Source organism: Mycolicibacter icosiumassiliensis (assembly GCF_900078685.2).
In the GTDB taxonomy this organism is placed as follows: Bacteria; Actinomycetota; Actinomycetes; order Mycobacteriales; family Mycobacteriaceae; genus Mycobacterium; species Mycobacterium icosiumassiliensis.
On sequence record NZ_LT546166.1, the window covers coordinates 1368200 to 1425870 of the forward strand.

The 57671-nt window shown below is 66.9% G+C and carries 48 protein-coding genes and 2 pseudogenes (1 of these 50 cut by a window edge); 28 read left to right on the forward strand and 22 right to left on the reverse strand.

Translation table 11 applies throughout. The features are described 5' to 3' along the window. The first annotated feature begins 290 nt into the window (after positions 1-290). From groES to BN4346_RS30380, 5 genes are all read left to right on the forward strand, one after another. Positions 291-593 (forward strand): co-chaperone GroES, encoded by a 303-nt coding sequence (gene groES, locus BN4346_RS30360; protein WP_067970328.1) that lies wholly within the window; start codon positions 291-293, stop codon positions 591-593. A gap of 103 nt (positions 594-696) precedes the next feature. Next, complete coding sequence (gene groL / locus BN4346_RS30365; RefSeq protein WP_067970163.1) at positions 697-2319, forward strand: chaperonin GroEL; 1623 nt, start codon at positions 697-699, stop codon at positions 2317-2319. 180 nt (positions 2320-2499) lie between these two features. Continuing rightward, positions 2500-3600 (forward strand): ferritin-like domain-containing protein, encoded by a 1101-nt coding sequence (locus tag BN4346_RS30370; protein WP_067970166.1) that lies wholly within the window; start codon positions 2500-2502, stop codon positions 3598-3600. Between the two features lie 188 nt (positions 3601-3788). After that, positions 3789-4088 (forward strand): GlsB/YeaQ/YmgE family stress response membrane protein, encoded by a 300-nt coding sequence (locus BN4346_RS30375; protein WP_067970169.1) that lies wholly within the window; start codon positions 3789-3791, stop codon positions 4086-4088. A 9-nt stretch (positions 4089-4097) separates the two neighbouring features. Then, on the forward strand, positions 4098-4379 hold the full coding sequence (locus tag BN4346_RS30380) for a hypothetical protein (protein WP_067970332.1): 282 nt from the start codon (positions 4098-4100) through the stop codon (positions 4377-4379). Positions 4380-4435: 56 nt separating this feature from the next. Here BN4346_RS30380 and BN4346_RS30385 read toward each other — a convergent pair whose 3' ends face one another. The 3 genes from BN4346_RS30385 to BN4346_RS30395 form a co-directional block, all read right to left on the reverse strand. Next, positions 4436-5431, reverse strand: coding sequence for a PE-PPE domain-containing protein (locus tag BN4346_RS30385; RefSeq protein WP_235653570.1), 996 nt, complete (start codon positions 5429-5431; stop codon positions 4436-4438). Between the two features lie 4 nt (positions 5432-5435). After that, positions 5436-5747 (reverse strand): DUF732 domain-containing protein, encoded by a 312-nt coding sequence (locus tag BN4346_RS30390; RefSeq protein WP_067970172.1) that lies wholly within the window; start codon positions 5745-5747, stop codon positions 5436-5438. A gap of 201 nt (positions 5748-5948) precedes the next feature. Next, positions 5949-6239 (reverse strand): WhiB family transcriptional regulator, encoded by a 291-nt coding sequence (locus BN4346_RS30395; RefSeq protein ID WP_046189106.1) that lies wholly within the window; start codon positions 6237-6239, stop codon positions 5949-5951. 260 nt (positions 6240-6499) lie between these two features. Here BN4346_RS30395 and BN4346_RS30400 point away from each other — a divergent pair, with 260 nt between their 5' ends. Then, entirely contained in the window at positions 6500-7306 is an 807-nt protein-coding gene (locus BN4346_RS30400; RefSeq protein ID WP_067970176.1) for a hypothetical protein, read from the forward strand. On the opposite strand, the gene BN4346_RS30405 is transcribed toward BN4346_RS30400, so the two are convergent. Continuing rightward, positions 7307-7711 (reverse strand): DUF5319 domain-containing protein, encoded by a 405-nt coding sequence (locus BN4346_RS30405; RefSeq protein WP_067970336.1) that lies wholly within the window; start codon positions 7709-7711, stop codon positions 7307-7309. A 197-nt stretch (positions 7712-7908) separates the two neighbouring features. Between BN4346_RS30405 and guaB the strand changes: the two genes are divergently transcribed. The 3 genes from guaB to BN4346_RS30420 all read left to right on the forward strand — a co-directional run bounded on the left by guaB (position 7909) and on the right by BN4346_RS30420 (position 12483). Then, positions 7909-9441 (forward strand): IMP dehydrogenase, encoded by a 1533-nt coding sequence (guaB, locus tag BN4346_RS30410; protein WP_067970179.1) that lies wholly within the window; start codon positions 7909-7911, stop codon positions 9439-9441. A 64-nt stretch (positions 9442-9505) separates the two neighbouring features. Then, positions 9506-10654 (forward strand): GuaB3 family IMP dehydrogenase-related protein, encoded by a 1149-nt coding sequence (locus BN4346_RS30415; protein ID WP_067970182.1) that lies wholly within the window; start codon positions 9506-9508, stop codon positions 10652-10654. A gap of 98 nt (positions 10655-10752) precedes the next feature. Then, complete coding sequence (locus tag BN4346_RS30420) at positions 10753-12483, forward strand: GMC family oxidoreductase (protein ID WP_067970185.1); 1731 nt, start codon at positions 10753-10755, stop codon at positions 12481-12483. Between the two features lie 4 nt (positions 12484-12487). On the opposite strand, the gene BN4346_RS30425 is transcribed toward BN4346_RS30420, so the two are convergent. Continuing rightward, positions 12488-14848, reverse strand: a complete 2361-nt coding sequence (locus BN4346_RS30425; RefSeq protein WP_067970188.1) for a glycoside hydrolase family 65 protein — start codon at positions 14846-14848, stop codon at positions 12488-12490. A 10-nt stretch (positions 14849-14858) separates the two neighbouring features. Beyond that, positions 14859-15635: a beta-phosphoglucomutase family hydrolase gene (locus BN4346_RS30430; protein ID WP_067970192.1), complete on the reverse strand. Its 777-nt coding sequence runs from the start codon at positions 15633-15635 to the stop codon at positions 14859-14861. On the opposite strand from BN4346_RS30430, the gene guaA reads away from it, so the two are divergent. From guaA to BN4346_RS30455, 5 genes are all read left to right on the forward strand, one after another. Then, complete coding sequence (guaA, locus tag BN4346_RS30435; protein ID WP_407695067.1) at positions 15634-17250, forward strand: glutamine-hydrolyzing GMP synthase; 1617 nt, start codon at positions 15634-15636, stop codon at positions 17248-17250. The two genes, BN4346_RS30430 and guaA, sit on opposite strands and share 2 nt — an antisense overlap. A 143-nt stretch (positions 17251-17393) precedes the next feature. Continuing rightward, positions 17394-17603, forward strand: a complete 210-nt coding sequence (locus BN4346_RS30440) for a hypothetical protein (RefSeq protein ID WP_067970197.1) — start codon at positions 17394-17396, stop codon at positions 17601-17603. A 3-nt stretch (positions 17604-17606) separates the two neighbouring features. Continuing rightward, entirely contained in the window at positions 17607-18047 is a 441-nt protein-coding gene (locus BN4346_RS30445) for a type II toxin-antitoxin system VapC family toxin (RefSeq protein WP_067970200.1), read from the forward strand. A 166-nt stretch (positions 18048-18213) separates the two neighbouring features. Next, a complete protein-coding gene (locus BN4346_RS30450; protein ID WP_067970202.1) occupies positions 18214-18804 on the forward strand; it encodes a hypothetical protein in 591 nt (196 codons plus the stop codon). Between the two features lie 11 nt (positions 18805-18815). Then, complete coding sequence (locus tag BN4346_RS30455; RefSeq protein ID WP_067970205.1) at positions 18816-20411, forward strand: DNA polymerase Y family protein; 1596 nt, start codon at positions 18816-18818, stop codon at positions 20409-20411. A gap of 7 nt (positions 20412-20418) precedes the next feature. Here BN4346_RS30455 and BN4346_RS30460 read toward each other — a convergent pair whose 3' ends face one another. The 3 genes from BN4346_RS30460 to BN4346_RS30470 are packed head-to-tail and all read right to left on the reverse strand — an operon-like array spanning position 20419 to position 24231. Further along, positions 20419-21396: a nucleoside hydrolase gene (locus tag BN4346_RS30460; RefSeq protein WP_067970207.1), complete on the reverse strand. Its 978-nt coding sequence runs from the start codon at positions 21394-21396 to the stop codon at positions 20419-20421. Positions 21397-21406: 10 nt separating this feature from the next. Further along, a complete protein-coding gene (locus tag BN4346_RS30465; RefSeq protein ID WP_067970338.1) occupies positions 21407-23458 on the reverse strand; it encodes an SDR family oxidoreductase in 2052 nt (683 codons plus the stop codon). A gap of 56 nt (positions 23459-23514) precedes the next feature. Continuing rightward, positions 23515-24231, reverse strand: a complete 717-nt coding sequence (locus BN4346_RS30470; RefSeq protein WP_067970211.1) for a histidine phosphatase family protein — start codon at positions 24229-24231, stop codon at positions 23515-23517. Positions 24232-24318: 87 nt separating this feature from the next. Here BN4346_RS30470 and BN4346_RS30475 point away from each other — a divergent pair, with 87 nt between their 5' ends. After that, positions 24319-25188, forward strand: a complete 870-nt coding sequence (locus BN4346_RS30475) for a MaoC/PaaZ C-terminal domain-containing protein (RefSeq protein ID WP_067970213.1) — start codon at positions 24319-24321, stop codon at positions 25186-25188. Positions 25189-25209: 21 nt separating this feature from the next. Here BN4346_RS30475 and BN4346_RS30480 read toward each other — a convergent pair whose 3' ends face one another. From BN4346_RS30480 to otsB, 3 genes are all read right to left on the reverse strand, one after another. Then, a complete protein-coding gene (locus BN4346_RS30480) occupies positions 25210-26547 on the reverse strand; it encodes a sensor histidine kinase (RefSeq protein WP_067970215.1) in 1338 nt (445 codons plus the stop codon). After that, positions 26544-27224 carry a response regulator transcription factor gene (locus BN4346_RS30485; protein WP_235653572.1) on the reverse strand — a complete coding sequence of 227 codons (681 nt, stop codon included), beginning with the start codon at positions 27222-27224 and terminating at the stop codon, positions 26544-26546. The genes BN4346_RS30480 and BN4346_RS30485 overlap by 4 nt, the downstream gene beginning before the upstream one ends. A 449-nt stretch (positions 27225-27673) precedes the next feature. Continuing rightward, positions 27674-28816, reverse strand: coding sequence for a trehalose-phosphatase (gene otsB / locus BN4346_RS30490; protein WP_067970218.1), 1143 nt, complete (start codon positions 28814-28816; stop codon positions 27674-27676). An 89-nt stretch (positions 28817-28905) separates the two neighbouring features. Here otsB and BN4346_RS30495 point away from each other — a divergent pair. Beyond that, a pseudogene (locus BN4346_RS30495) lies at positions 28906-29655 on the forward strand (universal stress protein); the annotation flags it as partial. Here the strand turns inward: BN4346_RS30495 and BN4346_RS48400 are convergent. Genes BN4346_RS48400 through BN4346_RS49855 form a run of 3 tightly spaced genes read right to left on the reverse strand, consistent with a single transcriptional unit; the run spans position 29560 to position 33626 of the window. Next, entirely contained in the window at positions 29560-32601 is a 3042-nt protein-coding gene (locus tag BN4346_RS48400) for an MMPL/RND family transporter (RefSeq protein ID WP_078058516.1), read from the reverse strand. The pseudogene BN4346_RS30495 and the gene BN4346_RS48400 sit on opposite strands and share 96 nt — an antisense overlap. Continuing rightward, positions 32598-33029 (reverse strand): MmpS family transport accessory protein, encoded by a 432-nt coding sequence (locus BN4346_RS30505; protein WP_067970226.1) that lies wholly within the window; start codon positions 33027-33029, stop codon positions 32598-32600. Before BN4346_RS30505 ends, BN4346_RS48400 begins: the two co-directional genes overlap by 4 nt. Before the next feature lie 51 nt (positions 33030-33080). Further along, a complete protein-coding gene (locus BN4346_RS49855) occupies positions 33081-33626 on the reverse strand; it encodes a PHP domain-containing protein (RefSeq protein WP_067970229.1) in 546 nt (181 codons plus the stop codon). 13 nt (positions 33627-33639) lie between these two features. Between BN4346_RS49855 and BN4346_RS30515 the strand changes: the two are divergent. Together BN4346_RS30515 and BN4346_RS30520 are read left to right on the forward strand one after the other, a co-directional pair. After that, positions 33640-36332 (forward strand): annotated as a pseudogene (locus tag BN4346_RS30515) (error-prone DNA polymerase); the annotation flags it as partial. Between the two features lie 22 nt (positions 36333-36354). Further along, complete coding sequence (locus BN4346_RS30520; RefSeq protein WP_067970231.1) at positions 36355-37002, forward strand: nitroreductase family protein; 648 nt, start codon at positions 36355-36357, stop codon at positions 37000-37002. Here the strand turns inward: BN4346_RS30520 and BN4346_RS30525 are convergent, their stop codons facing one another. Further along, complete coding sequence (locus BN4346_RS30525; RefSeq protein ID WP_067970234.1) at positions 37003-37467, reverse strand: tRNA (cytidine(34)-2'-O)-methyltransferase; 465 nt, start codon at positions 37465-37467, stop codon at positions 37003-37005. It abuts the gene before it with no gap. Positions 37468-37547: 80 nt separating this feature from the next. After that, positions 37548-38555, reverse strand: coding sequence for a thioredoxin-disulfide reductase (trxB, locus tag BN4346_RS30530; RefSeq protein ID WP_067970237.1), 1008 nt, complete (start codon positions 38553-38555; stop codon positions 37548-37550). Positions 38556-39053: 498 nt separating this feature from the next. On the opposite strand from trxB, the gene BN4346_RS30535 reads away from it, so the two are divergent. From BN4346_RS30535 to BN4346_RS30545, 3 genes are all read left to right on the forward strand, one after another. Beyond that, complete coding sequence (locus BN4346_RS30535; protein WP_067970240.1) at positions 39054-40514, forward strand: MFS transporter; 1461 nt, start codon at positions 39054-39056, stop codon at positions 40512-40514. Between the two features lie 587 nt (positions 40515-41101). Continuing rightward, positions 41102-42325, forward strand: a complete 1224-nt coding sequence (locus tag BN4346_RS30540; RefSeq protein ID WP_208863222.1) for a PPE family protein — start codon at positions 41102-41104, stop codon at positions 42323-42325. Between the two features lie 74 nt (positions 42326-42399). Continuing rightward, on the forward strand, positions 42400-43584 hold the full coding sequence (locus BN4346_RS30545; protein WP_067970248.1) for a PPE family protein: 1185 nt from the start codon (positions 42400-42402) through the stop codon (positions 43582-43584). A 3-nt stretch (positions 43585-43587) separates the two neighbouring features. Here the strand turns inward: BN4346_RS30545 and trxA are convergent, their stop codons facing one another. The 4 genes from trxA to BN4346_RS30565 form a co-directional block, all read right to left on the reverse strand. Continuing rightward, positions 43588-43926 (reverse strand): thioredoxin, encoded by a 339-nt coding sequence (gene trxA / locus BN4346_RS30550; RefSeq protein ID WP_067970251.1) that lies wholly within the window; start codon positions 43924-43926, stop codon positions 43588-43590. A gap of 77 nt (positions 43927-44003) precedes the next feature. Continuing rightward, complete coding sequence (locus tag BN4346_RS30555; protein ID WP_067970255.1) at positions 44004-44717, reverse strand: sirohydrochlorin chelatase; 714 nt, start codon at positions 44715-44717, stop codon at positions 44004-44006. Next, positions 44714-45439, reverse strand: a complete 726-nt coding sequence (locus BN4346_RS30560) for a phosphoadenylyl-sulfate reductase (protein ID WP_067970258.1) — start codon at positions 45437-45439, stop codon at positions 44714-44716. The genes BN4346_RS30555 and BN4346_RS30560 overlap by 4 nt, the downstream gene beginning before the upstream one ends. Beyond that, positions 45436-47103, reverse strand: coding sequence for a nitrite/sulfite reductase (locus tag BN4346_RS30565; RefSeq protein WP_067970261.1), 1668 nt, complete (start codon positions 47101-47103; stop codon positions 45436-45438). Before BN4346_RS30565 ends, BN4346_RS30560 begins: the two co-directional genes overlap by 4 nt. Before the next feature lie 399 nt (positions 47104-47502). Between BN4346_RS30565 and sat the strand changes: the two genes are divergently transcribed. The 4 genes from sat to pntB all read left to right on the forward strand — a co-directional run bounded on the left by sat (position 47503) and on the right by pntB (position 52126). Next, the gene (gene sat, locus BN4346_RS30570) at positions 47503-48759 is read left to right on the forward strand and encodes a sulfate adenylyltransferase (RefSeq protein ID WP_067970344.1); all 1257 of its coding nucleotides are present in this window, start codon (positions 47503-47505) and stop codon (positions 48757-48759) included. Between the two features lies 1 nt (position 48760). Then, complete coding sequence (locus tag BN4346_RS30575) at positions 48761-49066, forward strand: DUF6955 family protein (RefSeq protein WP_067970264.1); 306 nt, start codon at positions 48761-48763, stop codon at positions 49064-49066. A 77-nt stretch (positions 49067-49143) separates the two neighbouring features. Next, positions 49144-50667, forward strand: coding sequence for a Re/Si-specific NAD(P)(+) transhydrogenase subunit alpha (locus BN4346_RS30580; protein WP_067970266.1), 1524 nt, complete (start codon positions 49144-49146; stop codon positions 50665-50667). A gap of 37 nt (positions 50668-50704) precedes the next feature. Further along, on the forward strand, positions 50705-52126 hold the full coding sequence (gene pntB, locus BN4346_RS30585; RefSeq protein ID WP_067970269.1) for a Re/Si-specific NAD(P)(+) transhydrogenase subunit beta: 1422 nt from the start codon (positions 50705-50707) through the stop codon (positions 52124-52126). Positions 52127-52144: 18 nt separating this feature from the next. On the opposite strand, the gene BN4346_RS30590 is transcribed toward pntB, so the two are convergent. Next, the gene (locus BN4346_RS30590; protein WP_067970347.1) at positions 52145-53131 is read right to left on the reverse strand and encodes a LysR family transcriptional regulator; all 987 of its coding nucleotides are present in this window, start codon (positions 53129-53131) and stop codon (positions 52145-52147) included. A gap of 253 nt (positions 53132-53384) precedes the next feature. Between BN4346_RS30590 and BN4346_RS30595 the strand changes: the two genes are divergently transcribed. The 3 genes from BN4346_RS30595 to BN4346_RS30605 form a co-directional block, all read left to right on the forward strand. Beyond that, positions 53385-54785, forward strand: coding sequence for an FAD-dependent oxidoreductase (locus BN4346_RS30595; RefSeq protein ID WP_067970272.1), 1401 nt, complete (start codon positions 53385-53387; stop codon positions 54783-54785). Beyond that, positions 54785-55108 (forward strand): ferredoxin, encoded by a 324-nt coding sequence (gene fdxA, locus BN4346_RS30600; protein WP_067970276.1) that lies wholly within the window; start codon positions 54785-54787, stop codon positions 55106-55108. Before BN4346_RS30595 ends, fdxA begins: the two co-directional genes overlap by 1 nt. Before the next feature lie 628 nt (positions 55109-55736). Beyond that, positions 55737-57671, forward strand: partial view of an ATP-binding protein gene (locus BN4346_RS30605; RefSeq protein ID WP_067970279.1) — the 5' portion only. Its footprint extends 891 nt past the window's final position; only the first 1935 of its 2826 coding nucleotides appear in the window; its start codon is at positions 55737-55739; its stop codon lies beyond the right edge, outside the window.

The following is a 57671-nucleotide window of genomic DNA, read 5'->3' on the forward strand; positions in this document are numbered from 1 at the left end:
CACGCCGGGAACCGCCGGCACCACCGGACTCACGCCGACCGACCCGACCGGCACCCCCGGTGGCCACGGTGGCGCGGGCGCTGCCGCGCCGTAGACCGGAAGCACCATGGGCACTTGAGTGCTAGCACTCTCATGTATAGAGTGCTAGGTGGCAGTCGGACGGTTCCTCGCTCGGCACCCGCGACGACGACGCGAGGGCTCGCACGAATGCCGAACACCTTAAGTAAGTACGTTCCGATGGGCCCGGTATGCGCCGGGTCGCATCCAGACACATGTGGAGGGCCCCAATCGTGGCGAGCGTGAACATCAAGCCACTCGAGGACAAGATCCTCGTTCAGGCCAACGAGGCCGAGACCACGACCGCGTCCGGTCTGGTCATTCCGGACACCGCCAAGGAGAAGCCGCAGGAAGGCACCGTCGTCGCCGTCGGTCCCGGCCGGTGGGACGAGGGCGGCACCAAGCGGATCCCGCTGGACGTCGCCGAGGGTGACGTCGTCGTGTACAGCAAGTACGGCGGCACCGAGATCAAGTACGGCGGCCAGGAGTACCTGATCCTGTCCGCGCGCGACGTGCTGGCCGTTGTAAGCAAGTAGGTCGGCACGTAGCCACAAAGCAACCACCGTGCCCGCCCCGGAGATCCCCGTCATACGGGTGATGTCCGGGGCGGCACGCGTAGAGAAAAGGGCTTAAACAGCTATGAGCAAGCAGATTGAGTTCAACGAGGCCGCGCGCCGGGCGATGGAAGCCGGCGTGAACAAGCTCGCCGACGCGGTCCGGGTGACGCTGGGCCCGCGTGGCCGCACTGTGGTGCTGGCCAAGTCCTTCGGCGGCCCCACGGTGACCATGGACGGCGTCACCGTGGCCCGCGACGTGGACCTGGAGGACCCCTTCGAGAACCTCGGCGCCCAGCTGGTGAAGTCGGTGGCCACCAAGACCAACGACGTGGCCGGCGACGGCACCACCACCGCCACCGTGCTGGCCCAGGCCATCATCTCCGGCGGGCTGCGCAATGTCGCGGCCGGCGCCAACCCGATCGCGCTGGGTGCCGGCATCGCCAAGGCCGCCGACGCGGTGTCGCAGGCGCTACTGGCCGCGGCCACGCCGGTCTCCGGCAAGGAATCGATCGCGCAGGTGGCCACCGTGTCCTCGCGCGACGAGGAGATCGGTGAGCTGGTCGGCGAGGCCATGACCAAGGTCGGCGCCGACGGCGTGGTCAGCGTGGAGGAGTCCTCGACGCTGTCCACCGAGCTGGAGATCACCGACGGCGTCGGCTTCGACAAGGGTTTCCTGTCGGCGTACTTCGTCACCGACTTCGACTCGCAGGAAGCCGTTCTCGAGGACGCGCTGATCCTGCTGCACCGCGACAAGATCAGCTCTCTGCCGGACCTGCTGCCGCTGCTGGAGAAGGTCGCCGAGGCGGGTAAGCCGCTGCTGATCGTCGCCGAGGACGTCGAGGGCGAGCCGCTGTCGACCCTGGTGGTCAACGCAATCCGCAAGACGCTCAAGGCCGTTGCGGTCAAGGCGCCGTACTTCGGTGACCGGCGCAAGGCGTTCCTGGAGGACCTCGCGATCGTCACCGGCGCCCAGGTGATCAACCCCGACGTCGGCCTGACGCTGCGGGAAGCCGGTCTGGACGTCCTCGGCACGGCCCGCCGGGTCGTGGTCAGCAAGGACGACACGGTGATCATTGATGGAGCTGGTGGTGCCGACCTTGTCGCTGGACGGGTCAAGCAGCTGCGCGCCGAGATCGAGGCGACCGACTCCGACTGGGACCGGGAAAAGCTCGAGGAGCGGCTGGCCAAGCTGGCCGGCGGTGTGGCGGTGATCAAGGTCGGTGCGGCCACCGAGACCGCACTCAAGGAGCGCAAGCATCGGGTCGAAGACGCGGTGGCGGCCGCCAAGGCCGCGGTGGAGGAGGGCATCGTCACCGGCGGTGGTGCGGCGCTGGTGCAGGCCCGCGCGGCGCTGGCGGGGCTGCGGTCCTCGCTGACCGGCGACGAGAAGCAGGGCGTGGAGGTGTTTGCCGCCGCGCTGAGCGCACCGCTGTACTGGATCGCCACCAACGCCGGGGTGGACGGTGCCGTGGTGACCAGCAAGGTCGCCGAGTTGCCGGCCGGGCAGGGCTTCAACGCTGCGACGCTGTCCTACGGTGACCTGGCTGCCGACGGTGTCATCGACCCGGTCAAGGTGACCCGGTCGGCGGTGCTCAACGCCGCCTCGGTGGCGCGGATGGTGCTGACCACGGAAACGGCTGTCGTGGAGAAGCCCGTCGAGGTCGACGCGCACGCCGGCCACGGGCACCACGGGCACGCCCACTAGGTAGTGACGGGGTGGGGGCCGGAACCTATGGCGGGTTCCGGCCCCCTTCTGGTTTTCGGGTGCCATCGAGACGGTGCTGCCATTTGCCAGCCCGACATGCTTGACGCGTCGCCGCCCGCGGCGCAGTGTGATACACGTCATAAGACCACTGGTCACACCCGGTAACAAAGGCGGCAGCTCATGAGCACGAGGGACATGTACACCGAAGTGCCCGCGCCCTATTCGTGGGAGGTTGCCAGCGCTGGCGACGCGCGCTTCACGTGGGAGTACGACGACGGGCGAGCTCGGCTGCTGTCGCTGTATCAGAAGGGCAAGGACAAACAGTGGGATGCTCAGTCGCGCATCGACTGGTCCCAAGACGTCGACCCGATGAACCCGGTCGGGCTGCCCGACGAGTTCCATCCACTGTTCGGCAGCCCGATGTGGGAGGCCGCGGACGACGCACGTCGGGCCGAGATGCGCCGGCACTCCCAGGCCTGGCAGTTCTCGCAGTTCCTGCACGGCGAGCAGGGCGCGATGGTGTGTGCGGCCAAGATCGTCGAAGTCGTCCCGGACCTGGACGCGAAGTTCTACGCCGCCACCCAGACCATGGACGAGGCCCGGCACGTCGAGACGTTCTCGCGGTTCCTTCAGGACAAGATCGGCTTGGTCTACCCGATCAACAAGAACTTGACCGCACTGCTGGATGACACGCTGCGTGACTCACGCTGGGACATGCCCTATCTGGGTATGCAGGTCCTCATTGAGGGGCTGGCGCTGGCGGCTTTCGGGGTGCAGCGCGACCTGGCGGCACCGGACTCACTGGCCAAGAAGGTATTGGCCTACGTGATGCAGGACGAGGCCCGCCATGTCGCCTTCGGGCGAATCTCGTTGAAGGACTACTACTCCGCGCTCACCGATGCTGAGCGAGACGAGCGGGAAGAGTTCGTCGTGGACGCCTGTTACCTGATGCGCGACCGATTCCGTGGCGAGGAGGTCTTCGAGACCCTCGGCATGAATGTCAAAGAGTGCGCGGAATGGGTCGACTCGTCACCGCTGATGATCCAGTTCCGTTCGCACCTGTTCAGCCGCATCGTGCCGATCGTCAAGGACATCGGACTGTGGGGTCCCAAGGTGCAGAAGGCGTTCCGGGATATGGGTGTGATCGACATGGCCGGCTTCGACATCGAGGCGCTGATGAAGGCCGACGAGGATCAAGCCGAATCCCTGGACCGGGCCCATGCCGAGATGGCCGTCCGTGCCGTCGAGGTCAACGAGGTGATCGTGGCGGGCGCGAGCTGACCCAGGGAGCGACGGGGTTCCTCTCGGGCGAGCCGAAAGCCGAATCCATTGCATTGGTTGTCAATTCATTTTCGCCGGACTAATTGTGGTGGTTCGCCGGCGCGGTGATTAGTGGGCGCGTAGAACGGGTATGAGTCCTCCGCGGCGTTGACCCCAACGTCGCTAAAGGTGTCGAAAAGGAGATCACCATGAACGCAGTGGCGGCCACCGAATTCCTGGCCCGTTCCACGACGTTGACCAGTGTGGGGTGGATCGGCTACATCGTGATCGGCGCAATTGCTGGCTGGATCGCGGGTATGGCCATGAAGACGAAATATGGCCTGTTCGCCGATGTAGTTGTGGGGGTCGTCGGAGCGTTGATCGGCGGATTTCTGCTCAGCTTCGTCGTCGACACGGCGAGCGGCGGCTGGTGGTTCACTCTGTTCACCGCAATTTTGGGCGCGATCATTCTGCTCTGGCTGCTGCGCCTCTTCGGGCGCGAGGCGTAGGGAGCGATGATGATGAAAAGCGTTGCGTTTGCCGCCTTTGCGCTGGGGGTGCTGATTTCCAGTGGTTGCTCGGCCTCGCAGGTGATCAACACCGGCGGCGACACGAAGTGCAAGGACTTCGTCGCTCAGGACGAGAAGAAGCAGGACGACGAGATCACCAAGATGCTCAAAGACAAAAGCGGTGCCGACCCATCGAATCTGGAGATCTCGGCAACTCGCCTGTCGGTATCGACCTACTGCAAGACGTTGGGAAAGCCGGACAGCAAGATATCTGAGGCGCCGCACGGCTGAGCGGATGTTCGGATCCGATAGGCACCACACCGCGCTGGGTGTGGTGCCTATCGGTGTCAGAAGACGTCGGTGAAAAACAGTTGCAGAGAGTCGAATACGCTCTCGAACAATCCGCTGTTGGCGGCCCCGCCGCAGAAAACCGCATTGATCCAGGCGTCGAAGCCGTTGATATCGCTGTTGTCGATGTTGATGTAGGTCAGGTTGCCGTCGACCGTGGTGGTGGCGTCGGCGACCTGTTCCGGGGTCAAGCCCAGGTACTCCACGTGTGCGCCGAGGATGCCCAACAGCGCACCCCACAGGCCGTCGGTGGCGTAGACATCGGCGAAGTTGGCGACCGGGTCATCGGGCAAGCCGTAAATAGTGGCCGGGTACAGGTCATTGGGTGTCAGGTTGCCGAGGACCTCGGTCATGCCTAAAAGGTTCAGAAGATAGTCCGTCAGGCTTGGGCCGAGTGTGGCGTCCATGGCTGATTCCAGGTATTGCCAGACGCCGTCCGGGGTGGACGGATCGCCGATGAACACGAAGTGCAGAGCATCGCTGGGAATGCCGGCCTCGGCCAGTCGGGTCATCGCGATCGACTCTGCGGTGGCGCTCTGCGAGTAGCCGAAGATCGTCAGCGGGTGCTCGGCGTCGAAAGCGCCTGGGTTGGCGTTGAATTGGTTCTCGACCGCCAGGACAATGGCCGACGCGGCCGTGAGACTGCTCGGGCCCTGCTGGATAAGTTCGGGCGTCGTCAGCACCTGCAGAGGGGCGCTGCACGGGTCGGTGCCGTCCATGTAGCAGACCGTCGAACCGGTTGAACCACCGTTGAAACCCAGCGGGTTCAGAAACAGATTCTCGGCCGAACGCGCGAATTGGGGTGACGGCGTCGGTTCGGTGGTTCCGCCGAGGATGAGCGCCGTTTGACTGCCCGACAGTGGACCGGTGGAAGCAAGCAGGGTGGCTGCGGCGTGGACGGGTTGGCTGGTTGCCACCCCGGCCGCGGCCGCCATCAGGCCGGCGACGGCGACGTGAGCAACGACGCTTTTGGCTGCCCTACCTTGCGATGTCACGGGCTCAGAGGGTGTCGGGGCACAGGTGATGTTGGGCGGCATTGATCAGCATGCGTCCCTTGTCGACGTCGTTCGGGTTCACCTGGGCCAGTGTCTGTTCGGGCTTCTCGCCCAGGCGCAGCCGGTTGCAGGCCATCCAGCCGTTGGCCACCACCACGCCGTCGGGCAGCTGCTGGTCTCCCAGCGTCAGGCCCGGGAATCCATTGGACCGCAGTTCATTGAGGAATGCCTCGTCGTCAGCGCTTGCGATAGGCGCGGCGATGAGGCCGACGGCGAACCCCGCTGCGATGGTTCCGAACAGCAGCTGCTTTTGCACAGTGCTCTCCTTGCTCTTCTTGCCCTCGCAGCCTCGCGGGGCTACCGAAGAAGAGCGTAATGGCGCAGGTGGCCGGTGATCGCCAGAACCGAGCGATCCGTCGCCGGGGAAGGTGCAGTGGGCGAACAGCCCCCGGCTAACCGGGGGCTGTTCAGGGGCCCACGGGCCGCGAATGTGATGCCGCGGCCGGTCGGGAAGTAACTAGCCGCTGGGGCGCAGGTTGCAGCGCAGCGCGGCGTGCCGCTCGGCTTCGGACATGCCGCCCCAGATGCCATAGGGCTCACCTACCGCGAGCGCGTGCGTCCGGCACTGCTCCAGCACTGGGCAGCTGCGGCACCACTTCTTGGCGTTCTGCTCACGCTGGGCTCGGGCGCGACCGCGTTCGCCGTCGGGCGGGAAGAACACCGATGAGTCGACCCCTCGACACGCTCCCCGGAGCTGCCAATCCCACACGTCCGCGTTGCGGCCGGGCAATTGCTCAACCTGTGGCATGGGAACCCCTCTCAAAACGCTGTTCGGCCGGATCTTTGGGATGCGGCTTCTCGAGCGGTGTCTCAGGTGGTGGTGCGCGTAAAACAGCGCCGGCTGTCTTCCGGCGCCGAGGGGGACGGTAACTAAACGATCTGAAGTAAAACCAACGTGACGATTAAGAAAGGCTGGCCTAAACGGGTGGAGTTTCCGTGAGAGTGGATGTTATTCCGCATTCTGTGGAGTAGTTATGTTGTGGCGGCACCGCGTAACGTCGCGCAGCGATGATTGAGGACCCCGAAGCAGTCCTGGTGGCCGTCGCGTTCGGCGAAGAACCCGGTCGCTGGCCCCTACCCGAGGCGACCAATCCCCGGCAGCGGTGGCTGCGCGCCGTCGCCGCTGGCGGGCAGGGGAGGTACGCCAGTGCCGACGCCGATCTTGCGGTGTTGTTGCGCGAGGTGCCGGCCGGCCCGCTGGCCTCCCTGGCCTACAGCACCCGGGGCTCGTTCCTGCGCCAACTCGGCGGGCATGACCTGGCCCGCGGTTTCGATGGCCGGGCGCTGGCGCTGGCCGGTGGCGACCAGCACGTCGACCCCGAGGCCTACGCCGATGCGCTGGTCGGGCTGGCCGCCGACGCCCTGGGCGTCGGGCGTTTCGCAGCCTCGGCGGCGCTGCTGGGCCGGGCCGCTGCGGAGCCGTCCACCGCCCCGCCGCGCCTGACGGTCCGTCGGCACTGGGTGACCGCAGAATTGGCGATGGTCACCGGCGATGGAGCCACCGCGGTGCGCCATGCCGAGCAGGCAACCGAGCTGGTGGGCGAAGGCATGCTGCGACACCGGGTGAAGAGTCAGGTGGTGTTGGCCGGGGCGTTGTGCTGTGCGGGGAACCTCGACCGGGCGCGCGTCGTGGCTGAGGCCGCACTGCTGGACACCGGTCGGTTGGGGCTAATTCCCCTGCAATGGGCGCTGGCGTGCATGTTGGCCGACGTGAACGACGCCGCCAGCATGCACACGGTGGCCGAACTGCGCGGGTTGCGGGACGAGGCTGCGGAGCTGGTGCGCCACCGCGGCGGCAGCTGGCAGCAGCGCTGATCAGCGGTAGCCGTCGTACTCCGAGGTGGCCCCGTTGAGCGACGCGTCGGCGTAGCCGCGGCAGTAATCCCACGTCACGTAGCTGTCCGGCTCCGGGTCGTAGGCCGGCTCGTGCGGGCGGACGGTGCCGTCGATGAGCAGCTGCAGCAGGTTGGCGCGCAGCATGTCCCAGTCGTGGTAGTGGTCCTGATTGCAGTCGTCGCAGCACACCACCAGGCCGCGAATTCCCCGGTGCGCCAACAACGCTTCGTAGACCGCCAGATCGGCGAGGTCGGCCTCCACTGCGGTCCGTTCCTGCGGGTCCAGCGGCTGGCCCGGTTCGACGGCGTCCAGTGCGGCAGACGGGTCATGCGGGTCGTCGGCGAACGGGTCGGGCGGTAAACCGGGTGGCAGGTGGTCACGCACGCCCATTAGGGTACGCAGTCGCCATGACAGAAAGCCAGCGGTGGGCACAGGGGCCCGCCGGAGCTCAAGGGTGGTGGCGGGCGAAAGCGGCTGCGCGCCGCGATTAGGATGGACTTTTCACCCCGGCTTTGTAGTGGAGGCTCCCAGATGGCCGTTGGTTGTCCAAAACAGAGGTCAGCGCTCCGATGACTGGTGCCATGGGCCCGCAAGATGATGCGGTATATGCCGGTGGCGCGCTTGACGGGCAGTCCCCCAAGATCGCGATGCTGGGGCTGACCTTCGATGACGTCCTGCTGCTTCCGGCAGCGTCCGACGTGGTGCCGGCCACCGCCGACACTGCGAGTCGGCTCACCCGCAACATCGCGCTCAAGGTGCCGCTGGTCAGCTCCGCGATGGACACCGTCACCGAGGCCCGGATGGCGATCGCGATGGCCCGGGCCGGCGGCATGGGCGTGTTGCACCGCAATCTGCCCGTCACCGAGCAGGCCGGACAGGTCGAGACCGTCAAGCGGTCCGAGGCCGGGATGGTCACCGACCCGGTCACCTGTACGCCGGAGAACACCCTGGCCGAGGTGGATGCGCTGTGCGCCCGCTTCCGGATCTCCGGGCTGCCGGTCGTGGACAACAAGGGTGCTCTGGTTGGGATCATCACCAACCGGGACATGCGGTTCGAGGTCGACCAGAACAAGCCCGTCGCCGAGGTGATGACCAAGACGCCGCTGATCACCGCGCAAGAGGGTGTCTCCGCCGACGCCGCGCTGGGCCTGCTGCGCCGGCACAAGATCGAGAAGCTGCCGATCGTCGACGGCCACGGCAAGCTGACCGGGCTGATCACCGTCAAGGACTTCGTCAAGACCGAGCAGCACCCGCTGGCCACCAAGGACAGCGACGGCCGGCTGCTGGTCGGCGCCGCGGTGGGCGTCGGCGACGACGCCTGGGTCCGGGCGATGACGCTGGTCGACGCCGGGGTGGATGTGCTGATCGTGGATACCGCGCACGCCCACAACCGCGGGGTGCTGGACATGGTTGGCAAGCTCAAAGCCGAAGTGGGGGAGCGGGTTGAGGTGGTCGGCGGCAACGTGGCCACCCGAAGCGGAGCCGCCGCGCTGGTCGAGGCCGGCGCGGACGCGGTGAAGGTCGGGGTAGGCCCCGGCTCGATCTGCACCACTCGGGTGGTCGCCGGGGTGGGTGCCCCGCAGATCACCGCCATTATGGAAGCCGTTGCCGTGTGCGCCCCGGTCGGTGTACCGGTGATCGCCGACGGTGGACTGCAGTATTCCGGAGACATCGCCAAGGCGCTGGCCGCCGGCGCGTCGACGACGATGCTCGGCTCGCTGTTGGCCGGTACCGCCGAATCGCCCGGCGAGCTGATCTTCGTCAACGGCAAGCAGTTCAAGAGCTACCGCGGGATGGGTTCGCTGGGCGCCATGCAGGGGCGCGGTGGGGCCAAGTCCTACTCCAAGGACCGCTACTTCCAGGACGACGCGCTCTCCGAGGACAAGCTGGTGCCCGAGGGCATCGAGGGCAGGGTGCCGTTTCGGGGCCCGTTGAGCACGGTTATCCACCAGCTCACCGGCGGGCTGCGGGCGGCGATGGGCTACACCGGTTCGGCCACCATCGAGGCGCTGCAGCAGGCGCAGTTCGTGCGGATCACCGCGGCGGGTCTGAAGGAAAGCCACCCGCACGACATCACCATGACCGTCGAAGCCCCCAACTACTACGTCCGCTGAGCAGGCGTTCGTCCCCGCGTCTGCGCGCAGACAAGCAGAGCAACAGAAACGAGGCTGACCCGTCATGCGTGACATGGTTGAGATCGGCATGGGCCGCACCGCCCGTCGCACCTATGAGCTCGACGACATCAACATCGTGCCGTCGCGGCGCACGCGTTCCTCCAAGGACGTGTCCACCGCCTGGCAGCTGGATGCCTACCGGTTCGAGATGCCGGTGCTGGCCCACCCCACCGATGCGCTGGTCTCCCCGGAGTTCGCCATCGAGCTGGGCCGGCTCGGTGGGCTGGGGGTGCTCAACGGCGAAGGACTGATCGGCCGGCACGCCGACGTCGAGGCCAAGATCGCCCAGGTGACCGAGGTCGCGGCCAAGGAACCCGAGCCCGAGGCGGCGATCCGGTTGCTGCAGCAGTTGCACGCCGCGCCGCTGAACCCCGAGCTGCTTGGCGCCGCGGTGGCGCGCATCAGCGAGTCCGGCGTGACCACCGCGGTGCGGGTGAGCCCGCAGAACGCCGCGGCCCTGACCCCGGCGCTGGTGGCTGCCGGTGTCGATCTGCTGGTCATCCAGGGCACCATCATCTCCGCCGAGCGGGTCGCCGTGGACCGTGACGGGGCCGGGGAACCGCTCAACCTGAAGACCTTCATCTCCGAGCTGGACATCCCGGTGGTGGCCGGCGGGGTGATCGACCATCGCACCGCGCTGCACCTGATGCGGACCGGCGCGGCCGGGGTGATCGTCGGCTACGGTTCGACCGCCGGGGTGACCACCTCCGATGAGGTGCTGGGCATCTCGGTGCCGATGGCCACCGCGATCGCCGACGCGGCCGCCGCGCGCCGCGAGTACCTCGATGAGACCGGCGGGCGCTATGTGCACGTGCTGGCCGACGGTGACATCCACACGTCCGGGGATCTGGCCAGGGCGATCGCCTGCGGTGCCGACGCGGTGGTACTGGGCACGCCGCTGGCGGCCGCGGCGCAGGCGCAGGGCGACGGCTGGTACTGGCCGTCGGCTGCCGCCCACCCGTCCCTGCCTCGCGGCGCGCTGATGCAGGTCGCCTACGGGGAGCGCCCCAGCCTGGCGCAGGTACTCGAGGGGCCCTCCGACGACCCGTTCGGCTCGTTGAACCTGGTCGGCGGGCTGCGTCGCGCGATGGCCAAGGCCGGCTACTGCGACCTCAAGGAGTTCCAGAAGGTCGGCCTGACCGTCGGCTCCTGATTTCGGCCCTGTCTTCGTCTCCGGGCGACGAAAACCGCGACGAAATGTAGCCTCGGCGACCCTGCTACCGCGGGTACCGGGTAGGGCATACTGATGCGATGCAGCCTGACTACGACGTCCTGATCATCGGCTCGGGTTTCGGCGGCAGCGTGAGCGCGCTGCGGCTGACCGAGAAGGGTTATCGGGTCGGCGTTTTGGAGGCGGGACGCCGATACGCCGACGCGGATTTCGCCAAGAACTCTTGGCACCTGCGCGAGTTTCTGTGGGCACCGAAGCTGGGTTGCTACGGCATCCAGCGCATTCACCTGCTCAACAACGTCATGGTGCTGGCCGGTGCCGGTGTCGGCGGCGGGTCGTTGAACTACGCCAACACGCTCTATGTGCCGCCGGAGCCGTTCTTCGCCGACAAGCAGTGGGCGCACATCACCGACTGGCGCGCCGAGCTGATGCCGCACTACGACCAGGCCCAGCGGATGCTCGGCGTGGTCAAGAACCCGACCTTCACCGACGCGGACCGCATCGTCAAGCAGGTCGCCGATGAGATGGGGGTCGGCGACACCTTCGTGGCCACCCCGGTCGGGGTGTTCTTCGGCCCGGACGGCGCCAGCGGCGTCAAGGCGCCGGGCAAGACGGTGGCCGACCCGTACTTCGGCGGCGCCGGGCCGAACCGCACCGGTTGCCTCGAGTGCGGCGAATGCATGACGGGCTGCCGTTGGGGCGCCAAGAACACCCTGGTGAAGAACTACCTGTATCTGGCGGAATCGGCTGGCGCACAGATACATCCGATGACCACGGTGACGGCCTTCGAGCAGGGCGCCGACGGGTTGTGGCAGGTGACCACGGTGCGCACCGGCCGGCGCGCGCGGCGGCACCGCAAGACCTTCACCGCCCGGCATCTGATTCTGGCCGCCGGTACCTACAACACCCAGCGGCTGCTGTTCAAGATGCGGGATAAAGGAAAGCTGGCCAACCTTTCCAGCAAGCTTGGGGTACTGACCCGCACCAACTCCGAATCCATCGTGGGCGCAGCAACCTTGAAGGTCAATCCGGATTTGGACCTGACCCACGGGGTGGCGATCACCTCCTCGATCCATCCCACCGCCGACACCCACGTCGAACCGGTGCGCTACGGCAAGGGTTCCAACGCCATGGGGCTGCTGCAGACCCTGATGACCGACGGCGCCGGACCGCAGGGCACCGAGGTGCCACGGTGGCTGCAGCTGCTGGGCCAGGCCGGCAAGAATCCCCCTCGTATGCTTCGGCTGCTAATCCCCCGGCACTGGAGCGAACGCACGGTGATCGCGCTGGTGATGCAGCACCTGGACAACTCGATCACCACCTTCACCAAACGCGGCAAGCTGGGCATCCGCCGCTACAGCAGCAAGCAGGGCCACGGTGAGCCGAACCCCAGCTGGATCCCGGTCGGCAACGAGGTCACCCGCCGCATGGCCGCCAAGATCGACGGGGTGGCCGGCGGCACCTGGGGCGAACTGTTCAACATCCCGCTCACCGCGCACTTCTTGGGCGGGGCGGCGATCGGGGACAGCCCCGAGCACGGCGTCATCGACCCCTACCAGCGGGTGTACGGCTACCCGACTCTGGCGGTGATGGACGGCGCGGCGGTCTCGGCCAACCTCGGTGTTAACCCGTCCCTGTCGATCACCGCGCAGGCCGAGCGGGCCGCGTCGCTGTGGCCCAACAAGGGCGAGGCCGATCTGCGGCCGGCTCAGGGTGAGGTCTACCGGCGGCTGGACCCGATCGCGCCGAAGAACCCGGCGGTGCCGGACAGCGCCTTCGGTGCGCTGCGCTGGTCCTCCGGTATCGCCTGAGGCATCACCGCGCGACATCCCGGCGGTGCTGCGGTTCGCGGCCGGGCGGCTGCGTCGGGGTGGGCAGCAGCGGTTCGCGGCGACGGGCCGGCAGCGTCGTCGGCGACTGCGTGCTCAGTTCGATGTCCTGGCCGGCATGGTTGATCGTCAGCCGGCCGTCGGGGCCATCGCGCAGCGTGTAGGTGACTTCGCTGTGGTCGGCGTCGACCGTCACCCGAAATCCCCGCCAGCGAAGCCCGAACCGTAGCCGTGAGATCCCGTCGGGCAGGGCGGGATCCAGCGACAGCACGCCGGCGTCGTCACGCAGGCCGCCGAACCCGGCGACCAAGGACAGCCAGGTCCCGGCCAGCGCCGCCATGTGCAGGCCGTCGCGGGTGTTGTCGTGCAGATCGCGCAGGTCGACGAACGCGGTCTCATAGGTGTAGTCGTGGGCCAACTCCAAGTGCCCCACCTCGGCGCACATCACCGCCTGGGTGCACGCCGACAGCGACGAGTCCCGCACCGTGCGCCGCTCGTAGTAGTCGACGTTGCGGGCCTTCTGTTCGGCGGTGAACGCGTGGCTGCGCCACTGCATGGCCAGCAGCAGATCGGCCTGCTTGACCACCTGGGCCGGGTACAGCCGCACATAGGGTTCGTTGAGCAGCAGCGGGTAGGTGTTGCGGGTGTCGAAGTCCCATTCCGCGGCCGTGGTGAACCCGTCGCACTGCGGATGCACCCCCAGTTCCTCGTCGTAGGGGATGTGCGCCGCGTCGGCCGCGTCCCGCCAGCCGGCCATCTCCTCGGTGGTGACCCCTAACTCGTGGGCGGCATCGGGGTGGCGGGCGCACGCCTGCGCGGCGGTGCGCAGATTATGGGCCGCCATCAGGTTGGTGAATACGTTGTCCCGAACGATCGCGGTGTATTCGTCGGGGCCGGTGACCCCGTACAGGTGCCACACCCCGTGCCGGTCGTGGTGCCCCAGCGAGCGCCAGAGCCGCGCGGTCTCGACCAGCACCTCCAGCCCGCACTCCTGCTCCACCGTGGGGTCGCCGGTGACCACCCGGTACTGCTCGAACGCCGCCGCGATATCGGCGTTGATGTGCCAGGCGGCGGTGCCCGCCGGCCAGTACCCGGAGCACTCCTGGCCACGGATCGTCCGCCACGGGAAAGCCGCGCCCGCCAGCCCCAACTCCGTGGCTCGCCCGCGCGCGAGATCCAGCGTGCTCGCCCGCCAGCGCAGCGCGTCGGCCGCGGCGTGCGGAGCCGTGTAGATCAGCACCGGCAGGATGAAGCTCTCGCTGTCCCAGAAGGTATGGCCGTCATAACCCGTTCCGGTCAGACCCTTGCTGGGGATGGCGCGACGTTCGGCGCGGGCGCTGGCCTGCAGCAGGTGGAACAGCGCGAAGCGGACCGCCTGCTGGCAGTCCGGGTCGCCGTGGACCTCGACGTCGGCGCCGTCCCAGAACTCGTCGAGGTAGGCGCGTTGGGCCTCGACCAGCCCTTGCCAGCCGCTGTAGCGGGCACCGGTCAGCGCCGCGACGGCCTGATCGCGCAGCGCGGGCCGAGATCGCTCACTGGACCACCCGTAGGCCAGGTATTTGACGATGCGCAGTTTCTGCCCGGGACGCAGGCCGCACACGATCGTGGTCGCCGCCACGTCGGGGATCGTCATCGTGGTGACCTGGACCCGCCCGGGCACCTCGACCTCGTGATCCATGGCCGCGGCCATCATCAGTCCGCTGGCGCGAGTGCGATGCACCAACACCGCGCCGGTGTTGGTGTTCTCGCGCTCGACGGCCTCCAGCGGGTTCTCCAGGATCGCCGCAACCCGCGGGTCGGCGGAGATCGGCGGCTGGTCCTCGTTGGCAACCAGCTCGGATTGCACTGTCACACGGACGAATTCGTCAATCGCCTCGACCACGTATTCGATGGCCGCGACGCTGCGGTGCGCCAGCGACACCAGTCGGGTCGAATGCACCTTGACTTGCTTCTTCGCCGGTGAGCGCCAGTGGATGTGGCGGGTCAGGGTGCCCGCACGCAGGTCGAGGATCCGCTCGTGTTCGATCAGCTCGCCGTAGCGGACGTCCAGCGGCTCGTCATCGACCATCAACCGGATGATCTTGCCGTTGGTCACGTCGACGACGGTCTGCCCGGCCTGCGGGTAGCCGTACCCGGACTCGGCGTGCGGCAGCGGCCGCACCTCGTAGAACGAGTTCAGGTAGGTGCCGGGCAGGCCGTGCGGTTCGCCCTCATCGAGGTTGCCGCGCAGGCCGATATGCCCGTTGGACAGTGCGAACAGGGACTCGGTCTGCCCGAGCAGATCCAGGTCGAGGTGGGTTTCGCGGATCTGCCACGGTTCGATCGGAAAGTAATCCTCGGAGATCATCGGCCCGCTTTCACAACAGTTCTTCTAGATCGGTGACGACGACGTCGGCACCGTGGCTCAGTAGGTCATCGCGCTGGCCCACCCGGTCGACGCCCACCACGAAGCCGAACCCGCCGGCGCGACCGGCTGCCACCCCCGACAGTGCGTCCTCGAACACCGCAGCCGCAGCGGGGGCGACCCCGAGCAGCTGCGCCGCCCGCAGGAACGAGTCCGGTGCGGGCTTGCCCGCGATGTGTTCGGTGCGCAGCGTCACGCCGTCGACCCGCTCACCGATGAACTTCTCCAGACCGGTGAGCGCCAGGACTTCGCCGGCGTTGGCGCTGGCCGACACCACCGCGGTGGCCAGGCCGGCATCGGTGACCGCGGCCAGGTAGCGCCGGGAGCCCTCGAACACCTCCACCCCGTCGGTCTGCAGCGTCACCCGAAACGCCTCGTTCTTGCGGTTGCCCAGACCGTGCACGGTCTCGGCGTCGGGTGGGTCGTCATCGGCGCCGTCGGGCAGTGTGATGCCGCGGCTGGCCAGAAACGCGCGCACCCCGTCGTCGCGTTTGCGGCCGTCGACGAAGCGCCGATAGTCACCTTCGGGATCGAAGGGCACGAACGGCTCACCGGTGCGTTCGGCGCGGGCAGACAGGTAGGCGTCGAACATGGCCTTCCAGGCGCGGGTATGCACGCTGGCGGTATCGGTGAGCACACCGTCGAGGTCGAACAGGCAGGCGCGCACCGTTTCGGGCAGACCCAGCACATGTCCTCCTTCTTCCGATGCGGCGTGCCTCCACTTCACCATGCCCGCCGTTGCTCAGGCTAACTTTTGCCGCCACTACACTCTTTGCGTGTCGTCACCATCTTCGCGCCCCGTGTTGGTCATCGACTTCGGCGCGCAGTACGCCCAATTGATCGCCCGCCGGGTTCGCGAGGCGCGGGTGTTCTCCGAGGTCATCCCGCACACCGCGACCGTCGAAGAGATCAAAGCCCGCGATCCGCTGGCGATCGTGCTGTCCGGCGGGCCGGCCAGCGTCTACGCCGAGGGTGCCCCCCAGCTCGATCCGGCACTGTTCGACCTCGACCTTCCGGTGTTCGGCATCTGCTACGGCTTTCAAGCCATGGCGGCCGCGCTCGGCGGCACCGTCGAGCACACCGGCACCAGTGAGTACGGCCGCACCGAACTGACGGTCACCGGTGGAGAACTTCACTCGGGTTTGCCGGGCACCCAGCCGGTCTGGATGAGCCACGGCGACGCGGTGACCGCCGCGCCGGACGGGTTCACCGTGGTGGCCGGCACCGCGGGTGCCCCGGTCGCCGCGTTCGAGAACCGCGCCCGCCGGCTGGCCGGGGTGCAGTACCACCCGGAGGTGCTCCACACCCCCTACGGGCAGCGGGTGCTCAGCCGGTTCCTGCACGAGTTCGCCGGCATCGATGCGTCCTGGACGCCCGCCAACATCGCCGACGCGCTGATCGAGCAGGTGCGCCAACAGATCGGCGACGGCCATGCCATCTGCGGACTGTCCGGCGGGGTGGACTCCGCGGTGGCCGCGGCGCTGGTGCAGCGCGCCATCGGTGACCGGCTGACGTGTGTGTTCGTCGACCATGGGCTGTTGCGCGCCGGGGAGCGCGAGCAGGTGCAGAACGACTTCGTCTCCGCCACGGGCGCGAAGCTGGTCACTGTAGATGCCGAAGCCGTCTTCCTCGACGCGCTGTCGGGGGTGTCCGATCCCGAGGGCAAACGAAAGATCATCGGGCGCCAGTTCATCCGGGCCTTCGAGGGTGCGGTGCGAGACACCTTGGGAGACCACGGCGCTTCTGAAGACGGCGTCGAGTTCCTGGTGCAGGGCACGCTGTATCCGGATGTGGTGGAATCCGGTGGGGGTACCGGCACCGCGAACATCAAGAGCCACCACAACGTCGGCGGGCTGCCCGACGACCTGAAGTTCAGTCTCGTTGAGCCGCTGCGGCTGCTGTTCAAAGACGAGGTGCGCGCGGTCGGGCGCGAGTTGGGACTGCCGGAGGAGATCGTTGCCCGCCAACCCTTCCCGGGGCCCGGGCTGGGCATCCGGATCGTCGGCGAGGTCACCGCCGAGCGGCTGGCCACGCTGCGGCAGGCCGACGCGATCGCCCGCGAGGAGTTGACCGCCGCCGCGTTGGACCACCAGATCTGGCAGTGCCCGGTGGTGCTGCTGGCCGATGTCCGGTCGGTGGGTGTGCAGGGCGACGGCCGCACCTACGGCCATCCGATCGTGCTGCGGCCGGTGTCCAGTGAGGACGCCATGACCGCCGACTGGACTCGGGTGCCCTACGAGGTGCTGGAGCGCATCTCAACCCGGATCACCAATGAGGTGCCCGAGGTCAACCGCGTCGTGCTGGACGTGACCAGCAAGCCGCCCGGCACCATCGAGTGGGAGTGATTTCGGGCCCTGGGCCCGCGTTGTAACAACTGCCACTTGCGCACCCGCGGAGCTGGGGTGTGTTGAGTTCGAATTGGATTGCGCCGGCGATATCACCAGTCGGGAGGGGCCCCAATTATCAGCCTGCCGCGTACGATGACCAGGTGACCATCGCACGCGACGAGCTGCATCAGCTGGTCGAACAACTGCCGGACGATCAAGTTCCGGTTGCGCTGCATGAGCTGCGGCGGATGGCGAGCGAGCCGGAGGCGACGGAGCAATGGCCGCCGGTGTGGTTCGGATCGATCACTGCCGGGCGCTCGGACACTTCGGAGCGCGTCGACGAGATTTTGGCTGAAGGCTTCGGTAGCTGAACGGTGATCGTCTGTGACACCGGTCCGTTGGTGGCAGCAGCGATCAGCGATGACGCGCATCATTCGGCGTGCGTTGAGCTGTTTACGGCATTGCACCGCGCGCGACGGCGCATCCTGGTGCCGGGCCCGGTCGTAGCTGAAGTGGGATATCTGCTGGGACGTGAGGGCGGCCCGCGGATCGAGGCCCAGTTTTTGAAATCTCTAGCGGACAACGTGTTTCATCCGGTTGATGTCATTGACGAGGATTATCGGCGTGCTGCTGAGCTGGTACTGATCTACGAAGATCTGCCGTTGGGGACGACTGACGCTACTGTTTTGGCGTTGTGCGAACGGCTCGGCGTCGCAGAGCTTGCGACGCTTGATCGACGTCACTTCACGGTCGTACGCCCGCGCCACGTTCACACTCTCACGCTCCTTCCCGAAAGACTCGCGCTCCGGAGATAGCGCATGCGCTAGCCATTTCGGAAAGGTCCATACCCCCGAACCGCGGTGCGGATGTGACGCGCGGGGTCGTTGATGCGCCAGCGGAGAAGCCGGCTTGACGTTTGTCAGTGGGGGAGTGTTCACTCGGGTTAATCGAACATGAGTTCGAATATTTTGGAGGGCGGCCATGACGGTAGCGGTGGGCTTGGAGCAGCGTCATGGCATCCCGGAAAACCGTGCTGAACAGCTGAAACAGCTGCGTCGCCAGATGGCTGCGGTGGCCGGAAAAGTGGGCCGGGGCGCCCCGGTTGCTGCAGTATCCGAGGCGGTGCTGCCGGTCCCGCCGCTGCTGGCACAACAGTGCTGGCGGCATTGCCGTCGGTGCCCGCACCGCCCGGCCCAGTGTTCATCCGAGATGGGCGCCGACCTGAGCCGGCTCGCGGTGATCCCCGACCCCGGCAACGACCCGGTAGAGGTGGCCACGGTGCTGATGGACGGCATGGATCTGGTGGTGCTCGGACTGGGCGGCCGATCGGTGCCGCCGGCGCGCACCCGGGTGGTGCTGGCCCGCGCCCGCCACCGGGGTTGCGCCCTGCTGGTCTCCGGCGGCACCTGGCAGGGTGCGGCGCTGCAGCTGGACGCCCGGGTGAGCGGCTACGAGACCGTAGGCGACAAGATGCCGGGCTGCGGCGCCATCTCCGGGTTCGGGCGGATCGGCGCGGTCCGGCTCGAGGTGCGGGCCGCCGGACGCGCGGCCGGGCGAACCAGAGCCGGGTAGCGACTCTTCTCATGGCCGACTCTCGAGTGCTGGCGCTCTGGTGCATGGACTGGCCCGCGGTCGCCGCGGCGGCCGCGGCGGGGCTACCGGCCACCGCGCCGATTGCGGTCACCCTGGCCAACCGGGTGATCGCCTGCTCGGCGGGTGCCCGGGCGGCGGGGGTGCGACGTGGGCTGCGGCGCCGAGAAGCGGCGGCCCGCTGTCCGGCACTGCATGTGGTGGCTGCCGACACCGATCGCGATGCCCGACTGTTCGAGCCGGTCCTGGCTGCGGTCGACGAACTGATGCCGGCCGCCGAGGTGTTGCGGCCCGGGCTGTTGGTGGTGTCGGTGCGCGGTGCGGTGCGGGCATTCGGCTCCGAGGAGCACGCCGCCGAACGTCTCGTCGATGCCGTGGCCGCGACCGATGTCGAATGCCAGGTCGGGATCGCCGACGGGCTCTCCACCGCGGTGCTCGCCGCACGTGCCGGCGCCGTGGTACCGCCCGGGGGAGGCGCCCGATTCCTGTCGGCGCTGTCGATCCGGCAGCTGGCCGCCGAACCCAGCCTGTCCGGTCCCGGGCGCGACGGTCTGGTCGACCTGTTGTGGCGCTTGGGTATTCGGACTATCGGACAGTTCGCCGCGTTGCCCCGTCCGGATGTCACCTCGCGGTTCGGTCCCGACGCGCTCATCGCGCATCGGTTCGCCCGCGCCGAACCGGAACGCGGGCCGTCCGGGCGAGAGCCCACACCGGATCTCGAGGCCGTGTTGCACTGCGATCCGCCGCTCGACCGGGTCGACGCCGCGGCGTTCGCCGGCCGTTCGCTGGCCGGGGTGCTGCACCGGACGCTGATGGCTGCCGGGGTCGGCTGCACCCGGCTGGCCATCCACGCCGTCACCGACACCGGGGAAGAGCTGACCCGGGTGTGGCGGTGCGCCGAGCCGTTGACCGAGGACGCCACCGCCGATCGGGTGCGCTGGCAACTGGACGGCTGGCTGAACAGCCGCGTCGCACGGGACCGGCCTACCGGTCCGGTGACGCTGCTGCGACTGCAGCCCGTGGAGGTGCTGTCGGCGACCGAGGCGCTGCAGTTACCGCTCTGGGGCGGCCTCGGGGAGGAGGACCGGTTGCGTGCCCGCCGCGCTCTGGTGCGGGTGCAGGGCCTGCTCGGCCCCGAAGCGGTGCGGGTGCCGGTGCTCTCCGGCGGGCGCGGCCCCGCGGAGCGCATCACCTTGACCCCGCTGGGGGATGAGCCAGTGCCGCTGGCCGACCCGCGCCAGCCGTGGCCCGGCCGGCTCCCCGAGCCGTCGCCGGCGGTACTGCTCGACGACCCGGTGGAACTGCTTGACGCCGAACGTAATCCGATCCGGGCGACGGGCCGGGGATTCTTCACCGCCGACCCGGCGTGGCTGGTTGCTAGGGGCCGCGACGACCGGCTGCGCTGGTGGGCCGGCCCCTGGCCGGTCGACGAGCGGTGGTGGGACCCGCAGCGGGAGGGGCCGGGAGCAGGGCGCACTGCCCGGGTTCAGGCACTGCTGGAGGACGCACCGGGAAGTGCAGCGCCCGGGCAGGCGCTGCTGCTGTGTTACCGGCTGCGGCGGTGGTATCTGGAGGGGGTGTACGAGTAAACCCGGGTCAGCGGCCCCTTGAAGGGGGAGGTGGTGGTAGAGAGCCGGCGAATGCGCTGACCCGCTGCACGAACCGGTCGAAGAACACCGCCGGGTCGACGCCCACCCCGATCAGCGCGTTGGGCTGTGCGGCATCCCAGTCGGGGATCGTCCGCCCGCGCGTATCGCCGGGCGCAAGCTCGATTCGTAACGCAGCCGGGCGGGTCGTCACCAGCGTGGGTTCCAGTGCGACTGCCGCGGCCAGCGGATCGTGCAGATACGCCAGGTAGCCGTGGCCCCGCGCCTGGTGTGCCTCGAAGTAGAACCGCAGCGCATCATTGAGCATCTGGACCACCGGGTTGTCTGCCGGCGCCGACAGCCGTGCCAGGACCGCCGGCGTGATCGCGATGCTGCGGGTCAGATCCAGACCACACACGATGGGGAGTTGTTGCGGCGCAACCGCACCCCACGTCGTGAACACCTCAGCAGCCGCCTCCGGATCGAATCCGATGTTGAACTCGGCCCAGCCGGACCGTTCGCCGGAGAACGCGCCGCCCATGATCACCAGTCGGTGCAGCAGGGTGGGCAGCGCAGGCTCAGTCCGCAGCGCCAATGCCAGGTTGGTCAGCGGTCCGGTAACCAGACCGATCAGCTGCCCCGGGTGGGCCCGCGCGGCGGCGACCCAGGCTGCGGCGGCACTGTAACCGGTGAGCAGGCCAGTGCCGGAAGGCAACTCGGCATACCCCAGCCCCTGCGGCCCGTGGATGTTCTCCGCAGTGTGGGCCGGGCCGTTCAGCGGCGTGTCGGCGCCTTTGGAAACCGGGACTCCGGTCGCCCCGCACAACTCCAACAGGGCCAGATTGTTGCGGCAGACCTGCTGCACCACAACGTTTCCGCCAGTTGCGGCGATCCCGACAAGTTCGGCATCCAGGTTCGCCAGCAGGTACACCAGCGCGACCGCGTCGTCGACGCCGGTATCGAAGTCGGCGAAGACGGGCAGCGTCACGAGCGCACGTTCACCAGTACACGCCCGGAACCAGCCGCGCCGCCCGCTTGATCGGGCGGGGCACCCGCACCCGTACTCGGGGGATCGCCCGCGCTGGCCGCTTGGGGTGACGCCGGGCGGGTCGCTTCGCAACGGGCGCAACAGCTGCCGCGGCTTCAGGGGTCACCACACCGCGCGCGGCGGCCGAGTCCGGGTAGCCCAGATAGAGCTGGTGCAGGATCCGGCGCGACAGCCGGGGCGTGAAGTAGTTGCCGGTTTCGGCCAGGGTGCCGGTCGGGGTGTCGATGCGGGCCGGCTTCTCGACCAGCCCGCGTACCACCATGGCCGCCGCATGCTCGGCGCTGATCGCCCGAACCGGGTTGAGCTTGCGCGACGGTGTGATCATCGGAGTGGCCACCAGCGGCATATGGATGTTGGTGAAGGTGATGTGGTCCGACAGCGTCTCGGTGGAGACCACGTCGGCGAACGCGTCCAGTGCCGCCTTGCTGGGTAGGTATGCGCTGTATTTGGGATTGCGGGCCTGCACCCCGGCGCTGGAGACGTTGACCACGTGCCCGAACCGGCGCTCGCGCCAGTGCGGCAACAGCGCCAGCGTCATGCGCACCGCGCCGAAGTAGTTGACCGCCATCACTCGTTCGTAGTCGTGGAACCGGTCGGTGGAGTTGACCACCGAGCGGCGGATCGACCGGCCGGCGTTATTCACCAGGTAGTCGACGTGCCCGAACCGGCCCAGGATGTCCTTGACGGTGTGCTCCACCGACGCCGAATCGGTGATGTCGCAACCGAATGCGTATGCCTGTCCGCCACCGGCCCGTATCTCGGCCACCAGATCGTCGAGTGCCGAGCCGCTGCGGGCCAGCGCGAAGACCGTGCCGCCGCGCTCGGCCACGGCGATCGCCGAGGCCCGGCCGATTCCGCTGGACGCCCCGGTGATGATGACGTGCCGACCGACTAGGGGGCCGGCCGGATCGTCGCGGCGGGCGCGGTCGGGATCCAGATGCTGCGCCCAATACCGCCACAGCCCCGGCGCGTAGTCGGCGAACTCGGGAAGCTGGACGCGCTCGGCCAGCGCGGCGCGGGTGGCGTCGGCGACGAATGTCGGCCGCAGGTTCACCAGGTCGAGCACTTCGGCGGGCAGTCCCAGCTGGGTGGCGATCATGTTGCGCCACACCCGGGCGCGCCCACCGACGTTGAGCACCGGGGCCGCCACGGCGCCGGGCAGCGTGGCGCGCAGCGGCGGAAGCCCGGCCTCGCGCGCGACGGCCCGGTAGATGTCGGGCAGCCCGATGGATCGCGGTGCGGTCAGGTGGAAGGTGCGCCCATCCCAGGAGGGGCACCCGTCGGCGTGCATCAACTCGACCAGCGCATCGACGACGTAGTCGACCGGAACGACGTTGGTGCGTCCGGTGTGGGGCACCGCCATCGGGGTGAGCCGGGGCAGTGCCGCCAGCTTGGCCAGCAGCGGAAAGAAGTAGTACGGCCCGTCGACCTTGTCCATCTCGCCGGTGCGGGAATCGCCCACCACCACCGCCGGGCGGTACACCCGGTAGCGCAGTCCCGGTGCCGAGCGCACCAGCGCTTCGGCCTCGAACTTGGTCTGGTGATATGGGGTCGGCAGCTCCTGGCCGATGTCGAAGTCGTCTTCGGTGAACTCACCGTGGTGGTCGCCGGCCACCGCGATCGACGACACGTGCGACAAGGTAGCGTCGAGCCGCTTCGCCAGCCCGATCACCGCGCGAGTGCCCTCGACATTGGCGGCCTGCTGTTCGGCCGCGCCGGCGGTGATGTCGTAGATGGCCGCACAGTGCAGCACGTGGTCGATGTCACCGAGTTCGGCGATCACCGTGTCGTTCAGCCCGAGATTCTCCGCTGTCAGGTCGCCGACCAGCGGTTTGACCCGTTCGCCCCAGGCCTGACCGTCGTGTGAGGCGAGAGCTTCGAAGCGGCCCAGCGAGGCGCGGCGCACCAGCACCCACACCTGCGCCTCCGGCCTGGTCGCCAGCAGACGCGACACCGCTCGCCGTCCAATAAACCCGGTACCGCCGGTAACGACATAACGCATGCGGCCATGGTGGCCGGTCCCGGCGGCCACGTCAACTGTGAGTTAGCCCCGTGAGGTCAGAACGCGCGAATTCCGTCCCAGTCCACCAGTTTCCAGCCGGTGGCCGGATTGCCGGTGATCACCACTTTGCCGAGGTTGGGCAGCGGGTGATCCATCAACAGCTCGTCGCGGGGATTCTTGACGTTCATCAGCGTCCAGGTCATGATCGACGCCCCGTGCGCGAACGCCACCGGGTTGGCGTCGCCGGAGTCGTAGATCTGCTGGACCGCGGCGCCGAACTCGTCGTTGAACTGGTTGCCGTCGATCGAGCCGGGGATGGCCGCGGTCCGCTCACCGTGAATCCAGGCCAGCGGGGCCAGCAGATACGCCGCATCGGCCATCGACACGGGCTTGTCGCCGAACCAGCCGGCGCTGATCTCCCGCAGGCCGGGCAGGACCTGCACCTGACGGCCGAGTTCGCGCGCCAGCGGGGCGGCGGTCTGCTGGGCGCGCAGCATTGAGGAGGCGTACACGCCGTCGTAGTGGTTGCGCGAGAGCTGGTTTGCGATCTCCTGGGCTTGAACGCGGCCCTCGTCGGTCAGCCCCGGGCCGGGCACCGAGGTGTCGACGATCCCGGCGGCGTTGCTTTCCGATTCGGCGTGCCGAATCAGCGTCAGGGTGATGTTGCGCGGGTGCGGTGTCCCCGAACAGCCGCTCAGCACCAGGACTGCGGCCAGCGTCGCCGCCAACAGTGCGAACAGGGTGCCGGTGCGGTTCCAGATGCGCTTCCCCATGTCGACAGCCTGCCGTGTGGATGGCGTCGACGGGACCGGTTCTGCTGAAATGGTGGGGGCCAATTCGTCCGAGGTGAAGGAGAATCCGTGGCACTGGACCCGACGGCCATTGGCGCGACCGCCGACCCGATGCTGTTCGCATGGACCGAGCGCGACACCATGCTCTATGCGCTCGGGGTCGGCGCCGGAACAGCTGATTTGGCGTTCACCACCGAGAACAGTCATGACACCCCGCAGCAGGTGTTGCCCACCTACGCCGTCATCTGCTGCATGGGCTTTGCGGCCGTCGGCAAGATCGGCACCTTCAACCCGGCGCTGCTGCTGCACGGCTCCCAAGAGGTGCGACTGTTCAAGCCGCTACCGCCCGCCGGAAGCCTGCAGGTGGTGGCCGAGGTGGCCGACATCCAGGACAAGGGCGAAGGCAAGAACGCCATCGTGATGCTGCGGGCGCGCGGCACCGATGCCAAGACTTCCGAACCGGTCGTCGAGACGCTGACCACCCTGGTCATCCGCAAGGCCGGCGGCTTCGGCGGGGAGCCCGGGCAACGGGCGGTCGCGCCCCAGATCCCCGACTCCGAACCGGATTCCCGCGTCGAGTATGTGACCCGGGAGGACCAAGCGTTGCTGTATCGGCTCTCCGGAGACCGCAACCCGCTGCACAGTGACCCGTGGTTCGCCACCACATTGGCCGGCTTCCCCAAGCCGATCCTGCACGGGCTGTGCACCTACGGTTTCGCCGGCCGTGCGCTGGTCGCCGAACTCGGCGGCGGCGACGCCAGCCGGGTCAGCGCCATCTCGGCACGGTTCACCGACCCGGTGTTCCCGGGGGAGACACTGACCACCTCGATCTGGCGGACCGAGCCGGGAAAGGCGGTGTTTCGCACCGAGGCGGCCGGTCCCGACGGCGCCGACCCGCGGGTGGTGCTCGACGACGGCGCGGTGGAATACCAGGACTGAGACTTCTTTTAGCTCAACGGCTTAGCCATCCTGCTGGCCCTCCCCGGGGGCCAACGGCAGACTGAGCCGGAACGCCGCACCGGCTTGCCTTGGCAGACACTCAAGGCTGCCGTGATGCGCCTGTGCCAGTGCCCTGGCGATCGGCAGGCCTAGGCCGGCGCCCCCGGAGTCGCGGTTACGGGCGTTGTCGAGGCGGACTAGCCGGTCGAACACCCGCTCGCGCTCGGAGTCCGGGATCCCCGGGCCGGTATCGGTGACGGTTATGTCGGCGTTGTGTTCGGGGCGGCCGGTGTGCACAGTGATCTCCCCGCCCTGCGGGGTGTGCCGACAGGCGTTGTCCAGCAGGTTGGTCAGGATCTGCGCGATGCGTTGCGGGTCGGCATGAACCGGCAGTGCCCGACCGTCCCCGCTGAGGCGCACGGTCAGATTGGGTGCCAGCATGGCGGCCCGGTCGACTTCGGCGGCCGCGATCTCGACCACGTCGACGTCTTCGCAGCGCAGAGCCGCCCCGGCGTCGATGCGCGCGATATCGAGCAGGTCGGCGACCAGCCGAGCGGCGCGGCGGGTTTCGCCCGCCAGCAATGTCGCGAATCGACGCCTACGAGCGGCGTTTCCGGTATCGGCGGCGAGTTGCTGGGCCAGGGCCTGGATCCCGGCGATCGGGGTGCGCAGCTCATGTGCGGCGTCGGAGAGGAACCGGCGAGTATTGGCCTCGGCTCGCTGCGCAGTATCTGCAGCCTGGCGTGCGTCGCTCTCGGCGGTCTCCAGAGCGTCGAGCATGCTGTCGAACGCGGTGGCGGCCTGCCCCAGCTCGGTGTGCGGCCGATCCGGGCGCAGTCGACGGCCCCGGTCGCCGTGGGCGATCAGCTGCGCCGTCGTGGTCATTCGCTGCAAGGGGGCAAGCGCCCGGGCGGCGGCTAGGCCGACGAGCAATGCGACCAACCCGAGCCCGACCGCACCGCCGACGAGCAGGTCGTACCGCAGCTCCGAATGGCGCGCGCTGATCCCCGAAGTGTCGGCCACCAAGGTGAGCGTTGAACCGTCCGGCAGCGGCGGTGGCGGTATTGGAGGGGCGGGCCTGAGGGCTAGGTCGCCGTAGGCGGTGCCATCCGGAGCGACTACCTGTACTCGGATGTCTTGGCTCTGCAATTGGGCGACGAGAGCGGCGGGACTCACCCCGGCGTCGACCAGATTTGCGGCACGAACGGCGGTGTCGTCGAGCCTGGTCCGCAGGTCACGGTTGAGTTGTGCGCCGACCAGCTGGTCGCCGGCCACGCCCAGCACAACCAACAGTGCTGCGATCACGCCGACCGTGGCCACAGTCGCTCGCCGGCGCAGCGATGGCGTGGGTGTGCTCATGGGCGGGCTGGCGCCAGCCGGTAGCCGATACCGCGGACGGTGTGCAGCATCCGCGGTCCGTGGGCCTCCAGCTTGCGGCGTAGTCCGCTGACGTAAACCTCGACGAGGTTGGCGTCATAGGCGTCGTAACCCCAGACCGCCGTCAGGATCCGATCCTTGCTCACCGTCCGGCCGCGCTGCTCGGCGAGGTAGCCGAGTAGCTTGAGTTCGGTTCCCGTCAGCTGAATCACGGCACCCGCACGGCTCACCACCCCGGCCTCCATGTCGACCACTAAGTCGCCGATCTGCATAGCAGACGGCACCCGCCCGCGTCGTCGCAGCACCGCTGCGACACGAGACAGCAGCTCTGCCAATTCGAACGGCTTGACCACATAGTCGTCGGCACCGGTGTCCAGCCCGTGCAGCCGGTCCTCGAGTGCGTCTTTGGCGGTGAGCAGGATGATTCCGGTGTCACCGTAGCCGCGCACCACATCGATCAGGGCAAACCCGTCCCGGCCGGGCAGCATCACGTCGAGCACCACCAAGTCCGGGCGGAACGCCGGCAGCACGTCCTCCAGGCCGCGGCCGTCGACTCGTCCGCCGCTGACGAATCCGGCGTCGGCGAGCGCCGCCACCACGGTCTCGCGGATCGCGTCGGAGTCCTCAACCACCAGCACCCTGGGTGCGCTGTTGTGCACCTTGCCATTGTGACCGTCCGATCGCTGAAGCAGAGCTGAGCAAACGGGGTCCTGGTCCATGTTTTCAGCTGGGTTTCAGCATTGCGTAGCAACGTGGATAGGGCCAGGACAAACCTTGGTACTTCAGCGGTGCACGACGCACGGAGGACACCATGACTGAATCGGAAGACCTCGAAGCCCCTAGCCCTACCCCGAGCCCTGGCCTGACACCCATTCCCGACAAGCCGGCGCGGCGGGTGACCAATCGCCCGTGGTTCGCCCCGGTCGTCGCCGGTGTCGGCGGCCTGATCATCGGTGGCCTTGTGGCCGCGAGCTGTCCCGGGCTGCTGAGCGTGGGTGGCCCTGGCCGGTTGGCCCCTGTCCCAACGTCGCTCGCGGCCCCTCTTTGGCCGGCACCGCCGCCTCCTCCGTTACCGCCAGGACCGCCGCCTCCAGGGTGGCGGTGCTGCTCAGCCGGCGAGCCGCTCAGCCAGCCGTTCGGTGAACTCGACCACCTGCGCCGGGCTGTCCAGGGCATAACGGGCGGCGGTCGCACGATCGCCGTCGTCATTGTGCCGCACCACAATTCCGGCGCCCGACAGTTCGGCAGCCGCATCGAACGCATCCTCGTCGGTGATGTCGTCACCAAGAAACAGCGGTGTCACTCCGGTCAGCCGATCCAGAATCCAGTGCAGCGTGCGGCCCTTGTCCCAGTCGATCTCGGGGCGCAGTTCGATCACCTCGCGCCCGGTGGTCACCCGCAGCCCGCGGCGCCGACCGGCCTCGCGTACCGCCGCCAGCACCTCGCCGACCCGATCCCGGGCCGCATTGCGGTAGTGCACCGCGACAGCGAAGCGCTTGTGTTCCACCATGATTCCCGGGATGGCGCCGAGCTGCTCGTGAAGCGAACCGGTCGCGGCGGCCAGCACCGGTACCGCACCGACGGCCGCCTCGTTCTGATGGTGGGCGCCGTCCGGGCCGATCAGCTCGAAACCGTGACTGCCCGCATACCAGATCCCGTCCAGGCCCACCCGCGACCGCACGTCGGCCAGGTCGCGCCCGGACAGCACCGCGACCGGACACTGGGTCGCCAACGCGGCCAACGCATCCACCGCGCCGGCCACCGGGCGGGCCGCGTCGGGGTCGTCGACGATGTCCGACAGGGTTCCATCGAAGTCGAAGAACACCGCCGGGCGATCGAGGGCGTTCAATGCCGAGGCGCCCACGTCACCCGAGGCTTCTGGGGCGTCCAGGGCGGCCATCGCGTCCGGCAGGGTCGACATCGGCCGGTCGCCGGTACGCACGCCGACCTCGCCCGGGTCGGCCACCACCGCGTCGCCGCCGTCGCACCCCACCCCGATCACCAGGGCGAATCCGGCACTGCGGGCGGCGGTTACATTCGTTTCGGAGTCGGTGAGCACCACACAGCGGCCGGGCCGCGCCGCCAGACCGCCAGCGGCGTGCACCAGGTCGGCGGCGGAGCTGTCGGCGGCCGCCGCACCCACTCGCACACCGGCCTGCCGCAACCGCTCGGCCAGCGCCGCCGCGCCGTCACCCCCGTGCAGAGCCACCAGCACCGCGTCGTGGCGGCGCGGGTCGATCGTGACCGACATGCCAACCATGCCACCACGGTGCCACAGCCCGAACCGGATTAGCGTGGTAGGGGTCCGTGATAGGGATCAAAGAGCGCAAGGAGAACCCGATGTCGCCCGCTCCCGGAATTCTGGTCGGTGTCGATGGATCGCCGTCGTCGGTCGCTGCGGTCGACTGGGCAGCCCGCAACGCCGCTCTGCACAACCTGCCGCTCACCCTGGTTCACGTGCTGGCACCGCCCGCGGTGATGACGTTTCCCGAGACACCGATGCCGCCCGGTTACGTCGAATGGCAGCGCGAACAGGGCGAACACCATCTGCGCGACGCCGTCGACGTCGCCGAGGCGGCCGGGGCGCCGCGGGTTGCTGCGGAGACGGTCGTAGGCTCCACCGTCCCGATGCTGGTGGACATGAGCCGCGGCGCCGCCCGCCTGGTGGTGGGTTCCCGCGGGCACGGGCGGCTGCGGCGCCGACTGCTGGGCTCGGTCAGCTCGTCACTGGTCCGGCACGCGCACTGCCCGGTCGCGGTCATCCACGAACGCCATCCGGACGACCCGCCGCGCCCCGACATCGCACCGGTGGTGGTCGGCATCGACGGCTCCCCGGTGTCGGAGGCTGCAACGGCGCTGGCGTTCGAAGAGGCCTCGTTGCGCGGGGTGGAACTGATCGCGGTGTACGCCTGGCACGACACCGGCTTCTGGGACTTCCCCGGCATCGATACGGCGGCGATGGCCTCCGACGGAGAACTGGCGCTGGCCGAGCGGTTAGCCGGCTGGCGGGAGCGCTACCCGGACGTCACGGTGCGCCGGGTGGTGGTCGATGACCGCCCGGCCGACCAACTGATCGACCAGTCGCAGCAGGCTCAGCTGGTGGTGCTGGGCAGCCACGGGCGCGGTGGCTTCACCGGCATGCCGCTGGGCTTCGGTCTGCGGTCGCGCGGCGAGCTGCTGCGCCGCCGGGCTCGGCCTCAACCACACCCGCTGCGGCCACCAGAACCAGCGGCCCAGCAGCGCGGCGATCGACGGCGTCATGAACGACCGGATCACCAGGGTGTCGACGAGCAGCCCCAGCCCGATGGTGGAACCCACCTGACCGATCACGCGCAGGTCGGAGACCAGCATCGACATCATGGTGAACGCGAACACCAGGCCGGCGGAGGTGACGACGGAGCCGCTACCGCCCATGGCCCGGATGATGCCGGTCTTGACGCCGCCGGGAAGCTCCTCCTTCATCCGGGACACCAGCAGCAGGTTGTAGTCCGAACCGACCGCCAACAGGATGATCACGCTCATCGCCAGCACCATCCAGTGCAGGTCCAGCCCGATGATGTGCTGCCAGATCAGCACTGAGATCCCGAACGAGGTTCCCAGCGAGAGCAGCACCGTGCCGACGATCACCGCCGAGGCCACCACGGCCCGGGTGATCAGCAGCATGATGATGAAGATCAGGCACAGCGAGGCGATACCGGCGATGATCAGGTCGTAGGCCGACCCGTCCTTCATGTCCTTGAACATGGCTGCCGTGCCGCCGAGATAGACTTTCGAGCCCTCCAGAGGGGTGCCCTTGAGCGCCTCGTGCACGGCGTGCTTGATCGGCAGGATGTGTGAGACGCCCTCCGGCGACATCGGGTCGCCCTCGTGGCTGATGATGAACCGCACCGCGTGCCCGTCGGGGGACAGGAACATCTTCATGCCGCGCTTGAAGTCGGCGTTGTCGAACGCCTCCGGCGGCAGGTAGAACGAATCGTCGTTCTTGGACTCGTCGAACGCCTTCCCCATGGCGTTCTGGCCGTCCATCATCTTCTCCATCTGAAGCTGCAGGCCCTCCATGGTGGACTGCATCTTCAGCTGGGTGACCCGCATGTTCGACATCGTCTCGATCATCGGCGGCATGATCTCGAGCATCCGCGGGATCAGCCGGTCGAGGTTGTCGATGTCGGGCAGCACTTTTTCGAAATCCTCGGTCATCTGGTCGAGGCCGTCCATGACGTCGAAGATCGACCGGATCGACCAGCAGATCGGGATGTCGAAGCAGTGCGGCTCCCAATAGAAGTAGCTGCGCATCGGGCGCCACATGTCGTCGAAGTCGGCGATGGAGTCGCGCATCTTCTGAATGTCGTCGAGCATCTGGTGCATCTTGACGTCCATGCTGTGGGTGGTCACCGACATCTGGCGGGTGACTTCGAGCATCTGCTTCATGCTGTCGATGGAGACCTGCATGTCCTCGCCCATCTTGAGCATGTTCTTCATGCTGTCGAGCTGGTACTTCATGTTCAGCTGCTGGGTAGTGCCCTGCATGCTGATCGCGAACGGGATCGTGGTGTGCTCGATCGGCGTTCCCAGCGGCCGGGTGATGGTCTGTACCCGCCCGATGCCAGGCACCTCGAAGATGCGCTTGGCGATCCGGTTGATGACCAGGAAGTCGGCCGGGTTGCGCATGTCGTGGTCGGTCTCGATCATCAGCAGTTCCGGGCTCATCCGGGCCTGGGAGAAGTGCCGGTCCGCAGCGGCGTAGCCCTGGTTGGCCGGCACGTAATTCGGCAGGTACTGCCGGTCGTTGTAGTTGGTCCGGTACCCCGGCAGGGTGAGCAGGCCGACCAAACAGACCGCCGTGGTGGCTACCAGCACCGGGCCGGGCCAGCGCACGATCATCGCGCCGATCCGCCGCCAGGTGCGGATGCGCATCGCCCGCTTGGGTTCCAGCATGCCGAAGCGGCTGGCCACCGCCACCACCGCGGAGCCGAACGTGAGCGCCGCGAAGACCACCACCAACATGCCGATCGCCAGCGGGATGCCCAGCGACCGGAAGTAGGGCAGCCGGGTGAAGTGCAGACAGAAGGTCGCGCCGGCGATGGTCAACCCCGAGCCCAGGATCACGTGCGCGGTGCCGTGATACATGGTGTGGAAGGCCGATTCCTTGTCCTCGCCGAGTGCTCGCGCCTCCTGGTAGCGGCCGAGCAGGAAGATCGCATAGTCCGTCGAGGCGGCGATGGCCAGCGTCACCAGCAGGTTCACCGCGAACGTCGACAGTCCGATGATGTTGTAGAAGCCGAGTACGGCCACCACGCCGCGGGCAGCGCTCAGCTCGAAGACCACCATGCCCAGCACCAGCAGCACCGTGCCGATGGACCGGTAGATGGACAGCAGCATCGTGATGATCACCACGAAGGTCAGCCCGGTGATGATCTTCAGGCTCTTGTCGCCGGCGATGTGCTGATCGGCGTTGAGAGCGGCCCCGCCGGTGACGTAGGCGTGCACACCCGGCGGCGCCGGGGTGTCGGCGATCATCTTCTGGACGGCCTCGACCGATTCGTTGGCCAGGGTCTCGCCCATGTTGCCGGCCAGATACACCTGGACGTAGGCGGCTTTGCCGTCCGGACTCTGGGATCCCGCCGCGGTCAGCGGGTCGCTCCAGAAGTCCTGGACGTGCTCGACGTGGGCGTGGTCGGCCTCCATTTTGGCGACCAGTTGGTCGTAGTAGGCGTGGGCGGCGTCGTCGAGTGGCTGGTCGCCTTCGATGACCACCATCGCCGAGCTGTCCGATTTGAACTCGTCGAACACCTTGCCGATACGCATCATCGCGATCATCGACGGAGCGTCACGGGGGGCCATCGATACCGCGTGCATCTTCCCGACCTCGTCGAGCTGCGGCACGATGGTGTTCACCAGCACGGTGATGGCCAGCCAGGCCAGGATGATGGGCACCGCGAGCCGGCGGATCCACTTCGGGATTCCGCCGGGCTTGGGCGGTTGCGCGGCGGGCAGCGTGTCGGTGGCCGCGTCGGTGCTGTCGTGGTGGTTGCTCATGCGGATTTCACAATGCAGAAGGTCTGGGCGCTCACCGGGCCGGTGGCGATTCTTTCTTCTTTGACGACACCGTCAATGGTGACGCGGCAGCCGATGGTGGAGCCGTCACCTTGGGCGACGATGTTGGGGCTTACCGCCGGGTTGGTGGTCGACAGGGTCAGCGACCACGGCAGGCTGGCGCCGTCGATCCGTTGCGGCGTGGCGTCCAGGTCCAGATAGTTGATGTCGGCGTAGGTCCCGTCCGGGCTGAAGATGTCGTAGACCACGACCTTGGGATGGAACGGCTTGGTGTCCTCGAACGGGACGGTCCCGTTGCCGCTGTCATCGGCGCCGAAGTAGCCGCGGACTCGCTGCACGGTGAACCCTCCCACCAGAACGACTAGGACGATGAGCAGAGGTAACCACGCGCGTCTGACAACGCCGAACATGAAAACAGTGGCCCTTTCGCATCGTGCCGGAATCTGACACAGATTAGTGCATCAAAGTTCTTTTTCACACCCACCCGACAATCGTCGCACATATGTTCGATAGCGTGGGGGGCGTGGGCTGGGGCAGTGGGCCGCCGAGCTGGGCGGAAATGGAGCGGGTGCTCGAGGGCAGGCCTCGTCACATCGCCGCGACGGCCCGTGGCCCGGCGGGGAGTGGCCCGGCGGCTCCGCGGACCCGGCCGGCCAGGACGACGGTGTTTTCCCCCCCCTACGCCGGGGACCGCGGGCCAGCACCAGCAGGTGCGGGCCGGGCGGGTCCGTGTGCTCGGTGCGGGACTTGGGAAAGGAGGAAGCATCGGTAGCAGCCAGCGACAATTCGGCACCGAAGACGGTGGCGATCTCCTGCCCCGCGGCAGCCAGCTCGGCGGCCGCCTCGGCGAACCGCACCACCCCGTACAGACCGTTGTGATCGGTCAGCGCAATCGCCCGCAGACCCAGCCGGGCTGCCTCGGCGACCAGCTCCTGCGGGGTGCTGGCGCCGTCCAAGAAGCTGTACGCCGAATGCGTGTGCAGCTCGGCGTAGGGCGGGGAAAACACCGTCGTCCTGGCCGGCGAAAAGGGCAGGCCGCGTTTCGATCTGGACGCGCTGACCGCGGCGGCCGGCGGGCACTGGCACATCCTGACCGGATGCCGCAAGGGCCACGTCCGCCATGCGCTGGCCACCGGCGGCCCGGACGCGGCCGCCGCGGCACTGGCCGACCTGGTGGACCGGTTCGGGGCCGCGCGGGTCAGCGTCGAGCTGAGCCGGCATGGGGATCCCTGCGACGACGAGCGCAATGCGGCGCTGGCCGACCTGGCGCCACGGTTCGGGGTGGGGCTGGTGGCCACCACCGGCGCGCATTTCGCCGGACCGTCCCGGGCGCGGCTGGCGATGGCGATGGCGGCGATCCGGGCCCGGCAGTCCCTGGATGCCGCCGCCGGCCGGCTGGCCCCGCTGGGTGGCTCGCATCTGCGTTCCGGTGCGGAGATGGCCCGGTTGTTCGCGCAGTATCCCGAGACGCTGACGGCCGCAGTCGAACTCGGTGAGCAGTGCGCCTTCGCGCTGAAGCTCATCGCTCCGCAGCTGCCGCTCTTTGACGTGCCGGCCGGGCATACCGAGGACAGCTGGCTGCGCCGGTTGGTGCTGGCCGGGGCGGTCGACCGTTACGGGCCGCCGGGTGGAGGGCCGTTGGCCCGCAAAGCCCAGGTGCAGATCGAGCATGAACTGAATGTCATTGCTCAACTGGGATTTCCGGGATATTTCCTGGTGGTGCACGATATCACCCAGTTCTGCCGTCGCAGCGACATCCTCTGTCAGGGAAGGGGTTCGGCGGCCAACTCCGCGGTCTGCTACGCCCTCGGTATAACGGCGGTCGACCCAGTGGTCAATGGGCTGCTGTTCGAGCGGTTCTTGTCGTCGGAACGCGACGAGCCTCCCGACATCGACATCGACATCGAGTCGGACCGGCGCGAAGAGGTCATCCAGTACGTCTACGAACGCTACGGGCGCGACTACACCGCCCAGGTCGCCAATGTCATCACCTACCGGGGCCGCAGCGCGGTGCGCGACATGGCCCGGGCGCTGGGGTACTCGCCGGGGCAGCAGGACGCTTGGAGCAAACAGGTCGGCCGGTGGCACGGGGTGGCTGAATCCTCCGATGCCGAAGGTATTCCCGAGCAGGTGATCGATTTGGCGACCCAGATCGCGGATCTGCCACGGCATCTGGGAATCCACTCCGGTGGCATGGTGATCTGTGACCGCCCGATCGCCGATGTGTGCCCGGTGGAATGGGCCCGGATGCCCGGCCGCAGCGTGCTGCAGTGGGACAAAGACGACTGTGCGGCCATCGGTCTGGTGAAGTTCGACCTGTTGGGGCTGGGGATGCTCTCCGCGCTGCACTACATGCAAGACCTGGTGGCAGAGCACCAGGGCATCAAGGTGGACCTCGCCCGAATAGACCTGTCCGAGCCTGCGGTGTACGAGATGCTGGCCCGGGCGGATTCGGTCGGGGTGTTTCAGGTGGAATCGCGCGCCCAGATGGCCACCCTGCCGCGGCTGAAGCCACGGGTGTTCTATGACCTGGTGGTGGAGGTCGCGCTGATCCGGCCGGGACCGATCCAGGGTGGCTCGGTGCACCCCTACATTCAGCGGCGCAATGGCCATTCCCCGGTCGAATACGAGCACCCTTCGATGGAGCCTGCGCTGAGAAAGACGTTGGGGGTGCCGCTGTTTCAGGAACAGTTGATGCAACTTGCCGTCGACTGCGCGGGGTTCTCGCCGGCCGAAGCCGACCAGCTGCGCCGGGCCATGGGTTCGAAACGCTCCGCCGAGCGGATGCGGCAGCTGCGCACCCGGTTCTACGACGGCATGGCGCAGTGTCACGGCATCACCGGCGCGGTGGCGATGAGGATCTACGAGAAGCTGGAAGCCTTTGCCAATTACGGATTTCCGGAGAGTCACGCGATGAGCTTCGCGTCGCTGGTGTTCTACTCGGCCTGGTTCAAGCTGCACCACCCGGCGGCGTTCTGCGCCGCGCTGCTGCGGGCCCAGCCGATGGGCTTCTATTCGCCGCAGTCACTGGTCGCCGATGCCCGCCGGCACGGGGTCGTCGTGCACGGCGGGTGCGTCAACGCCAGCCTGGCGCACCCCACGCTGGCCGAAGCCGGGACGCAGGTCCGGCTCGGACTGGGCGACGTCCGCGGCATCGGCGTCGACCTGGCCGAGCGGCTGGGGGCCGAACGCGAAGCGCATGGCCCGGTCGCTTCGCTGGTGGATCTGACTGCCCGGGCGAGGCTTTCGGGGGCGCAAGCCGAGGCGCTGGCGACCGCCGGGGCGGGCGACTGCCCGGGATGAGCGAGATAGAGCTGGCCGCCGCCGATGTGTGGGCCACCGGAGTGTCCCCGGACAGCTACCCGACCCAATTCCTGCGGGCCCGCCTCGATGCACTCGGGGTGATCCCCGCCGACCAGTTGCTGAGCGTGCCCGATGGGACCCGGGTGCTCATCGCTGGGGCGGTGACGCACCGGCAGCGGCCGGCGACCGCCCGCGGGGTGACGTTCGTCAACCTCGAGGACGAGACCGGGATGGTCAACGTGCTGTGTACGCCGGGGGTGTGGACGCGGTATCGCCGGCCGGCGCAGAGCGCGGCGGCGCTGCTGATCCGCGGACGGGTGCAGAACGCCAGCGGGGCGGTCACCGTACTGGCCGATCGGCTGGGTGTACTCGAGTTGGGGGTGCGGTCGCGCTCCCGGGACTTCCGGTAGCCGCCGGCGGTAACCTCCACGCATGAACCTCAACTTGTCCGCAGACGAAGTCCTGACCACCACCCGATCGGTCCGCAAGCGTCTCGACCTGGACAAGCCGGTTCCCCGCGAGGTGCTCATGGAGTGCCTCGAGATCGCCCTGCAGGCACCCACCGGATCGAACGCCCAGGGCTGGCAGTGGATGTTCGTCACCGACCCGGTCAAGAAGCAGGCGCTCGCCGACATCTACCGTGCGAACGCCGTGCCGTATCTGAACCGGATGAGGCCCGACTACGACGAGGGCGACGTACGCGGCGAGCGAATGGAGTTCGTCAGCGGCTCGGCCCGCTATCTGGCCGAGAACCTGCAGGACGTACCGGTGCTGATGATCCCGTGCCTTCAGGGCCGGCCGGAGACGGGCGGACTGGGTCTCAGTGCGTCGTTCTGGGCGTCGCTGTTCCCGGCCGCGTGGAGCTACTGCCTGGCGTTGCGCAACCGTGGACTGGGTTCCTGCTGGACGACGCTGCACCTGCTCGGGGACGGCGAGAAGCAGGCCGCCGAGGTGCTCGGTATCCCGCACGAGGAGTACAGCCAGGGCGGGCTGTTCCCCATCGCCTACACCCAGGGCACCGACTTCAAGCCGGCCAAGCGACTGCCGGCCGAGCAGGTGGCGCACTTCGACAGCTGGTGATCAGATCCCGCCGGCGAACCCCTGCTGGCGCCACGCCTCATAGGCGGCGATCGCGGCGGCATTCGACAGGTTCAGCGAGCGCCGGCCGGGCAGCATCGGGATACGCAGCTGTGCGGTGATATGCGGGTCGGCCAGCGTCGCCTCGTCCAGTCCGTCGGGCTCCGGCCCGAACATCAGCACGTCGCCGGCTCGGTAGGCAACGTCGGCGAAGGAGGTCTGGGCGTGCGCGGTGAAGGCGAACACCCGGGCGGGCATCAGCGCCGCCCAGGCATCCGGCAGCGACGCATGTACGGTCACCGATGCCAGGTCGTGGTAATCCAGCCCGGCGCGGCGCAGCTTGGGCTCGGACAGGTCGAAGCCCAGCGGCTCGACCAGATGCAGCTGCGCGCCGGTGGCCGCCACCATGCGGATCGCGTTGCCGGTATTGGGCGGGATGCGCGGTGAGTAGAACAGCACGTTGAACACAACACGCCATCCTTGCGGTTAACGGGTCGAACCGCTCCCAACGGCCGGCGCGCGTCGGTGGGCCGCGCGCCTTCAGCGACTCACGGGAGCGCGTCGAGCAGGTCGGTGTCGGTCGTGGCACCCGCGGTTTCGGCGGTACGCGCCGACGTCGGTTGATGGTTCTCGGCCAGCCAGCGCTCGGTGTCGATAGCGGCTGCGCAACCCGAAGCGGCGGCGGTGATCGCCTGGCGATACCTGCGGTCCACCAGGTCGCCGGCCGCGAAGACGCCGGCCAGGGACGTGCGTGTGCTGCCGGGCTGGGCCAACACGTAGCCGTCGGAGTCGACGGCCACCTGATCGCGCACCAACGCCGAACGCGGGTCGTGACCGATCGCAACGAACACACCGGTCACCGGGAGTACCGACTCGACACCCGTGGCGTCGCGCAAGCGCAGTCCGGTGACCGTCTCGCTGCCTTCGACGGCGACGACCGTGCTGTTGGTGACGAACCGGACCTTGTCGTCGGCGCGGGCCCGGGTCACCATGATTCGGGAGGCGCGGAACTCGTCACGGCGGTGGACCAGTGTCACGCTCCGGGCGAATCGGGTCAGGAAGACGGCCTCCTCCATCGCCGAGTCGCCGCCACCGATCACTGCGATGTCCTGGTCGCGGAAGAAGAATCCGTCACACGTCGCGCACGAACTCACCCCGCGCCCGAGCAGTGCCTGTTCGCCGGGGACATTCAAGTACCGCGCCGCCGCACCCATCGCCAGGATGACGGCCCGTGCTCGATGGGTTTCGCCGTCGGCGGTGACAACCGATTTGACCGGGCCGGCCAGGGATACCGAGTCGATGTCTTCGGTGCGCAGTTCCGACCCGAATCGCAGCGCCTGCTCTCGCATCCGATCCATCAGCTCGGGGCCGGTGATCCCCTCGGGGAAACCCGGGTAGTTCTCCACCTCGGTGGTGGTCATCAGCGCACCGCCGAACGATGTGCCCTCGAATACCAGCGGCGCCAATTGCGCACGTGCGGTGTATAGGGCAGCCGTGTAGCCGGCTGGACCGGAACCGATGACGATCACGTCGTTGACGCTGGTCGTGGCAGTCATTATGGGCCTTTCAGTTTGAGCCAACCTCCGTCGTCCACGGATATCGGCCAAACGCAATTTGATCAATGATCTCGCCGTGAGGCTACCCTAGACGTCGCACGTCATTTTGTGACGAACAGGTAACGTATTCCGCACACACAACCGGTAGCTGTAGGGTCACAAAGCGCCGAGGTATAGCGTCAACGACGCAATTGGATTAACGCCACGCCGGGGTCAACGAGGGTTTGTAACAATTAAATGTTGTGATTCACCGGCCCGGTCGAATCCGCGGAGGCCTGCCCGAAACCCTCCGTGGCCTGGGTTAATGTAACCCAGGCGGGCATTCTCTCGCTGGCTGAGTGCACGATAAACATCGGTCGGCCCGCTAATTTTGATGGCGATAGTTCTTCAATTTGCCGGGGCGGTCGCTCACTGGTAATCGACAGCAATTATTACGGAGCCCATGAACTAGCGGGCGTACTGTCCACGGCGACCTGCTTACGGCTGCTAGGAGTTTGAATGACGCATCGTCATCAAATTGTTGACTGGAATCCAGAAGATATCGCTGCCTGGGAAAACGGCAACAAGAAGATCGCGCGGCGCAACCTGTTTTGCATGATGGCCGCCGACCACGTCGCCTTCTCGATCTGGGCGCTCTGGTCGGTCATGGTGCTGTTCATGCCGCAATCCGAGTACGGGATCGGGACCGGCGACAAGTTGCTGATCAGTGCCACCGCCACCTTGACCGGGGCCGCGCTGCGGATCCCCTACACCCTGGCGGTGGCGCGATACGGCGGTCGCAACTGGACGGTGTTCTCGGCGTTGCTGCTGCTCATCCCGACCGTCTGGACCATTCTCCTGTTGGCCAACCCGGGCCAACCTCTGTGGATGTACGTGATATGCGCCGCACTAACAGGATGCGGAGGCGCCAACTACGCCGCGTCGCTGGCGAACATCAACGCCTTCTACCCGCACCGGCTCAAGGGCGGGGCACTGGGTCTCAGCGCCGGCATCGGCAACCTAGGAGTGGCCGGCGTCCAGGTGGTGGGCCTGGTGGTCCTCAGCACCGTCGGGAGCAAACCGTACTGGGTATGTAGCGTCTACCTCGTTCTTTCGGTAGCCGTGGCGATAGCGGCGGCGCTGTTCATGGACAACCTGGACCACGCCATCGAGGTGGATACGCTGGGGATCATCCTGCGCGTACCGGACACCTGGGTCCTTGCGCTGCTCTACGTCGGCACCTTCGGGACGTTCATCGGATTCTCGTTCGCATTCGGGCAGGTGCTGACGGTCAATTTCATCGCGGCAGGACAAGGCGTCAAGGAGGCGTCATTGCACGCTGCCCAGTACGCGTGGATCGGGCCGCTGCTGGGGGCGCTGTCACGGATCTATGGTGGCCGACTGTCGGATCGGGTCGGCGGCAGCAGGGTCACCTTTGTCGTCTTCGTCGGGATGATCGCCACCACGGCCGCATTGATCGCCATCAGTATCCACAGTGATCACTCTGCGGGCCATACCACCGCCGGCACCATGGTCGGATACGTCACGTGCTTGCTCTGTCTGTTCACGCTGGCCGGATTCGGCAAGGGCTCGGTGTTCAAGATGATTCCCGCGGTCATCGAAGCGCGCAGTCACTCGCTGGGTATCGATGAGACCGAACGCCGCCATTGGTCGCGGAGCGCGTCAGGGGCGTTGATCGGGTTTGCCGCGGCAACCGGGGCGGCCGGCGGTGTCGGCGTGGACATGGCTTTGCGCGCGTCGTACCACAGCACCGGATCGGACACATCGGCTTTCTGCCTGTTCCTGGTGATCTACGCCGCGGCCGCCGCGATCACCTGGCTGGTGTACGTGCGCCGGCCCTATGCCAGTCGGTCGGTCATGCCGGGACGAACTGTCGTCGAGCCGCTGGCCACGGTAGGTGCGGTGGCGGCCAGTGAGGTGTTGGTCGGAATGCCGATTTCCGGAGAAGAAGCCCGCTGATACGCCGGCGCCGACCTGCCAGGGTGGTGCCGAGACTTGACCGGAAGGAGGGAGTGACGGGTGATGGTCGACAGCTGCAGTGGAGTAGGCAAGGGGCGTGGCGTCATAGTCCGTCGGCATTTCCTACCTTCAATGCCCCAAAGCAAAGCCACGGTTGAGGGATGCCTGCAACGCCGCCGTCATCGGCAATGGCGGACCCGGGGTTCCTAGCAATCGGTCCGGCTAATCGGACGCACGCGGCGCCACTGCGCGGCTCGATGCCGCAACGCGTCACGTCGACGAAGCCAAGGCGTGTGAACCCGCTGACCAGCAACGAGGGTGAGCACTCTGTGTGATGGCCGGTCAATGGTCCCCTGCAATGTCGCAGGAGTCGAGTCTGGCGCAGCAGTGTGGCTGCGCGGCGGTCCAACCGACCCGGTGCGTCGTGAGTCGGCGCGGCGGCCCGCTTGCCCATTCTTCGGGCAACGAATTCAGTCCTTTCGAATACACGAAATGGTGCAGCTCGCCGATGCGCGGCCGCAGTCCTATCGCCGGTGGTAACCGGTCGAGACAAACATTTGACCCTGGTCGAGAGAGGACTCGAGAAAGTGGATTTTGGGAATTTACCGCCGGAAGTCAATTCGGCCCGGATGTATGCCGGGCCGGGCTCAGGCCCGCTGGTGGCGGCTGCCGGGGCGTGGGACGGGTTGGCGGGGCAACTCGAAACCGCGTCACGCACCTACGCCCGGGTGATCGCGACACTGGAGGAGGAGGGGTGGTCCGGCTGGTCGTCGGAGGCGATGGCCACTGCCGTGAAGCCGTACGTGATGTGGATGACAACGCTGGGGTCCCAGGCCGCCGAGGCGGCCACCAAGGCCCGGGCGGCAGCGGTCGCCTACCAGCACGCCTTCGCCGCAACCGTGCCCCCCAAGCTGGTCGCCGCCAACCGCGCCGAGTTCGCGAACCTGGTGGACACCGACTACCTCGGCTGCAATACCACCGCGATCGCCGCCGTCGAGGCCGCTTACGCCGAGATGTGGGCCCAAGATGCCGCGGCGATGTACTCCTATGCCGCCTCATCGTCCGCCGCGACCAGGCTGACCGTCCTCACCGCACCGCCGCAGACCACCAACCCGGGCGGTCAAAGTGGCCAGGCGGCTGCGGTGGGGCAGGCCGTCGGCTCCACCACCGCCGGCAACGCCCAGGCGTCCGTGTCGCAGCTGATTTCGGCGGTCCCCCACGCGCTGCAAACTTTGGCGACAGGAGGCTCCGCCTCCTCGGTTTCGGCAGCGGTTCCGTCAGCCCCCGGGGCGTTTTCCTCGCTGCTGAGCACCATGAGCGGGATCAACACGTTCTCCGGCCCGGTGTCGCTGGCCGCGGGTTTGAGCCGTACCTGGTCGTCGGCGGGCAGTTTCGGATACGCCGCCAAGCGGGACTACGAAACGCAGATCGCAGCGAAGGAACCCAAGCCGGAGCCGCAGGCGCCGCTGGCGCCGCTGGCGCCGCCGAGCGAGGGTAACGTCCCCGCGGCGCGTCCGTCCGGCATCGGTGCTCCGGCGATGGCCAGTCTGGGCGGAGCGGGACTGGTCGGCAGATTGTCGGTGCCGAACGGCTGGGCGCCGGCGGTGCCGGCGGCGCCGGTCAGTAACGAGCCGGTGGAGACCACTCTCGGGGGGGCCCCCGCCGCGGAGGCGAGCCCGCCCGTGCTCAGTGGTGCGCCCACGGCGGGTATCGGCGGGGCGGCGGGTGCGGCGAGCCGCGCCACGGTGAGCAGCGTCTTGCGCGTGGGTCCTCGCCGCTTCAAAATGCCCCGCCCGTCGTTCGGAGGCTAGCGACCCGAGCAAGGCTGCCGGCAAATCCGGCTGTGCTGCGGTCGCGTGCACGGACATCGTGAAAGGAAGGGTCCATGGTTGATTTCGGGGCATTGCCGCCGGAGATCAACTCTGCGCGTATGTATTTCGGTCCTGGGGCGGCGCCGATGATGGCTGCCGCGGCGGCGTGGAACGAGCTGGCCGTGGAGCTGGGTGCGGCGGCCTGCGCATGTGCGGCCGCGACCGTGGATCTGAGGGAGACTTGGGAGGGCCCGTCGTCCGCGTCGATGGAGATGGCCATCGAACCCTACATCGCGTGGATCAACGAGACTGCGGCCCAGGCTGAACAGTCGGCCATCCAGGCCACTGCCGCAGCCGCCGCCTATGAAGCCGCTTTCGCCGTCACCGTGCCTCCACCGGTGATCGAGGCCAACCGGACACTGTTGATGTCGCTGATCGCGACCAACTTCCTGGGGCAGAACAGCTCAGCGATCGCTGCTGCGGAAGCGGCGTATGCCGAGATGTGGGCGCAAGACGCCGCGGCGATGTACGGGTATGCCGCATCCTCCTCGGCGGCGACCACGCTCACCCGGTTCAACCAAGCACCGAAAGTCACCAGCCAGTCCGCCGCGGCGGCGCGAGCGGCTGGCAGCGCCGCCGCCGGAGAGGCCCGGACTGTGGTGTCGCAGCTGATGTCGGCGTTGGGTCAGCAGCTGCACAGTCTGGCATCGGCGGGGCCGCTGAGTGCGGGCACGACCAGCTCCGGCACGGAGGGTGCGCTGTCGCCGTTGCTCACGGCATTCAGTGACTTCAACATTCTGACCGGCCCGATCAACCCCGTCTGGCAGTGGACCTATGCGGCGTTCAGGCAGGGACATTTCATCCTGAGGGCGAAAGCGGACTTCGAGCGCCACGCCGGTGGCGGTTCCGGCGAAGCCCCCCGGCTCGTGGAGACCGCCCCGGCGTCCCGGCCGCCTGCGCCCGCATCGCGCGGACCGGTCGACGCTGTTATCGGGCGGGCGACTCTGGTCGGCAAGCTGTCGGTTCCGCCGGCCTGGGCGTCGGCGGAGTCGGCGTCTGATGCAGTGGCCGAGATGCCACGTGCCGTGGGAACCGGCTTCCGAGCTCTGCCGGGATGGGCGCATGCGCCGACGAACACGCCCGCCGGATTCCCCCCGGGGGCTATCAGCTCGATACGGGCTGCCCCGGCGGCGGGCAAAAAGGTGTTGGCCATGCGGGATCGTCGGTTCAAGATGCCGCGCCCCGCCACCGGTGGATAGCCGTCAATCATGTTCGGCGAGTATTCGCAACAGTGCCGCCTTGCCCTTGGTACCGGTGATCCGGGTTACCGGCTCACCGTCCCTGAACAGGATCAGTGTCGGGATCGAGGAGATCTGGAACTGCCGGGCGGTCTCGGGATTGGCGTCGACATCGAGTTTGGCGACCACGAGCTGGTCGGCCTTCTCTCCGGCGATCTCTTCGAGCACCGGGGCGATCATCTTGCACGGACCGCACCAGGTAGCCCAGAAATCAACGAGCACAGGGAGTTTGCTGGACAGCACATCCGAGGTGAAGGAAGCGTCGGTGACGGTCACTGTGGCGGGATCGTTGATGTCGGGCATCGTGGAAGTCCTGTCGATTCTCGATTTGTTGCCGCTCTCGGCCGAAGCGGTCATCGGAGCGGTTGGCGTTGCTGGGATCAGGCGGCGGCCGGCTGAGCCAGCGCCCGGTCGTAGCGGTTCGCCACCGTCTCGGCGACGAGCGGATGCGCCCCCAACGGTGCCGCAAGCGGAATCCTGCTCTCCGCAGCAAATTTCACCACACGGTCAAGCAAAAGACCCGGAGCCAGGAACCAGGGTGCGATCACCACCCGGCGGATCCCGCGTCGACGCAACTGTTCTACGGCTTGCCCCGGCGTCCTGCCCGATCCGGTCACGAACGCGGTCGTCGCTGCGGCCCAACAGGTATCGGCGGCCAGCTTGGAAGCTACCTGAAGAGTCCGGGCATTCGCCTCGGCAACGGAAGATCCCACCGCGGTCACCACCACGCCGAGCTCGGTGTCGAATTTGGAGACGCCCAGTTCAGCCAACCGGTCGTGCATCACGGTGATCAACCGGTCGTCCTCACCGAGCGGGTCCGCATTTCGCAGCGCGGTCCGGCAATTCCTCACCTGCTCGGGAATGTCGATGCGGGCGTGATAGGCGCTCGACAGCAGGAACGGCGTCAGCACTGCTCGCCGCCCGATCGGCAGCGCGGCGAGAACGTCCCGGAGACTCGGTGCATTGTGCTCCAAGAACGCCACCTGCACGTCCAGCCGCGGACGGCTCTCGGCCAACCGGTCGGCCACGGAGCGCAGGTTCGCCGCTGATCGCGGATCTCTGCTCCCGTGAGCGGCCAGAATGAGCGGAGTCATGAGGAGTGCAGCCCGCACTCGGTCTTGTTGCTACCCTGCCAGCGCCCGCTGCGCGGATCTGAACCCGGCGCCGGCTTGGCGGTGCACGGAGCACAGCCGATCGACGGATAACCCTCGTCCACCAGCGGATTGACCAGTATGTGATGCTCAGTGATGTAGTCTGCCATGTCCTGGTCCGACCAGGCGGCGATCGGATTGATCTTGACCAGGTGGAACTGTTCGTCGTAGGAGATCAGCGGTGCGTTGGCGCGGGTCGGCGCCTCCACCCGGCGCAACCCGGTCACCCATGCCGAGTAGTTGCGAAGTGTTCTGGACAACGGCTCGACCTTGCGCAGCCGGCAGCACAACGCAGGATCGCTGGCGAACAGATCCTTGCCGTAGGCGGCGTCCTGCTCGGCCACGGTCTGCTCCGGTAGGACATTCACCACCTCGATGTCGTAGGCCGCCATCGCCGCGTCGCGGGTGCCGATGGTTTCCGCGAAGTGGTACCCGGTGTCCAAGAACAACACCGGAACTCCGGGGCGAACCTTGGCAGCCAGGTCGACGAGCACCGCATCCGCCATGTTCGACGCCACCACGTATCCGCAAGCGTCGTCCCCGCCGAAGTTCTCGTCGGTCCAGCGCAGCAGCTCGATGGCTGTCGCATCGACGAGCTCAGCTGCCCCGCGGGCCGCGAGTTCACGCAACTTGGATTCGTCCAACGTATTCTCCTTGATGCTCAACGCAGTTCCGCCTCTTCTACCCGGATCGCCCACTGGGCGAAGCGCTCGCCGTCTTCCCGCTGGTCCACGAACTTGCGCACCACTCGGTCGATGTAGTCGCCGAGTTCATCGCTGGTGATCTTGTGCTGGCGCAGTTTTCGGCCGAACCCGCTGTCGGCGCCGATGCTTCCCCCGAGGTGCACCTGGAAGCCCTCGACCGAGTTACCGTTGCCGTCGTCGACCAGCTGGCCTTTGAATCCGATGTCGGCGACCTGGATCCGGGCGCAGGAGTTCGGGCAGCCGTTGATGTTGACGGTGATCGGAACGTCCAGCGTTGCGTTGAGATCGGCCAGCCGCTTCTCGAGTTCGGGGACCAGTGTCTGTGCACGTACCCGGGTTTCGGCGAAAGACAGCTTGCAGAACTCGATTCCGCTGCACGCCATCAGATTCTTTCGCCACGGTGACGGGCGGGACGGCAATCCCAACGCATCCAGGCCGGCCACCATCTCGTCGACCTTGTCGTCGGGTACGTCCAAGATCACCAGCTTCTGGTACGGCGTGAATCGAGCCCGCTGCGTTCCGGCCTGTTCCATCAGGTCGGCCACGGCGCACAGGATTGTTCCGGACACCCGCCCGGCGATGGGTGCGACGCCAATCGCGTTGAGGCCGTTCTTCTGCCGCTGTACACCGACATGATCGATCGGGTGCGGAACCGGCGTGGGGGCGGGACCGGAGATCAGCTCGCGTTGTAGATATTCGGTCTCCAGAACCTGCCGAAACTTCTCGACGCCCCAGTCTTTGACGAGGAACTTCAGACGGGCCTTCGAGCGCAGTCGCCGATAGCCGTAGTCGCGGAACAGCTTGGTGACCGCTTCCCAGACGTCGGGGACTTCGTCAAGGGGCACCCAGACCCCGAGCCGCTGCGCCATCATCGGGTTGGTGGACAGCCCACCGCCGACCCACAGGTCCATCCCGGGACCGAACTCCGGATGGTTGACACCGATGAACGCGACGTCGTGGGTCTCGTGTGAGACATCTTGTAGGCCCGAGATCGCCGTCTTGTACTTCCGGGGAAGGTTGGCGAACTCAGGATTGTCCATGAAGCGCCGCAGGATCTCGTCGATCGCCGGGGAGGGGTCCACTACCTCGTCGACCGAGTCGCCCGCCAGCGGTGAGCCATGGATGCCGCGCGGGCAGTCGCCGCAGGCCTCGGTGGTCTGCAGGCCGACCGCGGCAAGACGGTCCCAGATCGCCGGCACGTCCTCGACGTTTATCCAGTGGAACTGCACGTTCTCGCGGTCGCCGATATCCGCGGTGTCGCGCGCGAATTCTTGGGAGACCTGGCCGAGCGTGCGCATGGTGGCGACCGACATCGGCTTGCCGTCCGAACGGACCCGCATCATGAAGTACTTCGCTTCGATGGTGTCGATGTGCTCGTCGCCGGTCCAGGTTCCGTCGTAGCCCTGCTCGCGCTGGGTGTAGAGCCCCATCCAGCGGAACCGGCCGCGCAGGTCGGTCTTGTCGATACTGTCGAAGCCCTGCTTGCTGTAGACGTTGAGAATGCGGTCGCGCACATTGAGCGGCGCATCGTCCTGCTTCATCTGCTCGCTGTCGTTGAGCGGCTCACGCTCTCCGAGCGCCCATTGACCCTCGCTGCGCCCCTTGGCTGTTTGGGTGGTGGTCATTGTGTTTCCTCCTAAGGAAAGATGTCCTGGCATGCGCCGCCCGCATCAACGCTGTTCTGCTACCCGCCCTGCTACCCAAGAGCAGATCTGAGTCGGCGATTAACCGGGTACTGCAGTCTTCGGATTGGCCACTCGGTATTGATGATTCCCCGCAGTTGGCACCCTCGGTAGCTCGGCAAACCTTGTGACGCCACAACGTTTAGTTGTCGCTGGGGCGGGTGTCATGATGGGCAACTCCCAGTACCGTGAAGACCGTCCGGAAACCTACTGCGCAGCAACGGCGTTCACGGTCCTTTTAGCGTGGGGAAGATTCTGAGCCGCAAACGTGGCTCGAATCCTGTGGCTCGCAGCACAGTCGCGTCCCCGGACCGCGGAGACTTCAGGAAAGGGAAACAGAACATGGAGTACATCGGCCACGGTGGTATGCCGATCGTGGAACGGGTGTCGTCCCTCGACGCGATCCCGGGAATCGCAGGCTTTCCTCGAATTCCGATAAAAAGATCAATAGCCCACGAGGTCATTGACCTTTCCTACGGCTTCTTCACGCCGCTGACCGGTTTCATGGGCCGGCAGCAGGTCGAGACAACCCTGGAGGACATGCAGCTCCCGGACGGCACTTTGTGGAGCATCCCGATCGTCTTCGATATTTCGCGCGAGGATCTCAAGCGATACGGCGTTGACCAGCAAAGTCGCGTGGTCTTGGAGTACCAGGACACGCCGATAGCCGTGCTCGACGTCGAGGAGATCTACGACTTCGACCTCGAGAAGATGGCGGAGAAGACCTACGGGACCTTGGATGCACGCCACCCGGGCGTCAAAAGGGTGATGTCCGGTGAAAGCACGTTCATCGGCGGACCGATAACGCTGGTCAACGAGCCCGTCTTCAACGAGCCGTTCAAATCGTTCTGGCTCACTCCCAAGCAGCACATCGACGCTCTTCGCACGAGGGGCTGGAAACACGTCGTCGCCCACCAGACCAGGAATGTCCCGCATACCGGTCACGAGAGTCTGATGAAGTACGCATGGTTCACCGCAAATGAGGACATGCCGATCTCCGACACCAGAACCGGGATTTTGGTGAACCCGATTATCGGGGAGAAGAGGGTCGGTGACTACATCGACGAGTCGATTCTTCTCGCCCACGATGCACTGCGCATCCACAACTATTTTCGCGAGAACGTGCACATGGTCACCTTCACGCTCTGGGACATGAGATACGCGGGACCGCGGGAGGCAATATTCCACGCGATATTGCGGGCAAACCTGGGCTGCACCCACCACATGTTCGGCCGAGACCATGCTGGGGTCGGTGACTTCTACAAGCCCTATGACGCCCAAGATCTCCTCGGCCGCTACCGGGAGAAATTGGCCATCAAGCCCGTCTTCCTCCGGGAGAACTGGTACTGCCCCGAGTGCGTGGAGGTGACCAACTCCAGCCTCTGCGGTCACGATTCAGTGGCGCAGAGCTTCAGCGGTAGCTTGATCAGAAGCGTGCTCACCGACGAGGTCAAGCCGACGCGCATGGTGATGCGGCCAGAAGTTTACGACGTCACGATGAAGGGGGCGGCCGAGTACGGAGAAGGCAGTCCATTCGTGACGGAGAAATATCTGCAAGACAGGCAACCGATCTTCTCCTTCGAACGACTGGAGTACTGACATGACCCGAAGCGCTACCGGTGTTCAGATCAAAATCTGGATCAATGACGAGCGCCTACGCCGACTCGAAGAGGTCGGCATGGCGGACCTTGCGCGTGATGAATTCGCCGGGATGAAGGTGCTGGTCCTAGAGGCCACCGAAGACCAGAAAGACATGCTGCTGGCTCGTCATCCTGCGGCTAAATATGACTCTTCGACGACTTCGTCGATCGAACTCCTGCCCAAAGAGGCGAAGGACAAACTCTTGGAGTTGTCCATCCTGCTGAACTCGACCGGGCCGGACGTCGTCGACCGCTACCTGGCCTGACTCGGCCTTGGTGACGATGCGGCCGGGATCCAGATAGCGGAGCTACCGATCAAGTGCGGGATTAACGGAGAAACAGCATGAATATCGGTGTTTTATCCGAGGCGCAGCCTGGTGAGACGCGTGTGTCGGCGACGCCGGCGACGGTCGCGGTATTGGCCAAGCTCGGTTACGGCGTTGTGGTGGATTCTGGTGCCGGAGAGGCATCGTCTTTCTCCGACGCGGCGTACTCCGAGGCCGGCGCCACTATTGGTGATGCGTGCAGCGCCGATATCGTCTTCGGTGTCAACGCTCCCTCGACCGAGCAGTTGGACGGGATGAAGCCGGGCGCGACGCTGGTTAGTCTGCTGGCGCCGGCGTTGAATCCGGATCGGGTGCAGGATCTGGCCCGTCGGCCGATCACGGCGCTGTCGATGGATGCGGTTCCGCGGATTTCGCGGGCGCAGTCGTTGGATGTGTTGAGTTCGATGGCCAACATCGCTGGTTATCGGGCGGTGATTGAGGCGGCTCATGTCTTCGGTCGGTTCTTTACCGGCCAGGTGACTGCGGCGGGCAAGGTGCCGCCGGCCAAGGTGTTGGTGGTGGGTGCTGGGGTGGCGGGTTTGGCGGCGATTGGTGCGGCTGGCAGCCTGGGGGCGATCGTGCGGGCTACTGATCCGCGCCCGGAGGTGGCTGATCAGGTCCGTTCGTTGGGTGGGGAGTATCTGTCGATCGAATCGACCGAGACCGAGGTGTCGGCCACGGGTTATGCCAAGGAGATGAGCGACGACTATAAGGCGCGGGAGGCGCAGCTGTATGCCGATCAGTGCGCCGACGTCGACATTATCGTTACCACGGCGTTGATTCCGGGTCGGCCGGCGCCGCGGATCATTACCGCCGAGATGGTGGCGTCGATGAAGCCGGGCAGTGTGATCGTGGATATGGCTGCGGCTAATGGTGGCAACGTCGAGGGCACCGTCAAAGACCAGGCCGTCGTCACCGGTAATGGGGTGACGATCGTCGGGTACACCGATTTGGCTGGTCGGTTGCCGGCGCAGGCGTCGCAGCTTTATGGGACCAATCTGGTCAACTTGATGAAGTTGTTGACGCCCGGTAAGGACGGCCGGTTGGTTTTGGATTTCGATGATGTGGTGCAGCGGTCGATGACGGTGGTGCGTGAGGGGGAGTTGACGTGGCCGCCGCCGCCGGTGCAGGTCTCGGCGGCCCCGGCTAGGGTCGCTGATGTCCCGGTGGTCGCCGAGGCGAATAGGGAGCCGATGTCGGCTCGGCGTCGGTTGGGTGTGGTGGTTTCGGCGGCGGCGGTGTTGTTCGCGTTGGTGGCGATGGCGCCGGCGGCGTTGCAGGTGCATTTGACGGTGTTCGCGTTGGCGATTGTGATCGGTTATTACGTGATTGGGCATGTGCATCATGCGTTGCATACGCCGTTGATGTCGGTGACGAATGCGATTTCGGGGATCATCGTGGTGGGTGCGTTGTTGCAGATCGGTCATGGTGATTCGGTGATCACGGTGTTGGCTGCTGCGGCGATCCTGTTGGCCAGTATCAATATTTTCGGTGGTTTCGCGGTGACTCGTCGCATGCTGGCCATGTTCTCCCGCAGCTAGGTGCTGTATGTCCCCGGATTTGGAGTAGATCCCGCTTATGTTTTCTGTTGAGACTGCTGCTTCGGCGGCCTATATCGTTGCGGCGTTGTTGTTCATCTTGGCGTTGGCTGGGTTGAGTCGCCATGAGACGTCGAAGGTCGGTAATAGTTTCGGCATCTTTGGGATGGCGGTGGCGTTGGCGGCCACGATCGCGTTGGCTTTCGATCACCGGATTGAGCCGTGGGGGTTGGCTCTGCTGATCGGGGCCATGGTGGTGGGTGCGGGGATCGGGTTGTGGCGGGCCCGGGTGGTCGAGATGACCGGGATGCCGGAGTTGATCGCGTTGCTGCATTCGTTTGTGGGGTTGGCGGCGGTGCTGGTGGGGTGGAATGGCTATCTGCATGTGGAGCGCTGCCCGTGTGGTGCCCCGGCCCGCGCTTTGGCCTCCGAGGGTTTGTTGGGGATTCATTCGGCTGAGGTGTTCATCGGGGTGTTCATCGGTGCGGTCACCTTCACGGGTTCGATTGTGGCCAACTTGAAGCTCTCGGCGCGGATGAAGTCCAACCCGTTGATGCTGCCGGGTAAGAATGTCCTCAATATCGGGGCGCTGGTGGCGTTCGTCGCGTTGACGGTGTGGTTCGTGCATGCCCCGCAGTTGGGGTTGCTGATCGCGGTGACGGTGCTGGCGCTGGCGTTGGGGTGGCATCTGGTGGCTTCCATCGGTGGTGGGGATATGCCGGTGGTGGTCTCGATGCTCAACAGTTATTCGGGTTGGGCGGCGGCGGCCTCGGGTTTCCTGCTCTCCAATGATCTGCTGATCATCACCGGTGCGTTGGTGGGTTCTTCGGGTGCGTACCTGTCCTACATCATGTGCAAGGCGATGAACCGGTCGTTTCTCTCGGTGATCGCCGGGGGGTTTGGGATCGAAGCCGGCCCGGCGCAGGACAAGGATTACGGGGAGCATCGGGAGATCACCGCGGAGGCGGTGGCTGAACTGCTCTCGGGCGCGGATTCGGTGATCATCACCCCCGGTTACGGGATGGCCGTGGCCCAAGCCCAGTACGGGGTCGCTGAGCTGACCCGCAAGCTGCGGGAGCGTGGTGTGAGTGTGCGTTTTGGTATTCATCCGGTCGCTGGCCGACTGCCCGGGCATATGAATGTGCTGTTGGCTGAGGCCAAGGTGCCCTACGACATCGTGCTGGAGATGGACGAGATCAACGACGATTTCGCTGACACCTCGGTGGTGTTGGTGATCGGGGCCAACGACACCGTCAACCCCGCCGCCGCCGAAGACCCCTCCAGCCCCATCGCGGGCATGCCGGTACTCACGGTGTGGGACGCCGACAACGTCATCGTCTTCAAACGCTCCATGGCATCGGGCTACGCCGGCGTGCAAAACCCACTCTTCTTCCGGCAGAACTCCGCCATGCTCTTCGGCGACGCCAAAGACCGCATCGAAGACATCCTGCACGCGCTGTAAACAGCGCAGCGCGGCGGATCACTGAGTCGACGAACCTCGATAGGTTCTGCGTCCGGCGGGTCCGGATCGAGCCATCGTTCGACTGTGGGTGCTGATGTGGCTCAGCAGATCGCGTACCGCACCGGCGGGTGGGGTCCGCCCCCCGAACCGTAATTGGCGCCGCAGGTCCAATTCCGGGACCGCGACGGCAAGCAACCGGCCGGCCGCCAGATCGTCGGCTACCGCCAGCCGGCTCATCACCGCTGGGCCCGCTCCAGCGAGAACAGCGGCACGCATGGCTGCTGCCGAGGACAATTCCAGGGCGGGGGCTGCCTGCTCCATGTCGCGGCCCAGGGTTCGGCGTAGGGCCACGGTAAGCGACTCGCGTATGCCGGAGTGGGGCTCGCGCGTCACCAACGGTGTCTGAGCCACTTCGGCGGCACTGACACCCTGCGGCCGCCGAGTCCATTTGTGCCGCGCCGGAACCACCACCACCAGTTCGTCCTGGGCCACCACGCAGCTTCCCAATCCCATTGGCAAACGTGGGCTTTCTATAAACCCCAAGTCTGCATCGCCGTCGCGTACCGCGATGACGGCGTGTTCGCTGTTGGTGGCCGTCAAAGTTACCTGCATGGCGGGCTGGCCCTGCTGTTCAGCGACGGTCTGCAATGACACCAGCCAGTTGGGCATGAGTTGTTCGGCGATGGTCTGGCTGGCCACGATTCGTATCCGCTGACGGGTTTCGGTGCGAAGTGATCTGAGCCCGGTATCGACCTCATGGGCGAGGTCCAACAGGCGTGCCGCCCACTCGGCGACAAGGTCGCCGGCTGGAGTCAGCTGGGAGCCGCGTGTCGTGCGTACGGCCAGACGTACGCCGATCTGGGCTTCCATTGAGGCGAGGCGCGTCGAGACGGCTTGCTGCGTTACTCCGAGTTGGCGCGCCGCGCCACCTTGGCTGCCCGTCTGGGCCAGTGCCAGAAAGATTTCGAACGCGCTGAGCTCAGGCATGCGGGAACTGAGCGGCATGCCCGATGAAAGCACAAAATCGATGACGTTGCAGTCCATACGCACCTTATGCAGGACACCCCAAACATTTTCGAAGTAATCTCGCGAACTTGGAGCCGCAGTCACCCGGCGACGATCGGTCACAACGGCAGATTGTGGCTTCACAAGGCGCCGACCGCTACCGGGGGGGTGCGGCACGGGGAATCATCGCAGGTATGACACATTTGGCGGCCCCGAAGACACCGGCTTCCTGCCCGTTCGGAGGTAATTGATCATGCGTCACTATCGTGTTGCGATTGTGGGCTCTGGACCGTCGGGATTCTTCGCAGCGTCGGCGTTGCTCAACGCTGCCGACGCGTCGGCTGAGTTCGACGTGCGCGTGGATATGCTGGAGATGTTACCCACCCCGTGGGGGTTGGTACGTTCCGGTGTGGCGCCCGACCATCCCAAGATCAAGTCGGTCACCGCACAATTCGAGAAGACCGCCGAGGACCAGCGATTCCGACTGTTCGGTAACGTCATGGTGGGACGCGACATTGAGGCCGACGAGCTCGCGGAGCACTATGATGCGGTAATTTACGCCGTTGGAGCGCAAGCCGATAGGCCGTTGAACATCCCCGGTGAGGACTTGGTGGGCAGCATGTCTGCGGTCGACTTCGTCGGCTGGTACAACGCGCATCCGTCGTGTGCGCTGTTGGCTCCGAAGCTGTCGGGGGGGCGGGCGATCGTGGTCGGCAACGGCAATGTTGCGCTCGACGCCGCTCGAATGATGGTGACGGATCCCGAGGAGCTTGCAGCGACCGACATCGCAGATCATGCACTGGATGCGTTGCGCCCGCGTGGAATCGACGAGGTCGTGATCATTGGTCGGCGGGGACCGTTGCAGAGCGCATTCACCAACCTGGAGCTGCGTGAACTGGGCGAGCTTGAGGGCGTCGACGTCGTGGTCGATCCCGCGCAACTCGACGGCATCACCGAAGAGGACCTGGCTGCAGCGAGCAAGTCGGTGCGGACGAATTTGAAGCTGTTGCGTGACTACGCAAGTCGTACACCGCGGCCCGGCCACCGCCGGATCGTCTTCAAGTTTTTCACGTCGCCGATCGAGATCACCGGCTCCGGTGAAGTGGAGAACATCGTTTTGGGGATCAACGAGTTGGTCATGGACGCCAGCGGCCGGCTCATCGCCAAGGACACCGGTGTGAGAGAGACCCTGCCCGCACAGTTCGTGGTGCGTGCGGTGGGTTACCGTGGCACCGCGATCGCGGGCCTGCCCTACGACGAGCGAAGCGGGACGATCCCCAACGCTGCCGGGCGGGTAACCGGTAGCCGTAATGAATTCGTCGCCGGATGGATCAAGCGCGGCCCCAGCGGGGTGATCGGTACGAACAAGAAGGACTCCCAGGAAACCGTGGATTCTCTGCTGGCCGACCTGGCGACGGTCGCTCCCGTCGACTCAGGTGGCGATCCCGCGGATTGGCTGGCCGAACGCCAGCCCGGGCTCGTCATGGCCGAGCACTGGCTTGCCATCGACCGGCACGAGCGGGCTGCGGGCGAGCGGGAGGGGCGGCCGCGCGTTAAGTTGCCGACCGTACCGGATCTACTACGTGTCGGATTCGCCGTGACTCCACTCCCGGAGGCGCATCCCGCGACAATCGAGACTCGAGGAGAACTCTGATGGCTTACGTGATCGCTCAGCCCTGCGTCGATGTCAAGGACAAGGCGTGCACGGACGAATGCCCCGTGGACTGCATTTACGAGGGCGCTCGGATGCTCTACATCCAGCCCGACGAGTGCGTCGACTGTGGCGCGTGTGAGCCGGTCTGCCCGGTCGAGGCCATCTATTACGAGGACGACGTGCCCGAAGAGTGGAGCGTCTTCACGCAGAACAACGCGGATTTCTTCGCCGAACTCGGCTCTCCCGGCGGTGCCGCCAAGATCGGCATGACCGAGAACGACCCCGCTGCGGTGAAGAGCCTCGAAAGCAAAGTCGAGCAGTAACGCCGAGGCTCACCCAGGGCGGGCTCCCGCCCTGGGTGAGGGCAGCGGCCGGTGGCCGCGGTCGCCCTTCTCGCCTCCGGTCTTCCACGTGGGCGCGGGGGCGACGCGGTGCCGCTGACCAACGTGATGTTCGCCGCGGCGCCCGCCCTTTCGCGGTGGCAATTCTTCGGGGCCGACGTCCGGGTCGAGGCCGGTGAGAGCGTCGACGCCCGAGTTGTTCCTCACTGCGCGCGCAGATGATGAATTCACTGGTCCGGTGTCTTATGAATCACTCCATGAGTAATGCCGTTTTCGCGCGCGTCGCAGTTTGCCCACGAAGTGCATCGGCTCTTGACATTGCGGCGATCACGACCGCGCCGGGGGACGCCGTGCCCGCCTTCTGAGGGCACGGTTAGGTCTCGGGAGCTGTGCCTTTTCGATAAAGGCTCTGGTCATGGCGCGTGGCGACTGCCATACTCGTCGAATTGCCGACCTAGGTGGACCGTCTGATGCAAGACCGGCTCCACACCCTGATTCGAGACCGGTCCACACCGCAACCCGCGGTGTGGGAGCGAGGTCCTGGAAAGTCCATGAGTGAGGCGCAAACGGTGAATTTCAGCCGAGCGGTCGGTGAGCCGGCCGCTGACCGGTGACGCTCTTCGACCACCCGGACGGGGTGGACCCGGCCGTAGACCAAGCGGTCGACGGGGACGAGGAGCCCGACGCCGCCGCGGTCACACGTCCGTCGCGGTGGTCGGTGGGCAACTGGCCGGTGCGGTGGAAAGTGCTGGCGATCGCACTGCTGCCGATGCTGCTGGCCGGGCTCTTCGGCGGGCTGCGGATCTCCGGCGCGCTCACCGAGGCCGACCAGCTCCGGCTGGTCGCCGATCGCGCCGAGATGATCCCGGCGATCACCAATTACATGTCGGCGCTGGGCGACGCACTGGTGGCCGCGTCCTCCGACGGCGACGCCGAGGGCGCCAAGAAGAACTTCGACAACCGTAAGTACGAACTCCAGTCGCGGCTGTCGCACACCGACGTGCCCGCTGACGTGCGCTCCGGGACGCAGACCCTGATCGAACGGGGCCAGGGTTTGCTGGACCTGGTGTCGAACACCGGCGTCGGTCTGCGCGAGGAGGTGACCGGTTACGCGCCCATCCTGCTGACCGCCGAGGACGCCATCAACGGGTCGGTGCGGACGGACAGCGAACGGATCCGCGCGCAGGTCGAAGGCCTCAGCCGTGCTGTCGGCGCCAAGGGTCAGATGATGATGCAGGAACTGCTGGTCAACCGGGGCGGTGAACTTCCCGACCCGGAGTTACGCAGCTCGATGATGGCCCTGGCCGGCACCGAGCCGTCGACCCTGTTCGGGATGAGCGAGCTACTCGGCGTCGACTCCCCGGAGGCCAAATCCCTGCAGCGGCAGCTGGTGACCCGGATGGCGATCATGTCCGACCCCGAGCAGGTGCTGCCCAACAATCCGGTGCTGCGGGATTCGATCCGCGCCACAGACCAGATCGCCTCCCAGCTGATCAGCGAGAACACCGGGGCAGTGACTAGGGCGGTTCAGGACCGAGCCGAGGACCGGCGCGCCGCAGCCATGCGCGACATCGCGCTGGTGCTGGCGGGGATCGTCGCCACGCTGCTGGCGGTGTGGCTGGTGGCGCGCTCGCTGGTGCGCCCGCTGCGCACCCTGCGAGACGGTGCGTTGCAGATCGCCCACACCGACCTCGAGCACGAGATCGCCCGGCTGCGCGCCGGCTCGCCCGGTTCGGAACGCGAACCCGACCCGCTGCCGGTCCACACCACCGAGGAGGTCGGTCAGGTCGCCCACGCCGTCGACGAACTGCACGCTCAGGCCCTGTTGCTGGCCGGTGACGAGGCCCGGCTGCGGCGCCTGGTCAACGAGATGTTCGAGACGATGTCGCGGCGCAACCGGTCTCTGGTCGATCAGCAGTTGACCCTGATCGACCGGTTGGAGCGCGACGAGGACGACCCGGACCGGCTCGAGAGCCTGTTCCGGCTGGACCATCTCGCCGCCCGGATGCGGCGCAACGGCGCGAACCTGCTGGTACTGGCGGGTGCGCGAGTGCCGCACGAGCGGGGCCGGCCGGTTGCGCTGGCGACATTGATCAGCGCCGCCTCCTCAGAGGTGGAGGGCTACCAACGGGTCCAGATCGTGCTGGTGCCCGACGTTACGGTGATCGGCGCGGCCGTGGCGGACGGCGTACATCTGCTCGCGGAATTGATCGACAATGCGCTGCGCTATTCGGCACCGACGGAACCGGTGCGAGTGGTCGCCGGTTTCGAGAACGACGGCGGGGTGGTGGTCGAGGTCGTCGACGTCGGGCTGGGGATGACCGACGCCGACCTCCGGATGGCCAACATGCGTCTGGCAGCCGGCGGTGAGTTCAGCCCGGAGAACGCTCGCCACATGGGCCTGTTCGTGATCTCCCGGCTCGCGCACCGGCACGGCATCGAGGTCCGACTGTTCCCGGCGTCGCAGGGGGCCCGCGGCATTACGGCCGAGGTGTATCTGCCGCCGCACCTGTTGACCACCGAGCCCGTCGAGGAGCCGGCCCCG

What these genes read in the sequence shown, in the direction of transcription:
- groL (WP_067970163.1), top strand. Translation starts at nt 697, where the DNA reads ATGAGCAAGCAGATTGAGTTCAACGAGGCCGCGCGCCGGGCGATGGAA.
- BN4346_RS30370 (WP_067970166.1), top strand. Translation starts at nt 2,500, where the DNA reads ATGAGCACGAGGGACATGTACACCGAAGTGCCCGCGCCCTATTCGTGG.
- BN4346_RS30375 (WP_067970169.1), top strand. Translation starts at nt 3,789, where the DNA reads ATGAACGCAGTGGCGGCCACCGAATTCCTGGCCCGTTCCACGACGTTG.
- BN4346_RS30380 (WP_067970332.1), top strand. Translation starts at nt 4,098, where the DNA reads ATGATGAAAAGCGTTGCGTTTGCCGCCTTTGCGCTGGGGGTGCTGATT.
- BN4346_RS30395 (WP_046189106.1), bottom strand. Translation starts at nt 6,239, where the DNA reads ATGCCACAGGTTGAGCAATTGCCCGGCCGCAACGCGGACGTGTGGGAT.
- BN4346_RS30400 (WP_067970176.1), top strand. Translation starts at nt 6,500, where the DNA reads ATGATTGAGGACCCCGAAGCAGTCCTGGTGGCCGTCGCGTTCGGCGAA.
- guaB (WP_067970179.1), top strand. Translation starts at nt 7,909, where the DNA reads ATGGGCCCGCAAGATGATGCGGTATATGCCGGTGGCGCGCTTGACGGG.
- BN4346_RS30415 (WP_067970182.1), top strand. Translation starts at nt 9,506, where the DNA reads ATGCGTGACATGGTTGAGATCGGCATGGGCCGCACCGCCCGTCGCACC.
- BN4346_RS30420 (WP_067970185.1), top strand. Translation starts at nt 10,753, where the DNA reads ATGCAGCCTGACTACGACGTCCTGATCATCGGCTCGGGTTTCGGCGGC.
- BN4346_RS30425 (WP_067970188.1), bottom strand. Translation starts at nt 14,848, where the DNA reads ATGATCTCCGAGGATTACTTTCCGATCGAACCGTGGCAGATCCGCGAA.
- guaA (WP_407695067.1), top strand. Translation starts at nt 15,634, where the DNA reads ATGCCCGCCGTTGCTCAGGCTAACTTTTGCCGCCACTACACTCTTTGC.
- BN4346_RS30430 (WP_067970192.1), bottom strand. Translation starts at nt 15,635, where the DNA reads ATGGTGAAGTGGAGGCACGCCGCATCGGAAGAAGGAGGACATGTGCTG.
- BN4346_RS30450 (WP_067970202.1), top strand. Translation starts at nt 18,214, where the DNA reads ATGACGGTAGCGGTGGGCTTGGAGCAGCGTCATGGCATCCCGGAAAAC.
- BN4346_RS30455 (WP_067970205.1), top strand. Translation starts at nt 18,816, where the DNA reads ATGGCCGACTCTCGAGTGCTGGCGCTCTGGTGCATGGACTGGCCCGCG.
- BN4346_RS30465 (WP_067970338.1), bottom strand. Translation starts at nt 23,458, where the DNA reads ATGCGTTATGTCGTTACCGGCGGTACCGGGTTTATTGGACGGCGAGCG.
- BN4346_RS30470 (WP_067970211.1), bottom strand. Translation starts at nt 24,231, where the DNA reads ATGGGGAAGCGCATCTGGAACCGCACCGGCACCCTGTTCGCACTGTTG.
- BN4346_RS30480 (WP_067970215.1), bottom strand. Translation starts at nt 26,547, where the DNA reads ATGAGCACACCCACGCCATCGCTGCGCCGGCGAGCGACTGTGGCCACG.
- otsB (WP_067970218.1), bottom strand. Translation starts at nt 28,816, where the DNA reads ATGTCGGTCACGATCGACCCGCGCCGCCACGACGCGGTGCTGGTGGCT.
- BN4346_RS48400 (WP_078058516.1), bottom strand. Translation starts at nt 32,601, where the DNA reads ATGAGCAACCACCACGACAGCACCGACGCGGCCACCGACACGCTGCCC.
- BN4346_RS30505 (WP_067970226.1), bottom strand. Translation starts at nt 33,029, where the DNA reads ATGTTCGGCGTTGTCAGACGCGCGTGGTTACCTCTGCTCATCGTCCTA.
- BN4346_RS30520 (WP_067970231.1), top strand. Translation starts at nt 36,355, where the DNA reads ATGAACCTCAACTTGTCCGCAGACGAAGTCCTGACCACCACCCGATCG.
- trxB (WP_067970237.1), bottom strand. Translation starts at nt 38,555, where the DNA reads ATGACTGCCACGACCAGCGTCAACGACGTGATCGTCATCGGTTCCGGT.
- BN4346_RS30535 (WP_067970240.1), top strand. Translation starts at nt 39,054, where the DNA reads ATGACGCATCGTCATCAAATTGTTGACTGGAATCCAGAAGATATCGCT.
- BN4346_RS30545 (WP_067970248.1), top strand. Translation starts at nt 42,400, where the DNA reads ATGGTTGATTTCGGGGCATTGCCGCCGGAGATCAACTCTGCGCGTATG.
- trxA (WP_067970251.1), bottom strand. Translation starts at nt 43,926, where the DNA reads ATGCCCGACATCAACGATCCCGCCACAGTGACCGTCACCGACGCTTCC.
- BN4346_RS30555 (WP_067970255.1), bottom strand. Translation starts at nt 44,717, where the DNA reads ATGACTCCGCTCATTCTGGCCGCTCACGGGAGCAGAGATCCGCGATCA.
- BN4346_RS30565 (WP_067970261.1), bottom strand. Translation starts at nt 47,103, where the DNA reads ATGACCACCACCCAAACAGCCAAGGGGCGCAGCGAGGGTCAATGGGCG.
- sat (WP_067970344.1), top strand. Translation starts at nt 47,503, where the DNA reads ATGGAGTACATCGGCCACGGTGGTATGCCGATCGTGGAACGGGTGTCG.
- BN4346_RS30575 (WP_067970264.1), top strand. Translation starts at nt 48,761, where the DNA reads ATGACCCGAAGCGCTACCGGTGTTCAGATCAAAATCTGGATCAATGAC.
- BN4346_RS30580 (WP_067970266.1), top strand. Translation starts at nt 49,144, where the DNA reads ATGAATATCGGTGTTTTATCCGAGGCGCAGCCTGGTGAGACGCGTGTG.
- pntB (WP_067970269.1), top strand. Translation starts at nt 50,705, where the DNA reads ATGTTTTCTGTTGAGACTGCTGCTTCGGCGGCCTATATCGTTGCGGCG.
- BN4346_RS30590 (WP_067970347.1), bottom strand. Translation starts at nt 53,131, where the DNA reads ATGCCGCTCAGTTCCCGCATGCCTGAGCTCAGCGCGTTCGAAATCTTT.
- BN4346_RS30595 (WP_067970272.1), top strand. Translation starts at nt 53,385, where the DNA reads ATGCGTCACTATCGTGTTGCGATTGTGGGCTCTGGACCGTCGGGATTC.
- fdxA (WP_067970276.1), top strand. Translation starts at nt 54,785, where the DNA reads ATGGCTTACGTGATCGCTCAGCCCTGCGTCGATGTCAAGGACAAGGCG.